Source organism: Leptospira sp. WS58.C1 (assembly GCF_040833995.1).
Classification (GTDB): Bacteria; Spirochaetota; Leptospiria; order Leptospirales; family Leptospiraceae; genus Leptospira_B; species Leptospira_B cinconiae.
This window is the reverse complement of sequence record NZ_CP162137.1, coordinates 576715-634385: the sequence shown is the minus strand read 5'-3', so window position 1 is coordinate 634385 and position 57671 is coordinate 576715. Positions and strand designations below refer to the sequence as shown.

46 protein-coding genes, 2 tRNA genes and 1 pseudogene (1 of these 49 running past the window's edge) are annotated in these 57671 nt (G+C 42.2%); 23 read left to right on the top strand and 26 right to left on the bottom strand.

What is annotated here, in order from left to right; translation table 11 throughout:
* The 4 genes from AB3N61_RS02915 to AB3N61_RS02900 all read right to left on the bottom strand — a co-directional run.
* Positions 1–604: the 5' portion of a polyprenyl synthetase family protein gene (locus tag AB3N61_RS02915; protein WP_367898439.1), read on the bottom strand. 356 nt of this gene lie to the left of the window's left edge; the window shows 604 of its 960 coding nt (coding positions 1–604); the start codon lies at positions 602–604; the stop codon falls past the left edge of the window.
* A 90-nt stretch (positions 605–694) separates the two neighbouring features.
* A complete protein-coding gene (locus AB3N61_RS02910) occupies positions 695–1594 on the bottom strand; it encodes a transglutaminase-like domain-containing protein (protein ID WP_367898438.1) in 900 nt (299 codons plus the stop codon).
* 202 nt (positions 1595–1796) lie between these two features.
* Positions 1797–2621: a transketolase gene (locus tag AB3N61_RS02905; RefSeq protein ID WP_020768609.1), complete on the bottom strand. Its 825-nt coding sequence runs from the start codon at positions 2619–2621 to the stop codon at positions 1797–1799.
* An 18-nt stretch (positions 2622–2639) separates the two neighbouring features.
* The gene (locus tag AB3N61_RS02900) at positions 2640–3023 is read right to left on the bottom strand and encodes a hypothetical protein (protein ID WP_020768634.1); all 384 of its coding nucleotides are present in this window, start codon (positions 3021–3023) and stop codon (positions 2640–2642) included.
* Between the two features lie 87 nt (positions 3024–3110).
* On the opposite strand from AB3N61_RS02900, the gene AB3N61_RS02895 reads away from it, so the two are divergent.
* Positions 3111–3183, top strand: a tRNA-Thr gene (locus AB3N61_RS02895).
* A 61-nt stretch (positions 3184–3244) separates the two neighbouring features.
* Positions 3245–3326, top strand: a tRNA-Tyr gene (locus tag AB3N61_RS02890).
* Between the two features lie 335 nt (positions 3327–3661).
* On the opposite strand, the pseudogene AB3N61_RS02885 reads toward AB3N61_RS02890, so the two are convergent.
* The 5 genes and pseudogenes from AB3N61_RS02885 to AB3N61_RS02865 form a co-directional block, all read right to left on the bottom strand.
* Positions 3662–3844, bottom strand: a pseudogene (locus AB3N61_RS02885) (toxin-antitoxin system, antitoxin component); the annotation flags it as partial.
* A gap of 1 nt (position 3845) precedes the next feature.
* A complete protein-coding gene (locus tag AB3N61_RS02880) occupies positions 3846–4031 on the bottom strand; it encodes a BrnT family toxin (protein WP_367899050.1) in 186 nt (61 codons plus the stop codon).
* 277 nt (positions 4032–4308) lie between these two features.
* The gene (locus AB3N61_RS02875) at positions 4309–5901 is read right to left on the bottom strand and encodes a hypothetical protein (RefSeq protein WP_367898437.1); all 1593 of its coding nucleotides are present in this window, start codon (positions 5899–5901) and stop codon (positions 4309–4311) included.
* On the bottom strand, positions 5891–8572 hold the full coding sequence (locus AB3N61_RS02870; protein WP_367898436.1) for a transglycosylase domain-containing protein: 2682 nt from the start codon (positions 8570–8572) through the stop codon (positions 5891–5893). Before AB3N61_RS02870 ends, AB3N61_RS02875 begins: the two co-directional genes overlap by 11 nt.
* 48 nt (positions 8573–8620) lie before the next feature.
* Complete coding sequence (locus AB3N61_RS02865; RefSeq protein ID WP_020768652.1) at positions 8621–9478, bottom strand: ChaN family lipoprotein; 858 nt, start codon at positions 9476–9478, stop codon at positions 8621–8623.
* 121 nt (positions 9479–9599) lie between these two features.
* Here AB3N61_RS02865 and AB3N61_RS02860 point away from each other — a divergent pair, with 121 nt between their 5' ends.
* Positions 9600–10298 (top strand): dienelactone hydrolase family protein, encoded by a 699-nt coding sequence (locus AB3N61_RS02860; RefSeq protein ID WP_367898435.1) that lies wholly within the window; start codon positions 9600–9602, stop codon positions 10296–10298.
* Positions 10299–10317: 19 nt separating this feature from the next.
* Here AB3N61_RS02860 and AB3N61_RS02855 read toward each other — a convergent pair whose 3' ends face one another.
* The 5 genes from AB3N61_RS02855 to AB3N61_RS02835 all read right to left on the bottom strand — a co-directional run bounded on the left by AB3N61_RS02855 (position 10318) and on the right by AB3N61_RS02835 (position 17544).
* Positions 10318–10827, bottom strand: a complete 510-nt coding sequence (locus AB3N61_RS02855) for a glutathione peroxidase (protein WP_367899049.1) — start codon at positions 10825–10827, stop codon at positions 10318–10320.
* 125 nt (positions 10828–10952) lie between these two features.
* Positions 10953–13253 (bottom strand): neutral/alkaline non-lysosomal ceramidase N-terminal domain-containing protein, encoded by a 2301-nt coding sequence (locus AB3N61_RS02850; RefSeq protein WP_367898434.1) that lies wholly within the window; start codon positions 13251–13253, stop codon positions 10953–10955.
* 292 nt (positions 13254–13545) lie between these two features.
* Positions 13546–13977: a YiiD C-terminal domain-containing protein gene (locus AB3N61_RS02845; protein WP_367898433.1), complete on the bottom strand. Its 432-nt coding sequence runs from the start codon at positions 13975–13977 to the stop codon at positions 13546–13548.
* Positions 13978–14074: 97 nt separating this feature from the next.
* Complete coding sequence (locus AB3N61_RS02840; protein ID WP_020768678.1) at positions 14075–16447, bottom strand: sigma 54-interacting transcriptional regulator; 2373 nt, start codon at positions 16445–16447, stop codon at positions 14075–14077.
* A gap of 47 nt (positions 16448–16494) precedes the next feature.
* A complete protein-coding gene (locus tag AB3N61_RS02835) occupies positions 16495–17544 on the bottom strand; it encodes a DUF3089 domain-containing protein (RefSeq protein WP_020768615.1) in 1050 nt (349 codons plus the stop codon).
* Positions 17545–17892: 348 nt separating this feature from the next.
* Here AB3N61_RS02835 and AB3N61_RS02830 point away from each other — a divergent pair, with 348 nt between their 5' ends.
* The gene (locus AB3N61_RS02830) at positions 17893–18714 is read left to right on the top strand and encodes a plasmid partitioning protein (protein WP_367898432.1); all 822 of its coding nucleotides are present in this window, start codon (positions 17893–17895) and stop codon (positions 18712–18714) included.
* A gap of 57 nt (positions 18715–18771) precedes the next feature.
* The gene (locus AB3N61_RS02825) at positions 18772–19356 is read left to right on the top strand and encodes a hypothetical protein (protein WP_020768627.1); all 585 of its coding nucleotides are present in this window, start codon (positions 18772–18774) and stop codon (positions 19354–19356) included.
* Between the two features lie 73 nt (positions 19357–19429).
* Here AB3N61_RS02825 and AB3N61_RS02820 read toward each other — a convergent pair whose 3' ends face one another.
* A complete protein-coding gene (locus AB3N61_RS02820) occupies positions 19430–20506 on the bottom strand; it encodes a hypothetical protein (protein ID WP_367898431.1) in 1077 nt (358 codons plus the stop codon).
* Between the two features lie 332 nt (positions 20507–20838).
* Here AB3N61_RS02820 and AB3N61_RS02815 point away from each other — a divergent pair, with 332 nt between their 5' ends.
* Together AB3N61_RS02815 and AB3N61_RS02810 are read left to right on the top strand one after the other, a co-directional pair.
* Positions 20839–23169: a SpoIIE family protein phosphatase gene (locus AB3N61_RS02815; protein WP_367898430.1), complete on the top strand. Its 2331-nt coding sequence runs from the start codon at positions 20839–20841 to the stop codon at positions 23167–23169.
* 19 nt (positions 23170–23188) lie between these two features.
* Complete coding sequence (locus AB3N61_RS02810; RefSeq protein ID WP_020768543.1) at positions 23189–24085, top strand: bile acid:sodium symporter family protein; 897 nt, start codon at positions 23189–23191, stop codon at positions 24083–24085.
* Between the two features lie 70 nt (positions 24086–24155).
* Here the strand turns inward: AB3N61_RS02810 and AB3N61_RS02805 are convergent, their stop codons facing one another.
* On the bottom strand, positions 24156–25481 hold the full coding sequence (locus tag AB3N61_RS02805) for a thiolase family protein (protein WP_020768696.1): 1326 nt from the start codon (positions 25479–25481) through the stop codon (positions 24156–24158).
* 52 nt (positions 25482–25533) lie between these two features.
* Complete coding sequence (locus tag AB3N61_RS02800) at positions 25534–26397, bottom strand: thioesterase family protein (protein WP_367898429.1); 864 nt, start codon at positions 26395–26397, stop codon at positions 25534–25536.
* A 155-nt stretch (positions 26398–26552) separates the two neighbouring features.
* On the opposite strand from AB3N61_RS02800, the gene AB3N61_RS02795 reads away from it, so the two are divergent.
* The 4 genes from AB3N61_RS02795 to AB3N61_RS02780 all read left to right on the top strand — a co-directional run bounded on the left by AB3N61_RS02795 (position 26553) and on the right by AB3N61_RS02780 (position 31608).
* A complete protein-coding gene (locus AB3N61_RS02795) occupies positions 26553–27164 on the top strand; it encodes a TetR/AcrR family transcriptional regulator (RefSeq protein WP_367898428.1) in 612 nt (203 codons plus the stop codon).
* A 290-nt stretch (positions 27165–27454) separates the two neighbouring features.
* Positions 27455–27871 carry a hypothetical protein gene (locus tag AB3N61_RS02790; protein WP_157186885.1) on the top strand — a complete coding sequence of 139 codons (417 nt, stop codon included), beginning with the start codon at positions 27455–27457 and terminating at the stop codon, positions 27869–27871.
* 125 nt (positions 27872–27996) lie between these two features.
* Complete coding sequence (locus tag AB3N61_RS02785; protein WP_020768572.1) at positions 27997–29898, top strand: CASTOR/POLLUX-related putative ion channel; 1902 nt, start codon at positions 27997–27999, stop codon at positions 29896–29898.
* 39 nt (positions 29899–29937) lie between these two features.
* Entirely contained in the window at positions 29938–31608 is a 1671-nt protein-coding gene (locus tag AB3N61_RS02780) for a DUF6055 domain-containing protein (protein ID WP_367898427.1), read from the top strand.
* Positions 31609–31614: 6 nt separating this feature from the next.
* Here AB3N61_RS02780 and AB3N61_RS02775 read toward each other — a convergent pair whose 3' ends face one another.
* From AB3N61_RS02775 to msrB, 3 genes are all read right to left on the bottom strand, one after another.
* Positions 31615–32511 carry an esterase/lipase family protein gene (locus tag AB3N61_RS02775; protein WP_367898426.1) on the bottom strand — a complete coding sequence of 299 codons (897 nt, stop codon included), beginning with the start codon at positions 32509–32511 and terminating at the stop codon, positions 31615–31617.
* A gap of 108 nt (positions 32512–32619) precedes the next feature.
* Positions 32620–33465, bottom strand: a complete 846-nt coding sequence (locus AB3N61_RS02770; RefSeq protein ID WP_367898425.1) for an isocitrate lyase/PEP mutase family protein — start codon at positions 33463–33465, stop codon at positions 32620–32622.
* Between the two features lie 15 nt (positions 33466–33480).
* Positions 33481–33876, bottom strand: coding sequence for a peptide-methionine (R)-S-oxide reductase MsrB (gene msrB / locus AB3N61_RS02765; RefSeq protein WP_036088999.1), 396 nt, complete (start codon positions 33874–33876; stop codon positions 33481–33483).
* 347 nt (positions 33877–34223) lie between these two features.
* Between msrB and AB3N61_RS02760 the strand changes: the two genes are divergently transcribed.
* Positions 34224–35987 (top strand): acyl-CoA dehydrogenase family protein, encoded by a 1764-nt coding sequence (locus AB3N61_RS02760; RefSeq protein ID WP_020768551.1) that lies wholly within the window; start codon positions 34224–34226, stop codon positions 35985–35987.
* A 34-nt stretch (positions 35988–36021) separates the two neighbouring features.
* Here AB3N61_RS02760 and AB3N61_RS02755 read toward each other — a convergent pair whose 3' ends face one another.
* Entirely contained in the window at positions 36022–37497 is a 1476-nt protein-coding gene (locus tag AB3N61_RS02755) for a TolC family protein (RefSeq protein ID WP_367898424.1), read from the bottom strand.
* On the bottom strand, positions 37475–40612 hold the full coding sequence (locus AB3N61_RS02750) for an efflux RND transporter permease subunit (protein WP_367899048.1): 3138 nt from the start codon (positions 40610–40612) through the stop codon (positions 37475–37477). The genes AB3N61_RS02755 and AB3N61_RS02750 overlap by 23 nt, the downstream gene beginning before the upstream one ends.
* Before the next feature lie 170 nt (positions 40613–40782).
* On the opposite strand from AB3N61_RS02750, the gene AB3N61_RS02745 reads away from it, so the two are divergent.
* From AB3N61_RS02745 to crcB, 3 genes are read left to right on the top strand one after another with little or no spacing between them, the layout of a single operon-like run.
* Entirely contained in the window at positions 40783–41532 is a 750-nt protein-coding gene (locus tag AB3N61_RS02745) for a biotin--[acetyl-CoA-carboxylase] ligase (RefSeq protein WP_367898423.1), read from the top strand.
* A 1-nt stretch (position 41533) separates the two neighbouring features.
* A complete protein-coding gene (locus AB3N61_RS02740; RefSeq protein WP_020768650.1) occupies positions 41534–42310 on the top strand; it encodes a type III pantothenate kinase in 777 nt (258 codons plus the stop codon).
* The gene (gene crcB / locus AB3N61_RS02735; protein ID WP_367898422.1) at positions 42307–42663 is read left to right on the top strand and encodes a fluoride efflux transporter CrcB; all 357 of its coding nucleotides are present in this window, start codon (positions 42307–42309) and stop codon (positions 42661–42663) included. The genes AB3N61_RS02740 and crcB overlap by 4 nt, the downstream gene beginning before the upstream one ends.
* A 14-nt stretch (positions 42664–42677) precedes the next feature.
* Here crcB and AB3N61_RS02730 read toward each other — a convergent pair whose 3' ends face one another.
* From AB3N61_RS02730 to AB3N61_RS02720, 3 genes are all read right to left on the bottom strand, one after another.
* Positions 42678–43268, bottom strand: a complete 591-nt coding sequence (locus tag AB3N61_RS02730; RefSeq protein WP_367898421.1) for a WG repeat-containing protein — start codon at positions 43266–43268, stop codon at positions 42678–42680.
* Positions 43269–43285: 17 nt separating this feature from the next.
* Complete coding sequence (locus AB3N61_RS02725) at positions 43286–43771, bottom strand: crossover junction endodeoxyribonuclease RuvC (protein ID WP_020768667.1); 486 nt, start codon at positions 43769–43771, stop codon at positions 43286–43288.
* A 232-nt stretch (positions 43772–44003) separates the two neighbouring features.
* Positions 44004–44753 (bottom strand): YebC/PmpR family DNA-binding transcriptional regulator, encoded by a 750-nt coding sequence (locus tag AB3N61_RS02720; RefSeq protein WP_020768618.1) that lies wholly within the window; start codon positions 44751–44753, stop codon positions 44004–44006.
* 591 nt (positions 44754–45344) lie between these two features.
* On the opposite strand from AB3N61_RS02720, the gene AB3N61_RS02715 reads away from it, so the two are divergent.
* The 3 genes from AB3N61_RS02715 to AB3N61_RS02705 are packed head-to-tail and all read left to right on the top strand — an operon-like array spanning position 45345 to position 48916.
* The gene (locus AB3N61_RS02715; protein WP_020768574.1) at positions 45345–46073 is read left to right on the top strand and encodes a LytR/AlgR family response regulator transcription factor; all 729 of its coding nucleotides are present in this window, start codon (positions 45345–45347) and stop codon (positions 46071–46073) included.
* Positions 46070–47479 carry a sensor histidine kinase gene (locus AB3N61_RS02710; RefSeq protein ID WP_367898420.1) on the top strand — a complete coding sequence of 470 codons (1410 nt, stop codon included), beginning with the start codon at positions 46070–46072 and terminating at the stop codon, positions 47477–47479. Before AB3N61_RS02715 ends, AB3N61_RS02710 begins: the two co-directional genes overlap by 4 nt.
* A 27-nt stretch (positions 47480–47506) precedes the next feature.
* Complete coding sequence (locus tag AB3N61_RS02705; protein WP_367898419.1) at positions 47507–48916, top strand: pectin acetylesterase-family hydrolase; 1410 nt, start codon at positions 47507–47509, stop codon at positions 48914–48916.
* A 50-nt stretch (positions 48917–48966) separates the two neighbouring features.
* On the opposite strand, the gene AB3N61_RS02700 is transcribed toward AB3N61_RS02705, so the two are convergent.
* The gene (locus AB3N61_RS02700) at positions 48967–50787 is read right to left on the bottom strand and encodes a sodium:solute symporter family protein (RefSeq protein ID WP_367899047.1); all 1821 of its coding nucleotides are present in this window, start codon (positions 50785–50787) and stop codon (positions 48967–48969) included.
* A 139-nt stretch (positions 50788–50926) separates the two neighbouring features.
* Between AB3N61_RS02700 and AB3N61_RS02695 the strand changes: the two genes are divergently transcribed.
* From AB3N61_RS02695 to AB3N61_RS02675, 5 genes are all read left to right on the top strand, one after another.
* The gene (locus AB3N61_RS02695) at positions 50927–52150 is read left to right on the top strand and encodes an aspartate kinase (protein ID WP_020768546.1); all 1224 of its coding nucleotides are present in this window, start codon (positions 50927–50929) and stop codon (positions 52148–52150) included.
* A 94-nt stretch (positions 52151–52244) separates the two neighbouring features.
* Positions 52245–53237 (top strand): putative peptidyl-prolyl cis-trans isomerase, encoded by a 993-nt coding sequence (locus tag AB3N61_RS02690; protein ID WP_367899046.1) that lies wholly within the window; start codon positions 52245–52247, stop codon positions 53235–53237.
* Positions 53238–53275: 38 nt separating this feature from the next.
* On the top strand, positions 53276–54835 hold the full coding sequence (locus tag AB3N61_RS02685; protein ID WP_367898418.1) for a spiro-SPASM protein: 1560 nt from the start codon (positions 53276–53278) through the stop codon (positions 54833–54835).
* Positions 54810–56393 carry a cytidylyltransferase domain-containing protein gene (locus AB3N61_RS02680; protein ID WP_367898417.1) on the top strand — a complete coding sequence of 528 codons (1584 nt, stop codon included), beginning with the start codon at positions 54810–54812 and terminating at the stop codon, positions 56391–56393. Before AB3N61_RS02685 ends, AB3N61_RS02680 begins: the two co-directional genes overlap by 26 nt.
* Positions 56394–56483: 90 nt before the next feature.
* A complete protein-coding gene (locus tag AB3N61_RS02675) occupies positions 56484–57557 on the top strand; it encodes a hypothetical protein (protein WP_367898416.1) in 1074 nt (357 codons plus the stop codon).
* The last annotated feature ends 114 nt before the right edge of the window (positions 57558–57671 follow it).

The following is a 57671-nucleotide window of genomic DNA, read 5'->3' as shown; positions in this document are numbered from 1 at the left end:
AACCTAAGCGGATCCCGAACTCGTGTAGTTTTTTTCTGGTCTTCTTGGGAACTTCCGCCAATATCCCCGCCGCTTCCGATACCGCTCCGAATAAGGATGCGGTCTTTCCATAAACTACTTTATTATAGATATCTAATGTAATTTTGGGATTTTTTTCCCATTCCATTTGAATGAGTTCGCTTACGGAAAGATCTTTAATAACGGTTGTAAACAGATCCATAAGATCCGGAGACCCCAAACTATTGAGATGATCTATCCCGCATGCAAGAAGATAATCTCCGGCCAAGATAGAAGTTTTGTTCCCGAATTTGGAAGGAACACTAGGCATTCCCCTTCTGGTCTGGGCCTCGTCCACCACGTCGTCATGAAGAAGGCTCGCAGCATGGATAAGCTCCGCAATCGCACCCACATCGGAATATTTTTCTCCCTTATAGCCCAGGATCTTACAAAGGCAATAATGTAGAATAGGTCGGATCCTCTTTCCTCCGGAACGGATCGTATATTCTTTAATCTCGGCCAGAATTCGTAGATCTTCGTCTATGATATCTTTTAGTTTTTTATCGAACTTACGGACTAAGAGATCCTTCAATCCTTTTGCTTTCACGCGGGTTTCCTGTTACGACAGTATTTAGAAACGAATTTTCGGCTCAAGCAGTAAAGGACGCGAGGGGAGAAGTTCGGGACCAAATTATGGTCAAGGTTTCCATTTATTGTCCAGGGCGAGAAGATGACGGGAAAGGATCTTTTCCATATCCCTGTCTTCCTTTTTGCGGTAGATGTGGATGAGGTTACGGAACATTCTTTTAAGAATTGTCAAACTGCTCGCATGAGTGAAATATCTTTCGTGTGCCTGAAAACCGTTCGCTTTTAGGAAACGAATACAGGTAGAACGATCCAACATTACCCCGCCATGATAAGAATCTATATAGGTTTGGAATTCGGAAGATTCGAAATGTAAGAGAAAATGCAGAGGCATATTGACCCCGTATAAGGGGAGCTGCAATCTATGAGCCACTAATAGATAAATAACGGAAAGAGAGATCGGGATCCCTTTTTTGGAAGAGAATACTTTGTGAAGATACGAATTGTTCGGGTCCTCGTATTGGTCGTGATTTCCGCCGAAACCTTCTTCCTGGGAGAGTACTCTGGTTAAAAAATGCACCTTAACCTCGTCGGAAGCAAGGTCCTCGTTCAAATCCACCAGCTCTTCGACCCGGATAGCAATCTTGTCCAGATACGTCCTGAACTCTAGATAAGATAGATCCGAATCGATCACGGAAGAAAGAAGGAATACACCCTCTTCCAGATCGTCGTAATGATTCGGATGTCCCTTCTCCGCTAAGATAGAATAACGGTAACTGATCCTTTCCGAATGAACGGCAGCACTAACCGAACGAGCAAATACTCTAAGAGTCGGATCTTTGAGTTCGTCCGCAATATCTTGTATTCGAACCTGCCAAGGGATCATACTTGCGATCTCTTTTATGATCCTGGATTTATCCTGAAGAGAAGAAAACTCCAACTGATAAAACTTGTCCTCGATCTTATCCGGGGGAAAGGGAACTATACCGAAAGAAGAATCGGAGGATTGCATATCTATAAAATCCAATTTCAAAAACGAAAGTCAATTCGGATCTGAAAGATCCAAACAAAAAAAGGATGAGTACAATAAGTAAACTATGTCTTCCATCTTTTTCGAACGCACTTGTTTAAGTGATCGGAAAAATCGAATGAGACTTTTGTTATGCTAAGAGAAATATTCAGGTTAGAAAATTTCTTTCTCTAACCCGAGAGGATTAAGCGGTTACTTGCTCTAATTCTTCCAATGCTTTCTTTTCTTGCTCCGCATTTGGAGGAGTTCCATGCCATCCAGGATTATTTTCCATAAAGGAGACACCTTTGCCGAGTACGGTTTCGAAAAGAATAATCGTGGGAGAACCTTTATGGGACTTTGCTTTTTCAAAGGCGGTGATAATGGAGTCGATATTATGACCGTCCGCTTCTAAAACGTTCCAACCGAAAGCGGCAAACTTTTTGTTGAGAGGCTCCAGATTCATTACGTCTTTTGTGAATCCGTCGATCTGTATTCCGTTTTTATCCATAAAAGCGATCAGGTTATCGGTCTTATAATGGGCAGCCGATTGTGCCGCTTCCCAAGTCATTCCTTCTCCACATTCTCCGTCGGAAATACATGCATATACTTTGTAATCTTTTTTAGAAAGTCTCGCTCCTAAAGCGATCCCGACGGCAACGGAAAGTCCTTGGCCCAAGGACCCGGAGGAACTTTCGATCCCTTTTAAGTAGCGGGTGGAAGGATGTCCTTGTAGTTTGGAGTTTATGTTCCGAAAGGTAAGAAGTTCGGATTCGGGAAAAAATCCCGCTTGGGCCATAGCAGCATAACGTACTGCACATACGTGACCATTGGAAAGGATAAGCCTGTCTCTATCTTCCCAATCCGGATCGGAAGGTTTGTGATTTAGGACCTTTTTGTATAATACTGCGTAGATATCCGCAAGTCCCAGAGGACCTCCCGGGTGACCGGATTTAGCCGCAGTGACCATTTTGATCACGTTTTTGCGGATATTATTTGCGAATATTTTGATTTCTTTGGTGTCTTCCATGGTTGCAAAGGCTCCGTATTAATTCGAACGGAACAAAAACAGTCCCGATAGATAAACGAGTGTGTATAATGGTAGAAAAATAAAATGAAGCTTCCTATGGAATTCTTTTTTTCTAGTAAGTCCGGACCAACCCATGAGTAACATTAAGATCAAGGTAAAAGCCGCGACCGCCCTATGAATGTCTATGTATAGTCTATCTACAATTGCGATCAAACCTGCCTGCTCAATTCCTTCCGCCAAATACTTTAACCCGAGCAGGTAAACGGCGGTCCCCAAATTGAAAAGAATTCCACCTGAATTAAAAATACGATGAAGTCGATTGTTCCGAAAGCGAAACCAGTATCCCGTATAAAAAAAAAGGATAGAAAGAGTCATTCCGGTATTGATCAGAAAAAGAGGCATCTGTCCAAAAGACAATACTCGAAAGTAGGAGAAAATCCTTTTTAATCGATTGACCCGACAAAATGGTTTCGAAAACTGTCTCTGAACGCTGCCTTAGCTCAATTGGTAGAGCAGCTGATTTGTAATCAGCCGGTTGTGGGTTCGATTCCTATAGGCAGCTCGTTCATTTTCCGAATAAGATTGACCAGCCACCCTGAGCAAAAATAATGGCTCTCAACAACGGGTAGGTACTCAAGCGGTCAACGAGGGCAGACTGTAAATCTGCTGGCCCAGCCTTCGAAGGTTCGAATCCTTCCCTGCCCAGAAATTTCTCCCTTTCCATCAATACAAAATCCTAATATACAAAAAAGTCCGGAAGGATTCGAAGCTTGCGAGCGAAAGCGTTTGCAGCGATCCGTAGAGAGCGTAAGCAAACGCGTGCCGAGTCCATGGATGGACGAAGGCGCGAGCAAGACGCCGTGGAGCCCAGTCGAGCAGGACGCGAGACTGCGTAACGGCGAATCCTCAAAACTCTCACGATATTATACGATTTCGATGCTTGGAATGATCTGCTTTATCTCTTAGAATGTATCTCAAATGGAGGTTTTTATGATTCCCAATCTTGAGATTAAAGTAGGTGATAAAGTATATATTCCTGAGAGACGGATTCTTTTTGAAGTAATGGCATTAATAATTGTGCTCAGCTCTTCATTCTTTTTTTGAGCCATTTTTTTATAATACTCTTCCAACTTTGGATCCAAATAGATTGGAAAGTGAAGGTCTTTTAAATCACGAGAATAAGTCCCGGGTTTACCTTTTGAAAAATCGTATTCATCTCTCATATCATTTAATATCATTCGAGTCGTATTGGTTTTCCTCGAATTTTGTCGCCTTTCTGGCGGATACTATTCGAATCGATTCCTCTTCATTTTTAGATCTATCAACAAAAATAACGACCGTAATGTAATATTCATTATTTTTCCGAAAGCATTCTCTTATTTCTCCAACTGAATGATCTGGGTCTGGCAAATATATGGCCCGCGGATCGGTAAAAACGAGAGAGGCTTCTGTAAATGTATATCTTGAACAAAATATATTAGACAAATATAAAATACATCCCTTTCGTAATTCACCTTCCCTTGTTTTCTATACAATGGCCAGGCTCCGAGATTCAATATATTCTAGCACGCGACAGCGATCGCAGCGGAAATCCGGCAATGCGCCGTTTATGGCGCTTTGCTGATTGAAGCGTAGAGCGCGGCCCGAGCAAAGCGAGGGAGTCGCCCGAAGGATTCTTTACAAAACCTTAATTCTTGTTCCAAACAACGTACGAAGGTTTTACGGAAACCACAAAATATTTGTCTTTCAAGCGGATCTCAACGTAAGCACGATTTAGGATTTTACGATATACTATATATTCCAAATTCCAAGGACCGGGCTCGGAAGAAGGGCCCAAAAATTTCGGGGGCGCCGTTTCCCCATTCGATTCCGATTCAAATCCGTTTTTCCAGATCCATTTTATGGATAGAGGAAGATAAGCAGGATCCGCAAATGTGAAACTTGCTTCTTCCTCTTCTTCCGCCACGATGGAAAGTAATGTTTCCAAACTTCCCGGGGAAACTTCTTTGCAGAACTGGGGTTGGATCGATGGTGTTCCGAAAAATGGTCTGCGTATTACTTTACACAAATATTTTGCTCTGTCCGGAACAACTAAGTCCGCTTCTTTGTCGCGAGCATCCCAAAAAGGAAATTTATTTCTATTCTCGGGAGGGATGAGTTTATTTAGAATATCAGCCGATTCGGAATCTTCTTCCGAGTCGTCGTCTTTATCGGAAACTTTGGAACCGACTTGTTTTAAGAATAATTCGATCGCTTCTCTACCTCCCCCCTCGAGCGCATAAGCAAATACCGGATCGGGATTTTCTCTCATTAAAATTTTGAGAGCAGGCAAATAGGCCTGTATCCAATCCCAGTTACCTGACTGGCAGATCTTCTTCATTAAAATTTCGGATTCGTCTCCTGCGTTGAATGAATCTCCGATCATTGTGCAGGCCTCTTTTTTTCGGTCCATGATCAGCAGATTTTTTGCAGTCTCCCATTTTCCCCGTTTGGAAGAAGCGTATGTCCCGCTTGTCAGAAAATATCTTGTACTGGATTCGAATTTCCCGTTATGTCTGAGAAACTTCGCGTATAAGAATAGCAGATCCGATTTGGATTCGTTGCTTAATTCCTTGAATCGTCCGGAAAAAAACACTCTTCTATACGGTGTTCCTTTCCCGGATTGAATAGAAGATCCGACCCAAAGTGGAAGTGCCTCGTCTCTTGTCAGAACATCTTTCGAGAATAGATAAAAGAATACGTTATCCCATCCTTCAAAATCCCTTTGTTTCATTTTAAGAGAGTAACAAAGACGGATCAAAGAATGATTTTCTTTTTTGGACAATACTCTGTAAGGATCGGGAGGAGTCGGCTGGATCAACTCACCTGTTTCAGGATGGACCGTGGGTTCAGGAGGTTCCCAAACGAGAGTTTCCTTAGAACAGGAATTTATAACGGCCAATAAGGAGAACGGTGTAACTCCCAATCCATCCGAAAGTGTTTTTACAAGAGAAGACCATTCTCCCTTTTTGTTTTTCAGATTCCCTGCCCTAGTTTGATATTGGATGGCGGGTATATATTTGTTAAATTTTTCGTATAAAAAGTAGAGCCTGGAAGATGCAGTTTTTTTAAAGTCACCTGTGCCGGAAGAGCGGACGACTTCTTCGTATAACGGAATCGCGAATATGGGAGAAAGTTTTTCCAATTCATAAGCTTCTTCGTAGGAAACCGCGAAGCTTAAACTCGGGAGTAAAAAAAATATCAGAAAGAAAGAGGCCGTATTCTTTTTTTTAGAAAACATTCTTCAAAAGCTCCTGTTTTGCATCCGACTTATGGGTCAGAGGACAGGTTTCCGCAGGAAGATGAGATGGATGAAATAGTTCGCCGGTTTTTTTAGGACATTCCGGCCCAGGGAGTTTTCCCGATTCAGGACAGATTTCCATATTCACCGCTCGTTGCGAGTATTGGTATTTTTTTCTTTCTTCCTTATCACCCGATTCCGCAGAGTCGAATAGTTTTGCGATCGTTCCCCATAAAGGAGCTGCAATTGTTCCGCCTAACGCAGAACTTCCCATTCCGAAACCGGGAGAATCGTAACCTAACCAAACCGCCATAGAAATTCCAGGCCTTACCCCTACGAACCAAGCGTCTCTGTGATCGTTTGTGGTCCCCGTTTTTCCGGCAACTTCTCCCCTATAACCGGTATTGCGGACACCTGCGTGGTTTGCACTTCCATGCAATAGATCCACCATGATCTCTGCGGTAGGAGGCGAAATCGCTTTTCTTGTTTGCGGCCATTTCAAATTAAATTCGTCCTGGTCTTTTCTTTGGTAAACAACGTTACCCGCTCTATCGACTACTTTTTCGATCAAATGAGGCCGAACTATATTTCCATCGTTAGCGAAGGCTGAATAGGCGGAAGCCATTTCCAAAGGAGAAAGTTCCAAGGACCCCAATGCTAAAGAAAGATCCCGCCTGAATCTATTCTTTAATACTTTTTCTTCCGGAAAGAAAAACCTTTCAAATGCATTCGAGATCTCGCCTAATCCTAGTTTTTCGGCAATCTGGACCGCCGCGGTGTTTTTGGATTTAGCAAGCGCGACTCTGAGAGAAATATCACCGTCATATTGGTTCCCGATATTTTCAGGCATCCAATTCGAGACGGAGTTTTTATAGATCAAAGGTGCATCTAAGATACGTGTCGCGGGATTAGCGATCCCGGAATCGATCGCTTCCGAATAAAGGATCGGCTTGATCGTTGATCCTGTCTGTCTATACATTCCGGTAGCTCTTGGGAATTGGTTATCCGATTTGAATTCCGTTCCCCCGTGTAATAGAAGAACGTCTCCGGATTGAGGATCCACTGCAACGATTGCAGCCTGTAGTCCGCTGTCTCCGCCCGTAACGAATCGATCCGTATCTATGAATAATTCCAACGCGGGAGAAAGTTCGGCGACTAAATTTCGGAATGGGTTTACATCCGCATTTTTACCGTTCTCCGTGAGTCGATTTCGTCTAACTTGTCCGCTCTTTAAAAGATTCTCCACATGAGTTTTGACAACTTTCTGCAATTCAGCTTGGACCGGCTGAGAGATCGTGGTATAAACTGAAAATCCTCCGCTTTCATATATATTCGTATCCGGATACATTGTCTGGAGGAATTTTCTGACATGTTCGGTCACATAAGGAGAATCATCCTTACGATTTCCATACACTGTCTCCCCGGGAGAACGTGTGTTAAATGCCTGATAGATGTCTTGGATCGTAGGCCTTAGATCTTCCTTTAATGCGCCGTCATTCTCTAGAGATCGTAAGATCGCCTCTACTCTGCCGGAAGAAAGATCAGGATTTTTTAATGGAGAAAAACGATTAGGAGCGGATGCCAAAGACGCCAGGACGATCATCTCCGCCACATTCAAGTCTTTCGGCTTTTTTCCGAAATAAAATTCCGAAGCACTCGCAAACCCGAAAGCCCCATGTCCCAGATACACATTATTCATATAATGTAATAGGATCTTTTCCTTATCTAAGGAAGATTCGAGCGCATAAGCAAGCTGGGCCTCTTTCAACTTTCTTCCCAAACTTTTTTCGCGGTCGTTCAGAAGGATTCGAGCCAACTGCTGTGTAATTGTGGAAGCACCTTGTTTAAATCGAAGACTGATTATATTTACGAAGAACGCACGGAGCACGGAAGAATAATGTATCCCTCCATGGGAGAAAAAGCTACGATCCTCCACAAGGAGTACCATTTTTTTCAGATTTTCGGGATAAGCTTCCCATTCCAAATTGCTGGTCTTTTTGCCGAAAATTTCGGAGACCTTCCTACCGTCCCGATCGTATATGATAGTGGGTTGATGAATATAAAAAATACTTAATAGACCCGGGACTTCCGCTTCCCTTTGAATAACCCCCATCCAGAAAAAGATCAGGAACACCAATGCCAAGGGTAAAGGAATTAGAATGAGCCAAATATTCGGACGGAACTTTGGAAATTGGAACCTTCTCCCCTTTTCCAATAGTCTTTCGGACAAAGTTTTGATCGGACGATGGAAGGGTGTTGGTGATTCCGCTTCGGTTCTGACTTTCTGGAACCAAGGGCGATCTTCCGAGGGATCTTTGGACCAAAACTTTTTCCAAGTTTCCCATTTGGATTGTAGACCTTCTATGATCCTCAAAAACGGAGATTCTTGCGGAACTTCTTTTTGAATAGGACGAACGATAGGTCGTTCCCTTTCCTGATATGTTGGAGCTCCAACAGAGGGGACCGGCATATCGTCTTTGGGAGTTTGTTTTTCTTCTAAGGTTTCAGGTGGAGAAGATACGTATTTAACCAAAGCCTTTTGGCCGCATCGATAACAAGTGAGTTTAAAAACAGTCCCTGTAGGAACTCCTTCGGGAAGCCTGGAAACGGTTCCACAAGAAAGGCATTCGAACTTAGTTTCTGTAAGAGTGCGGACCTTGGTTTCCAACATCTCTATTAATGTCGGAGAGATCCGTGTACCCTACAAGCAAGAAAGTGTTTATGGCACGGGTTTTCTTTCGGTGATTACCAGAAAATCCGCCAATTTCCAATCCTCTTCCTGAAAACTTTTGCCTTCCTCCGAAGGAAAAATACTGACGGTTAAAACATTCAGGCCCATTTGTTTCAGCCTATATGTCAGCCCTAAACTTCGATCAGAATGAAATCTTCCGTTCACATGTACAATCTTTCTTTTTAATAAAAAATATGCCTCTGCTATAGAATCCGACATAGAAGCATCCCAAACATATTGTGCATCTATAAATTTTTGTTTATCGGGAGAAAAACCGGTAGATGTATGCTCTGCGATCATTGCCGAGAGAAGTTCTTCGTATTCTTTTTGTCTGAATAAATTATAAGTATATCTCGGCGGAAGAAAAGGAGTTCTGATCTTATATAAAGATTCCAAACCTTGGTGAGATACAAGGTTTACGTATTTTCTCGGAGCGTTAGCCGCAAGGACAGGAAGTTTATTTTCTTTCGCAAAAGATACCATCGGATGATAATCCGTTTGGTAATTCGGCCAAAATTTTCCGGAACTCAAAAATCCCTTTTCAGTAATCTCCCCTTTACAATATTCATCTACGGATCTCTGTTGATCCTTCTCCAACATTTCCAAAGAAAGAAGTGTAGAATATGTAGAGGCCAATTTTTGGAAAGCCTCCAATTTCCATACATGTCCGACCTTATCGTTATGCTCTTCTCCGAAAATGATGACATCCGCGTCTTTCGCCTTTTCGATGATAGACGAAAGATCCACCTTGGTCTTACTTTTTGTTTCATAGATCTCGGGAGCAAAAGATTGGGAAAATATAAAAGAAGGGAATAAAAGAAGGGACCAGAAAATACGAACTGACATGAAACTAATTTGTAAATCCGGAAAAAAAAGAAAAGAACTTAAATACGCATTAGAAGCTTGTAAATCGATCGACAAAGACACATACGATTAGATCTTTCTACCTGCTTATGCCGAGGTGAAGATGAATACGGAAACTGTTACAATCAAAACGGCTCATGGAGAAATGCAAACATTCGTGGCTTATCCGGATTCTTCTCCTTCTCCCTGTGTTTTGGTATTACAAGAGGCATTCGGTGTAAACGATCATATCAAAGATGTCGCAGTCCGATTTTCAAAGGAAGGTTATCTTGCTGTCGCTCCCGAACTTTATTATAGGACCGCTCCTCCAGGATTTGCGGGAAGTTACGAAGATTTTATGGCATTAAAACCTCATTTCAGCCAACTAACGCCTGAAAATCTAGAATCAGATCTGAGCGCTGTCCTGGATTGGATCAAATCAAATCCAAAAAGTATTCCGGATAGGATCGCGAGCATCGGTTATTGTCTGGGTGGATGGGTTTCCTTTTTTGCAAATTCGATATATAAATTCAGAGCGGCTGTTTCGTATTACGGATCCAGGATCGTCCAAACTTCCGAAGAATATTCCCCCAAACAGAACGCCCCATTACTTTTAGTATGGGCGGGAAAGGATAGAAGTGTAAAACAAAATCAAATAGCCGCGATCTCCGAATTACTAAAAAGCTCCGGAAAAAATTATGTGGAGTTGGTCTTTTCTGAAGCAGAGCATGGGTTCTTTTGTGACGCAAGAGCGGCTTATCATAAAACTTCAGCCGCTCAAGCCTGGGCGATCACATTAGCTTTTTTGAAAGAACATTTGTAGGAACTTCAACAACAGGACTCTATTTTAGATTTTTCTCGATTTCCTCGGTGACCTCTTTGCTATCCGGTTCGGTTCCGGAACGGAATCTTGCCACAATTCTGCCCGCAGGAGAGATCAGGAATTTTTCAAAATTCCATTTTACATCACCCGGATCCGGAGCATTAGAAGTGAGGTATGCATACAAAGGATGTTGGTCTTCTCCCTTCACTGAAATTTTGGACATCATATCGAAGGTTGCACCTTTTTTCAGTCTGCAGAATTGTTCTATCTCTTCGTTACTGCCCGGTTCTTGAGATAGAAAATTATTCGCAGGAAACCCTACGATCTCGAAGCCCTTCTCTTTATATTTTTTGTATACCTTTTCCAAATTTTCGTATTGGTAGGTATACCCGCATTTAGAAGCCACGTTTACGATGAGTAAGGTTTTACCTTTATATTTGGAAAGTGCCACATCCTTTCCTTTGATATCTTTTACCGTAAAATCATAGACGGCCTTAGGAGCGGAAAATAGAGAAGAGGTAAAGATCATTATGGAAAGTAAAATCAAAACGGATTTGAAAGCCATAGTGGAATCATATCCAAGTCCCGGAAACAGGTCCATCCGTTTCCGGGATATTCGTTTGGTCTGAAACCGGTTTTTTTACGGGAGTTGTTTTATTGCAAAACGAACTCTCTGGAAGTCCCGGTAAATTTTTTGTAGGTCCAGAAAATTCCCCAGAACTGTTTCGCTAAACCGTTGTATACAATCCTGTAAGTGCCAGCCGGTTGGTTGCGGATCAACCAAGTGATCGTAACTTCGGAAGTAGCGGAAAGATCTCCGCCGGTCCTTGCCCAATCATAAGCGGTGTATGGATTGTTATCATTTGCGACGGTCAACCATGAACTTCCGTTCTTCCTTTGGATTTCCAAATAAGAGTAAGTATTCGGATCATAAAAAGAAGAAAGAGTTCCATCCAGCTTTTTGTCTTGGACAACTCTTGGATGTGAACCTTGGAATTTAACCGTTACGGCATCCTTGCTTTTGTTGTAAGAAGAATTTGTATCCGCCAGGACTTTTCCAAAATCTCCTCCATCATTCACAACACCGTTTTTGGATAACCAAGTTTGTATAAACTGTTGATTGGAAAGATCAGGAGGATTCGGCCCTGCAGCCGTAGGGCGATTCGCCACTATATCCTTCGCGATCCTATCGAATTCCTGGATCAGTGCCGCGTTCGCCCATGGTCCATAAGCGCTAAATCCTCCTTCGAAATTCTGAGCGGAATATTCTTCCCGAGTAGTTAAATACTGAGCATAAGCATTTGCCATCGCTCCTACAACTACGTTGGAGATTCCCCCCGGAGCAAGAGTAGCGGTTAACTTAGCTTTCAACCTTCTTCCTGCATTCGTAGTTACCTCGAAAGGAGAAGCCACAATCGCAGTGTTGCCTATCGTAATCACTTGTAACGGAAGGACTACCGGAACAAAAGGCACCTGAGGATTCGGGAACCAGAAATTATCCACTTCTCCCACAGGAAGAAGTGTGAACTTTTCCTTATCACACTCCTCATACTCTGCAGAGCCCAAAGCCAATTGAGCGATGGGCCAAAGATATCCCAAGATCTGGGCGGCACCGCTTAAATTAGTTAAAGAATAATTCTTTTTAACCCAAGCTCCATTTTCAAAAACGAAATCGTTCCGAATTTCACCTTCTCTTGCGAAATCTACAGGTGCACCTTCTTCATCTCCGGCCAAAAATCCACCGCCGACAGTAGCCACGCAGGTCGTATTTCCTGAGTTCGTATCCCAAGGCATGGAGAAGGTCCCGATATAGGAAGGATCTACGGCAACTTTATTATTCCAAACGACGTGAGAATGTCTGTATCCGATATTTCCCGTTATCGTTGATGTAGCTGCATTATACAATTCTAAAGCTCTATTTCCCTGTTTAGTACCATGAACGATAGGATTTTCCAAAGGATCCAGGCTTGGATCCATCTCATTCGGCCTTAAGAAAGGTTTCGTAATATCGCTCGGATCAGGAGAATTCGGGCTCACATCTCCCATGGGACCTTGAGGAAATGCGGCCACAAAATTCCCACCAAACGTATTTTCTACCAGATAAGAAGCATAACCCTTATTATCTCCATGAGCTCTACGATTCGTAATTCCAAGAGAAGTTCCGTGAACGGCAAACCAGTTCAATAAACCGATGGGAGAACCGTCTGTTCCTTCGAAACGAAGTAAACTCATTGTCTCGTTTATATTCGTAGGGTAATTGGTCTTATCTAGATTCCAGTTATACGCGGCAATAGATCTGTTATTCGCAAAATTGGAAAGATTTCCCGCTATAAATTTGATCCTTGCCTCTCTTCTCTGATTATAAGCCGCCTTAATAGAATCCACGATACCGTTTACTACGATATTATAGTGAACCTTATCAAAACCGATCACTCCGTTGAATAGATTGAATAAGGTGTACCAAGAAATATTAGAAGGGGCGGCATGTGTGTGGGTCGCAAACAAAAGAACATTATCATTATTGAATTCAGATCCGTAACCGTCGGCCTGTAACTTTTTAACGACCCCCATCTTTACACTTTGGTACATATGGATCATATCGTTGGTAACTATGGCAACTCGCCCTCCACCGGGACGTTCTATCACGAAGGCTCTAGCATAAAGCCTCATTGCTAAACCCGACATCTCGTCTCCCGGACTATTATATCCAGTGCTCGATTGTACGAAAGGTCCCGTTATATCGGACTTTGCAGCACCTACTAAGAATACATCCGCAGGCGTGGAAGTGGGTAAAGCAAGACTGTTTAAAATCGGATTTGAACCCTCTGGCTTAGCTCGATCCGAAAAAACTGCCTGTTCCAATAATGTGTCTTCTTCCGATCTAGGATCACAACCGATCGTGATGAGGATAAGCGCCAATGCTAAGGTCAAAAAATCCGAATGTTTGTTTTTCATTTCCTTCGCCTCCATAGTCCAACAAAATGGCGTAACCGAAATTTAAGGAAGGTCAAATTATTTTTGAAAAATATGTAAGTAAATACATACGTTCGAAAAAACATTATAAATTTTTAATTTATTTCGAACGGGATATATACTTGTTTGAAAATTTTATAATTGAAATATAAGTGATCGGTGCGTCATTGTAAGTGAGGCCGGAAAATTGTCCGGCCTACAGCGGTAATTAACCCGGAATAAACCCTCATACATTCCTTACCTGGGCAGTTTCGGATCTTCCGAAAAGGAAATTCTATTTTTTTGCTATAAACCAATCAAAACTGAAACTCGCCACATTCGATTGAGTTTCATCAAAGAGTTCCACACCAACTGTAAGTCCCGCTCTTCCCTTCTTTTCGAGTTGGGCCATAAACGCGGACCATTCCTCTTCGTGAATCACTCCTCTGGATATAACTCTACCTTGCGCAGGCTTTTTATACTTTACTTCCGATTTACGCACCACCGGAATAATTTCGAAAGGAAGGGAAGCCACTTTGGAAAGTAAATATTCCCCTCCACTCCCTTCCGCAAGTGCGAATAATGCTGCAGCGTGTCCGGAACCTACATGGTTTTTATAGATCGGTTTGTCTTCCATTACCAAGAGAGCATCTTCTCCCTGTTTAGGTCTGGAAAGCTGGATATGTACATTGAAGGGTATGGACAAAACGTCGAATTTCTCTGTCATACAGCTAGTTAGAAATTTCGTTCGTTTTATATCAAACCGAAAAGAAAGTGTATGATCGATTTATTCGTAGATTCGTTTGTAAAACGAACTTTCAGGTCTATTCCATATCCAACATTTTCATCTGGTATTGTAGTTTTCCTCTGGAAATTTTCAAAAGCCTAGCGGCCTCCGATTTATTCCCTTTACATTTCTGTAATGCCGTTTCTATCAGTCTTCTGGAATACATGGAAACCAAAGGTTCGAACCCTGCTGCATACGATCCGTTTGCAATGGGAATTTCCCCAATTTCTTCTTTTTGGGAATTTTTCAGTTCCAATAACTCGGGAGGAAGATCCGAAATTTTGATATGATCTCCTTTTAGATCGGCAAGAGTCCGGATAATACAATTTTCCAATTCTCGTATATTCCCCGACCAAGGAAATTCCAAAAAAAGATCCATAACTTCTTCGCTAATATTGGGTTTGTCCATCTCCATTTGTTTGGAATAATGTTCCACGAATCGATTCGCAAGAAACGGGATATCGGATCTTCTTTCTCTTAAAGGTGGGATCCCGATCTCGAATACGTTGATCCTATAATACAAATCCTCTCTAAAAGTTCCTTTTGCGACCATAGATCTAAGATTTCTGTGAGTAGCAAAGATCGCTCTACATTCCGCCTTAAGTTCGGAACGCCCACCCACTTGTTTGTATTTACGTTCTTGCAATAATCTTAATATTTTAGGCTGGATCTCTATAGGCATCTCGCCCACTTCGTCGAAAAATAAAGTACCGCCGTTAGCTTCGGCTACCAAGCCAGCGTAATCGGATTTTGCGTCGGTAAATGCTCCTTTTACATAACCGAAAATCTGGCTTTCCCAAAGGTTTGCCGGAACGGCGGCGCAGTTGATCGGAACGAATGGACTGTCTTTTCCTCTTCCTAATTCATGGAGAAGACCCGCAATTATCTCCTTTCCGGTGCCGGTCTCCCCGGTAATCAATACAGGTTGTTCTCTTCCGGAAATTCTTTCAACTCGGTCCACAACCGCCTGCATACTCCTAGAAGCATATATTAAGGTTTTATTAGATAACACCCTCTCCTGAGGGACGGCGTCATAGATAGAATCCCTCTCTAAAATGGTCCTTTCTAAGTTGGACGTATATTGTTGAAGCTCCTGCCTGGCTTCGCGAATAGAGCGGACCATTGCATTAAATGCCTGGGTCAAGAGACCGATCTCGTCCTTATTACGCACTTCTACTTCGACGGAAAGTTCTCCTCCTTCTACTCGATCCAAACCTTTTAATAAGGCAAACAACGGATTTAAGATGGAGATCTTCATAAAGATCAAAAATCCGAAGATCAATACACAAAGACCTATAAATAAACGGATCGCCCAATCTAGAACGTATCCGTGAACAAAACTTCTATAGGAAGAATACTCCAATCCCATTTCGACATTATTTATGAAATTCTGATATACAATCAGGGGTTTTCCGGACGAAGCCAAAACGAAAGAGCGAAGTCCCGGAACTGCGAGGCTTAGATCGGATTTGGAAACATTTTCCCCTAATTTAGAAAGAAAAACGGAATCCTTAGGCGGAGAGGATAATTTTGCATTTTGTAGCACGTTCGTTTGGATGCTGTCGTATTCGTTCTCAATCGCCTTGCTTAACCCGCCAGACATTACCTGAGTCACGGACAATGCCATCGCGAGTACTATCGTCAGGATCCGAACCGTAAGCGAAGTTCTATGTCCGCCATAACTAACGAAAAAGATATGGAATATGAAAAATCCGGAGATCACGGATATGGCCAATGCGTTTACGAATACTTCTGCACTTACTTGACCGAGCCTGAATAAGGTAAGATAGATCGTCGGTATCAAAAAATTCAGGAAAAAGGAACCGAGTATTCCCGCAAGAGCGATCCTTTTCTGGTCCTTATTCTTTAAGATCTGTACGATCGCTATGGCGATCACACTCAGGGTTAAGAATAAAGAGAATATAGCCACAACTCTTCCCGGAAAGGTAGCGCTAAGATCCCAATATTGTCCGTTAAATCTGAACGTTTTAACGGAATCCTTTGTCTGCCATACGAACCAAAGGGAGATTAAAGCCGCAATCCCCAATTGTATCTTAAACAGATAAGAGGATACCTTAGGAAAAATCGCTGATGGAAATTTAAGAAAAAATCTTTGGAAAAATACTGCGGCAAATAATGCGGCGGAAACCGTGATCCATCTATGTAATGCACCTCTTGGATCCGTTTCTACGGAAGCATATACACAAGCAGAATATAAAAAGACCAAACATAAGAACGAGAGCATCAACTCCCTTATGCCGGAGATCTTATTTTTTACGCTTAGACAGTATACCACTCCTAAGATACATAGAAGTACTGCGATCAAAAAAGAAAGGGTCAGGAATTGGAGATACATGAAATAAAAGCGGAGTTTAAAAAGACCATTCCAAAACGGAAGGTCAAGCGACATTTCGATTTTCTTGAATCACGTTTCGAAACGCCGCTTAAGTGATAATTCTAACGTTTTCCTTTCCGATTAAAATATTCTTCCAGTCTTTCTTTTATATTCTCTCTGATATCCAAATAGAAGAGCCCGTAATCGGAGATATGATAATTTTTTTTGTTTCCTCTTCTGGATTCGTAGTTCGGATTAGAAGGTAGATCCACCCAAAGCATTTCTCCTTCACATTTCGTTCTAACATAAGCCTTATCCAAACCCGAAAATTGGATACCAACCCCGCCCTTATGTTCTTCTTTAGGAGTTTCGGAACTGTTCGGAGTCCAGTTCACTGGATTGACACAAACCCCTCCCACATACCTTTCCGGTGGAAGTGCAAAATCGGAAAGTTGGGACCCCCATTTTTTGGAATTCCAGCTGATATAACATCCTAGATCTTTTGAGTTCTTGCATACTTTTAAATTCTTAAACTCGGAAGAATGTACTGCCCAACCAGGAAGATATGCCGCCACAAAGTTCGGGACTTTTTTCTGATCCAAATATTCCTTTAATACATGAATAAGCATCATGGAACCTTGGCTATGGCCTGCGATAAAAAACGGTCTTCCTTGGTTATAATGTTTTAGATAATGATCAAAAGCGGAAAGTACATCCTTTTTTGCTATCTCAAATGCCTTCTCTCCGCTTCCGGAATCATCGATAAAGGAGTATAACGCTGCTTGTCTATATCTTGGTGCATAGACTTTTGCCGATTCATTAAAAACGGAGGCCTGCATTTTTAAGGGAGAAAGTCCATAAACGATCAGGCTAGTTCCGATCTCCGCATTCCAGCCATCCGCCTTAATAAAAGTTGTAGGATGGACAAAGAATACGTCCGCCTTTGCCACATTTTGTCCATCTTTCCAACCTGTAATTGCCGGAACCTCGTCGGGATCATCTTTCAGCTCAGGAAGGGCAGCCCAAGATTCATTTTTAGAATAATCGGGAGAAGTCGGAACATTCTCCGAAGCAAAAGGACCGGAAGGTTTGATCAGATATAGAAAGATCGAAGTACAGTTTGAAAATAAAAATCCCCAAACTAGTAAAAAAGAATATAAGAAAAGTCTCATGCGCTAGAAGTCCTCCTCTTTCCCTTTGATTTTTTTGGGAAAGATTACAGGGGATAGAAAGCAATATCCGTACCGAGCGGAGAAGGTTCGAAACTTGTAGATCCTCCGATATAACGGCGATTCCATTGGTTTGGCGGAATAGAAATCGATTGAAATCAATCAATTGTCTATTTTCGGCGATTGAAAATGATCAATGGAATTTTGTTAGAATAACTATTCCGTGAATACATTCAAAATATTGAATCCATTTTGTAGAACAAACGGTATGCAAAACATTTTTTCCGTTAGGCACAGGTCTTGCTTTAGGAAGCATACCGGTCCGAATGAATTCGGCCCGGGGAGGAAAAAATGCTGAAGAGAATCACAATGTTAATGCCTCTACTCATCGGTGCTCTGCTATTTGCCGGAGCCGGAGAAGTGGATGCTGCTCGTTGTAAAACAACAGGTTTCTTGATTAAGACGACTAGTTGTTCTTACTCTACAAAAAAAATCCAAGCTAGACCGGGGATATTTAGGGACGTCAGATACCAAGTACCCGAAGGAACTGCACCTGCGGGAGGATGGCCTGTCGTAGTTATGTACCAAGGATCTTTCTTTACCGTACAGTTTTCCCGTACACAAGGAGCGCCGTTCGGAGGGTATTACGAAGTAAAAGTCATCGAGAAAATGTTAGATAACGGATTCGCAGTAATCGCTCCGGATGCGGGATTGGATCTTTTCTGGGAAACCAACCTGCCTACAATCTACGAACTTACGGCAGATTATATTTTCTTAAATAATCTATTTGCTGCGATCCGTAACGGCAGTTTTGGACCTATCAATCCGAATAAAAAATTCGCAACCGGTATTTCTAGCGGCGGGTACAACACTAGCCGTATGGCTGTATCTTTTCCGGGAGAATTTAAAGCATTAGCGATCCAATCCGGTTCTTATGCAACTTGCAGCGGACCGCTTTGTATCGTTCCAACTCTTCCTTCCAATCATCCGCCTACATACTTTGTACACGGATTCTTGGATGCTGTTGTTCCTTGGTGGACCATGGATTTGTATTATGACAAGTTGAGGTCCCAAGGAATTCCTACGGATAGATATACCGATTATCTGGCAGGACACGAATGGGTGTCCGCATCCGCAGGAAAAATATATTCATGGTTTAACCAATACCGTTAAGTAAATTCCAATTCGAATCCGGTGTTCCCCGCCGGATTCTTTTTTTAGGAAGGATACATGAAACCTAGATCCAAATTTCGATTTCTGATCTTCTTATTTCTTTTTACGGCGATAATATTCTGCTTTTATTTTCTATCCTCCGGATCTGATCCGGAAGGACCCGCTGCCTCTAAGACCCACCTGTCAGAACAAGAACCTTTTAGCTTTGCCGAAATGTCCACCGGATCTATTCATTTAGAAGAAACTTCCGATCTGGATCCTGATAAAAATTCGAATGACTCTTTCATATTAGTCGAATTAGTAGGTTTTCCCTTTTTGTCCAAGACAAAAGAGATTTTTGAAAATTTGGGAGAGAACATATTCCGTCCCGATCCGGATCTGACGGAAAAAGCAAAAGTATTCCAGGAGAAATTGGAATATCTGGATAATAAACGATCTTTTACGGGCCTAAATACTTTCGAAGAAGAAGAATATATCCTTTTGCAGTTGAGAAAAAAAAAGGACCTGCGAGAGATCCTGAACATAACATTCGAAAAGCTTAAAGAAGAGCTTTCTGAGACCCGGAGAAAGGAATTCCAAACGGAACTGGAATCTTTGGATCTATCGATCTCCGAACTTTCTAAAAAGATCGGAAACCATTAGTCTTATTTACGCATTAGGTCGATCCTTCGGATCTGCCTTTATATTTTCTATTTTCCTATCCGACGTTATCCTTTTAGAATGTAGTAGTGAATACCGGTCCAATGGCCCAGGATCGGTTAAAACTGAGCAGGATCTCAGGTTCAGCATAAGAATAATTCGCCATGATCCCCATATTCGGATGTACGAATAACATCAAGGTAGCGGAAACATTCCAAGCTGCTTGGGAAAAATTCCTTCTCGCATTGATCGTAAGGCTTATGAACTTTTTATAATCCATAAAGAAAACGATCCCGGCACTTCTTGCTTGTCTGGAAATCTGGGTCATCGAGTCCACTGTACTTACCGAACCTACTCCTTGGTAATACCAAGCATCCAGCATTCCATTAGGGTCCGTAGGATAACCGTTCACGTTGTTTTGTACGGTTCCGGCAGTGGTCCTTACGTTAATATGATATTCATTTCCCGCATATTGAAAGTATGGCGTGATATACCAACTTTGGATCGGTAACTTGATACGAAGTCCTGCTTTGCCCACATTGGAACTATATCCGTCGTCCGCATCTATCGTAGGAAAGGATTCATAGAGTCCATTGCCCACAGTAGTGCCTATAACATTACGCGCCTTATAATAAGCTCCGAAAGCGGCGTATCCGACACCTACCATCGGTTGGACGAAACGACTTATATTCATATAATAGTCCAAGCTGCTAGAATAAACGTTACCTCCTGCGTTTCCTTCCGCAGTATTCACCCCGATCGGAGGATTTCTAAGAGGAGCAAAATTCACATCTACTCTTGCATAGGAAGCCTGAAAGACCAAGGAGTCGCTTAAGAGCATGAACTGTAACCCTTTCTGAGGACCTATTCCTTCTACTCCCAGATCCATTGCTCCGTTTTGTGTAAGACCGCTCGCTCTGCCTAAGGAAGGAATTTCTCTTTGACCGGAACTTGGGTTTACGTAGTTGAACGGAAGTTTCGTTTGTAATTGTAAGTCAAATTGCCCTGCAAAAGCCCCTAATAATATTCTCCATTTGTCCTTCGGCGGTTCCGCAGTTTCCTTTTCTTCTGCAGAGATCGGCAAAACCATAAGTGGAAGAAATAGTAAAAGAATCAGTCCTTTCACTAAATTCCCTTTCCATCCGTATCGCATTAATATTCTCCTCGGTTTTTATACGAGTCTCCTAAATTCGTTTCGAAGTAATCAGGAGACTAACCTCCTTAAGCAGTTTTCGTGCCAGAAAGAAATTTATCAAACTTCCGGATGAAACGTGCGGAAAACAAAAGGATACAACATTCTGATGGGCAACTGATTAAAATCGATCGACCGTTCTTTGCCATACTGATTGAAAACAATCGATGTTTTGGGTTCCAAAACGATTGGAACAAATTAAATGCGAAATCGAAGCAAGATACGATGGATCTCCAAAGTACAAATTCAAACTAAGATTGGCACGCTTCCTGCTATATGTCTTCGGGGGCTTTATGAGCTTACAGCTGACATTTTTTTCTTTCGGGTCTTTGATCGTTTGTATTTTCACCGCGGTACTCGCAAGTTTTTTAGCCGCAATCAAAAACAGATCCAAGTCCAGTTCTTATTTGGCTGGGGCATTTTTTTTATTATCAGTCCACGCGTTCGCATTTGTGATCGCTTATAGTATCGATTCCCCCATAGCTGCCTATCATCGATGGCTGATCTTGGCCGTCATTCCCGCATTTTCCTGTATGGGGCAGTTCTTTTTCTTCTACCCGATTACTGTAAAAGAAAAATTCGCGTTTCGGTTCTTAATCACGCAATTATTCGTTTGGATAACCTTTTCCATATATTATGTTTTCTGCACATTTAAAAAAGAACCCGTATTTGATTTTTCGGAACAGATCTGGACTTTCCCCCTTCCGTTAGAGAACAAGATCTTAGGAGTTTTGGTTTTAGTTTATGCTTTCCTAATGATATTAACGGGAATATGGAGAAGTTGGACTGCCTCTAAGGAATCCAATCGTTTTACCGGGTTATTCGTTCTATTCTTCTCTCTTTTAATATTCCCTCCCGTGATCGCAAACGGAATGAGCCGGGCAGGATTAATCTCCAGAACGGACTTCCTGACCGTTTATACATTCTTTATGATCCCGGGAAGTTTTGTGATCCTAGTCCTTTACATCAATACTACTTCGGATCAGACTCGTTTTCTAAACAGGATCACCGGGATTTGTTTGGGAACATTCTTACTCATTCTATATTGGATAGGACTCGCATCCGTTTCCAGACAAGAAGATACATTCGATCTAAGTAAATTACGAGAAGCGGAGAATTCGATTCTTATTCGGAAGAATGTTCCGGACTCTAAGCCGCATACAAGAACTCCGACGAATCAGAATTCAATCTCCGCTGCGGATGTAGGGATTCCAACAAATAGAAATCCAAACTCCAGTCTGAGTGTAGGAATTCCAACAGATCAGGATTTCCGCAAAAGTTTCTTAAGACAATCCTCAGGATATTACGACTCCATCTTTCCGTCGGAAGCAGAACGTTATTTCATCGAAGATAGTAAAGTGGGATCAAGATCCGTATTATACAAATTTTCTCTCGAAGATCAAAATCATAAATACGAAGTAACATTTCCGTACGAAGAATATAGAAACTTTCTTCACGTAACTATCAGACCTTACTTTGCAATTTTATTCATCACTGTACTCGTCGTACTTTTCGGGTTTAGGCTCTTCTTTAGAGGTGCGATCTGGAATCCTCTCAAAAATTTATTAATAGGGATCGGAAAAGTAAACCAAGGAGATCTAAATACTAAGCTACAAGTTCGTATCCAAGATGAGATCGGTTTTCTTACGGACTCTTTTAATGGAATGGTAAGCTCCATTCGAGAAGCAAGAACTGCCCTCTCCGTATATGCGGACACATTGGAAGACCAGGTAAAAGACAGAACTTCCAGGCTTACTCAATTATTGGAACAACAACAAGGGGATTATTTTTTAACATCCCTTCTTTTAAAACCGTTCGGAATAGAGACCATCCGGAACGGGAGCGTTTTCGTTGAATCGTTTACTCGCCAGAAAAAACAATTCGTATTCAAGGAACATAACCACGAGATCGGCGGAGATCTTTGTATGTCGGCGAGCCTCAAGATCGGAGGAGCAAATTGTACCGTGTTCATGAACGCGGACGCAATGGGAAAATCGATCCAAGGTGCAGGAGGTGCAATCGTTTTAGGTTCCGTATTCGGTTCCATCTTAAATAGGACAAGGTTATTCGAAGATAAAACGATAGAGTTTACTCCACAACGCTGGTTGAGATCCACTTTTTTAGAACTTTCTAAAGTGTTTGAAATTTTCGAAGGAAGTATGCTCGTCACCGCCATCCTCGGCGTCATAGAAGAGGCTACAGGCAAAACATATTTAGTAAACGCGGAGCATCCTTCTCCCATTTTATACAGAAACGGAAAAGCAAGTCTGATCCCGACCAAACATTTTTTCAATCGGATCGGATTACCTTTCGATCCATCTTCCATATTTACGGTCCAGTCATTTCAGTTGAAACCGGGTGATTCTTTGTTCATAGGTTCTGACGGTAAAGACGATCTGATTGTAGGTATCCGAGAAGATGGAAGCAAAGAGATCAATGAAAACCAAGAAGCTTTCCTTTCCAGGATAGAAGAAGCGAAAGGAGATCTACACAAGATCTACCAAGATATGGAGGAATATCTTACGGACGATATTTCCTTTTTAAAGATAGAATATTCGTTTTCCAAAGAGCCGATTAAAACGAACGGCCAACCCGCAAGACTCGTAACAAAAGAAACGAATTAAAACAATAAGGAGAAAAAAAATGCAAAGTGGATTTTTATTGGAGATAGTGCTTCCGATCTCACTTTTTATAATTATGTTCGGGATGGGGCTATCTTTGACGCTCAAAGATTTCGAAAGAGTGGCTCTATTCCCTAAGGCAGTATTGGTGGGACTTTTAGCCCAACTTTTGCTACTACCGCTTTTAGGATTTATGGTTGCAACCATGTTCCATCTGGAACCGTTGTTGGCTGTGGGATTAATGGTCTTATCCTGTTGCCCATCCGGCCCGACTTCAAATATGTATTCGTATTTGTTTAAAGGAGATGTAGCTTTATCGGTAACATTAACCGCTCTGATTAGCGTGATCAAACCATTCACTCTTCCTTTTTTGACGTACTACTCGATGGTATATTTTATGGGGGAAGGAAAAACGATAGAACTTCCAATACTCAAAACAATCCTCCAACTTTTTATCATCACTGTGCTTCCAGTCGGGATCGGAATGGTTGTAAAAAATTATTCCCCAAAATTTGCGACTGCTTGCGAAAAACCGGTAAAAGTTTTTTCGATGATCATTTTATTTGCAATCATTGCAGGCTTAGTGAAACAGAACTGGGAAAAAATGTGGGGATTTTTTGCTCAAAGTGGCGTCGCTGCTTTGACTATGAATTGTATTTGTATCAGTCTCGGATTTTTACTGGGCTTACTTTTACGTTTAAGTAGGACCCAAGCGGTAACGATCGCTTTTGAATTAGGCATCCAAAATGGGACTACAGCACTTTTAGTGACAGGGACCATTTTACAAGTCCCTACAATGACGGTGGTCCCGATTACTTATAGTTTGCTCATGTTTGTAACTGCATTAGTATTCGGACTATTCATCTTAAAGAATAGAAGATCCATTTTGGACCAACCATCTTTAGAAAGAGCAAGTTAAACCTTAAACATAAAAAACCCCGAAGAAGTCTCCTTCCTCGGGGTCTTAATACGATTTAAGAGGTTAAAAATTAACCTTCGAATCTTTCGATGAGCATTGCTCCTGCAATTCCACCGTGAGCACAAGCAGTGATAACCACTTTTTTTGCCTTAGGATCTTCTTGCAGGTCCATGATCGCGTTATTCACCAAACGGATACCGGTAGCTCCGAAAGGGTGACCGATCGCGATAGATCCACCGTTAGGGTTGATCTTCTTCTCGTCGAATTTTTGCTCCCATTTCCAACCGGTATCTTTTTCGATCTGAACAAGAGCCGCTACTGCAGTTGCCGCAAACGCTTCATGAATCTCAACGTAGTCTACGTCTTCGATCTTAACTCCGGTGTCCGTAAGAAGTGATTCGGTTGCATAAGCTTGTCCGATCCCCATCAAGTTGGGATCCACACCTTTCATTTTCCATCCGGAAAGTACCGCTTCGATCTTTAATCCGAGAGCTTTCGCTTTTTCTACCGTAGTTAAGATAACACCAGCTGCTCCATCGGAACGAGGGCTCGCATTGAAGATGGAAACGGTTGGCCCGTGAGATTTTTCAAGATATTTGGAATACTTGGTTTTGAACTCGTCGAATTTCATCTGAGGGTTGTCGAAAAGAAGCATTGCTCTTCCCATACGGCTTGGGTTTTCAACAAGTCCTTCACGAAGTCCGACTGCCTCATCGATAGTAAGCTCGGTTCCGTCTTCGTCTTTCATCGGGATGATGAATGGAGCGTATTTTCCTGCTTTAGAAGCTTCTAATGCTCTTTTGAAAGATTCGAAAGCGAGTTTGTCGGTGATCTCACGAGAAAGTTCGTAGTTCTGAGCAAGGATCTCAGCAGTTACTTGCATTCCGTAGGAAGTTTCACCGTCGCCAAGTCCGTCTTCCAGAGTGTCTCTAAGTTCCACACCTTCAGGAAGGTTATCAGGAAGAAGTTTTTTCAGTTTGTCCAAAGATCCCGCTTTCTTGTTCAATCTTGCGTTTTTCACAACGAAAGGCATAGAAGTTTGAGACTCTTCTCCGATTACTAGGAAAAGTTCTCCTTCTCCAAGAATGATACGGCGAGCCGCTTCGGAAAGAGCTTCGATACCGGATACGCAGTTATTGGAAACTGTGATCGAAGGAACTTCGTCCCTAAGTCCGATCAAGTTTGCGATCACTCGCGCGGAGTTCGGAGCATTAGAGAATCCTTCTCCAACTACGATCCCGTCGATTTGATCTTTTTTAACGCCACTCTTTGCAATGATGTCTTCAGCCACTATACGACCTAAGTGATGGCCAGGATAGGGTCCTAAAGCTTTCGCAATTTGAGCGAAGGGAGTTCTTCTTGGCGTACAAATCGCCAATTTTTTATCGAGTTTCATTGTCTTTCTCCAGACCTTTTATTTGGTACGTTCATTAAAATAAGATAATATTTCATTTGGGGCCTCCTTCAGGGAACTCGGTGACTCTCGCGAATATTTTCAGCAGATCATCTCCGGGTTTTTTAGGCCTGGACTTGCTTACGGAAACTACGAGCAGATCGTCCATGGATTCCGCTAATATCTCTCCTGTTTCGGAGTCGCTGACCTCTTGTCTCATTCGGCTCCAGATCTTATCAAAACTATGGATCCAAGTTTGCACTTTTGCCCTTCTGCCAGCGGCAAGAGGTTTACGATAACGGATCTTCCCACCCATATAGAAAAGTGTGGTGTCCATTGCGACCAGATCTTCCAGGCTCAGTCCACATTCTGCGGTAAAATTCCAACGACCTTCTTCCAATAGTCTCCAATAGTGAGAAGGGTTATAGTCACCGAATGGATTTCTTTCACAGTAAAATAGATCTCTTTCCGCAAGTGTCCGTTCGCAAGATCCGGAAAAAGAAGGTACGGATTCGAAAGAAGAGATTAGCTCCTCGGAAGGATCTTGGGCAGCGATGAGTTGGAAAGGTTTTCCATCCTTCTCCGTTCTTGCTAATGTTCTGATCTCTGCCGCCACTTTTCCGTTTGGATCCAAAACTTCTTGGGAGAAGGCCAATAGGCCATCCTGTCCGGAGCGATAACTAGTGCGTATGGATAATTCCGTGTTTTCCATTTGTTGGGCAAGAAAACGAATATCCGCCCCAACGGTTTGTAATCGAACCGATTCTTCGAGCATTCTTTTCCAAGAATAACCCGCTTCTTCTAAGATACGATACCTATCCCCTAAACAAGAATCCTCATAAGTCCTACTAGTTGTATGTCTTTGTGTATCTAGATCCGAAAATCTGGTTCTGACTTGTTCTTTTTCCGTAACAGACATTTTGAACCGTCCTGACACTAGCTTAGACCCCGGGGAAATCGGGGCAATAAAAAAAATACAGAACGTTCGTTCTGTATTTTTATACGTTAAACCCAAATTCTATTGACGAAACGAGGTTTTTAGGGCAATACTGAAAAAATAACGTATTTAAGCACATGACCGCTCAGAGAAAAAAAAGAGATTCCGGGGCCAGTGTCCGCGAAAGAATTCTGGATACTGCGACAGATCTTTTCTATAAACAGGGATTTTCCAATACCGGAATGAGACAGATTATCCAAGAATCCGGCTCAGTGGCTGCGAGTCTTTACGATCATTTTCCTTCTAAAAAGGAACTAGGGATCGCCTACCTCGCTCGCCAGGAAGAAAAGACTCTTTCAGATCTAGCCTCTCTCATGGAAAGATATCCAGAGGTCCAAGAATTTTTAAGAGCCTGGGTGATCTTGAAAGAAAGACAGATCCGTCATCATGAATTTTTCGGAGATCCATTTGCAGGTTTTGCAAATCAAGTGATGGATGCCGATCCGGAATATACGGAATTTCTAAAAGGTATCGCTGAAAAATGGACTAAGATGATCCGAGATTATCTCAGCCGCGCGGTTGCCTCCGGTCAATTTTCCAGAAGCATGGATATTCAATATGTCTCCAGAAGAGTGTTGATGGCGTATCATGGTTCCATCACTCTTTGGAGAATGACTAAAGATCTACGTTATATCCGAGAAATGGAAGACAGTCTTCGTGAGATTTTCGAAGATTATATAGCTAAATAAGCCTCTATCCTATAACAAATCATCCAATTTGGATATTTTTTCAAAAGAAAATGTCCGAAAGACAAAAAAATCATGGTATAGTTACCTAAATGATAGGGAACAAAACCTTTTCCAAATTGTTTCGCCATTTAAGGGTGCTTTTCCCGTTTTGGGCATTCCTCCTTCTATTTACTCTGCAATGTTCTCTTTTAAATTTAGATTTTTTAGAAGATGACTCAAATAAAGGAGGATGGAATCCTCTCTGCCTTGCAAATGCACAACTTATTTTAGCAGCCTGCCCCGACTGCGAATTGAATCTTGAAGTCGATGCGGTCAGTTTCCTTCTGCATACCAACGTTTCCATGCAGCATCCGAATTATAATAACTCCGGAGAGATTTTACCGTTTCCCCAGCCTTGGAGTTCGAATTCTTCCGAAAAAGTGTATATGGAAATTCCGAAAGAGATCGGCACTATGGTACTTAGCGAAGGATTTGTTTTTGAATATACGGATTCCAGTTCTAATGTGTACGAAAATTTCGACGACAATTTTCAATTACAACAAGCTTATACGGATGGGGATATAGATGGAGTAGATGGTCCGATGACAGGAACTATTTCCGGTCAATTAAGGAACAAATCCAATTTTTCGGATACTGTGAACGTGACCGGATCGATCCGAAATTACAATTTCCAATTTAATTGGGCTAGCTGTACAAACGGAATCTGATCCTATAAATTTCAAATTTCCTGCATTTTTCCGCTGGAAATAAATAATTATTACTTAACTCTTCACCTCGCATGAAAGAGAAACCAGGTCTTTTCAAAAGGCTCCGCTACCATTTCGATAATTTTATGTCTAGAGGCGGAGGCTCCGTCTTCGCGGCGCTAATGACCCTATTCTTAGGAGCATTCGTATTCTTATCTTTAATACGAATACTGGGTGCACTCTTGTTTCCGGATGAATCCATTAAAGAATCTGGTGATTTTTTATGGAGAGTGTTCTTACAAATCTCCGATGCAGGAGCGGTTGCAGAAGACGGAGAATCCAACTGGTTCAATAAATTCGTAGGAATACTAAGCGTATTTTCCGGTTTAGTCTTATTCTCCAGCTTAGTCGCATTTATCACGAACCAATTCGACCAAAAAATCCAAGAACTCAGAAAAGGTAAAAGTGATGTCCTAGAATCGGATCATACATTGATTTTAGGATTCGGGATACGAACGATTGAAATATTAAAAGAATTGATAGAGGCTAACTCTTCCGAATCGGGAAAAGCGGCTGTAGTACTCGCCGACCGAGACAAGGAGGAAATGGATGATTTTCTTTCCGAAAATCTCGAAGATACTAAGACCACAAAAATTATCACCAGGTCAGGACTTCCTTCTCATCTTCATTCATTAAAAAAAGTAAATGCGTCAAAAGCGAAAAGTATCATCATACTAAATCCTGCAGGTTCAGAAGAATCGGAAGAAGGTAAATCCGTAGGAGATGCGAAAGTTTTAAAATCCATCATGGCTCTTGTAGCTTTAAGTGGAGAGTTCGGTCTTCCTCCCGTCGTAGCAGAACTCCATGGATTAGAAAATCGGAATATTGCGTCGGATCTTTCCGAATCCATACAGGTCATGGACGAAAGAAGTATTCTTTCCAAATTACTTGTCCAAACATCCAGGACTTCCGGTCTTGCGATCGTGTATTCCAATTTAGTCGGTTTTGAAGGAAATGAGATCTATTTTTATAAACCTAAGAACGGTTGGAGAGGTTTAAACTATTCCGAAATTTCATTTAGATTTAAGGAATCGGTTCCGTTAGGTTTTAGAAAGATCAGCGGGGAAATCGTTTTAAATCCCGATCCGCAATATCTTCCGGAGAATGAAGAGGATGCGATCATTCTTGCCGAAGACGACTCTAAGATCAAATTCGATGATAAACCTGTGATCGTTACTGCAGCTCTATCTTATCCGAATACCAGTTTATCAAGGCCGATCGACAAACAACTGATCATCGGATGGAATTCCAAAAGTAAAATTATCGTGGACGAATATGCAAAATTCTCTTCTCCGGATTCCCAAATAGATCTTCTGATAAACGAATCCAACGAAGAGATTAAGACAACGCTTGCAAAACTGAAAACTAAATATCCCCAGATCAAACTCAGATCGTTGGTAGCAAACCTTTCCCAAGAAGGTATTTTGGAAAAACTTTCTCCGGAACAGTATGATTCCGTAATATTCTTAGCGGAAGAGAAGGAGAATATCGAGGAAGTGGACGCCAGGACAATTTCTCTATTGTTAAGGTTTCGCCAATACTTTAAGAAAAAACAACTATCTGGAGGCAAAAAAGCCGAGACACAACTTATCACCGAGATCATGAATTCGGAAAATACGGAATTAGTTTTGGAAACCGGAGTGAAAGACTTTCTGATCTCCAATCAATTCGTTTCCAAGATGATGGCTCAGGTTTCCCAAGAACCCGATGTTATGAGGGTTTATGAAAGTTTATTCGATCCGGAAGGAAGCGAGATCTATCTTAAACCTGCCTACTTATATTTCGAGGATTTTCCTAAACGTGTAAATTTTGCGGATTGTATGTACGCAGCACAACAAAGAAAAGAGACATGTTTTGGGATTAGGATCGTTTCGGAGGAAACGGACGAATCCAAGGGTTACGGAGTATATTTGATCCCGGATAAGTCAGAATATTTTTCGCTACATGAATCCGACTCTTTGATCGTTTTATCGGAAGACCAGTCTTAGTTCATTTCGCCTCTTCTTTAATAATACGGGAGAAACACGGTGAGGTTAAAAAATTTTCAGATCATAGTTTATACTCTTATTTTCGTCTCCCCAATTCTTACGCAAGGCCAAGCGCCTAAAGTGGATTTAGCATATAACTCGGATATTCCCAAGTTCATTTTATCGAGCCGGAAAACCGCTCCGTCCAATTGGGAAGAATTTGATAAATTCCACTTTCCGAACGGGCGAGAATTTGTATTAAAAATCCCGAATAAAGCAGGATATTATACCGGCCCTGACGGCGGAACGGTGTATCAATGGAGTCCTGGATTTTACAAATGGGATCTGAAAGATGGCACAAGCTTTCTCCAAAGATCCGCTGATGAATGGGCATTGGAAAAAGAAGGAGTTAAGATCTATTCTTATCCTAAAAAATGCCCGAGCTGCCAATCCGAAAAAATCCTGATCTATCCGGACAATTCACAGATCAGAGCTTCTTTCTATGAAGTATCCGGCAAATTGGAGTATTTATATGAGAATCCAGCTGAGAACAAATTCTTTCGATTTACCAAACCTGGACGATACGGAAATATTTCCGAAGAGAAAGATCGTTTTCTTTTCGAGTTCGAACCTAAAAATTCTCTTTTTGTTCATGCGTTTACCGAATCCAAAACCACTCCGGATTTTTTCAAAAAAGCGGAAAGTGATTTCGATCTGAAACCGTCATCCAGGATCCTGGTAGCTTTTTTTCAGGATACGAAGTCCTTCAGAGAATTCAATAATTTAGCCGGGATCGCTTGCAGCGGTGGTAGAGGCGGAATTTACGGGATCAGTTTTTGTGATCCGAGTCCCGAAAAGGATATGATCGTGGAAGATCCGGATCCTGAGGTCAAAAGGTATCAACATTCGACCCAACCCTCCTATATGGTGTATCATGAAATCACTCATCATATGCAGCAGATCAGATGTGGCGCAATCCGAACCGGAAAAATCCAACCGCCTATCGCTCAGCCTGCTTGGCTTGTAGAAGGTCATGCAGAATTTATTGCCCATTTCGGTTGGCCTAAACACAAAGGTACAAAGTATAGAGAATATTACGAAAATTTTATTCTAAAGAAGAGCAAGTTACAACTGGAAAGATCAGATCCTTATCTAGCAGGATTTCTGGCAATGGATTTTATTTCTCATAAGTATGGGAATTCAAAAATCAGGGATCTTTGGGATAAAACTTGCGAGGGAGAAAGTATCGATTCCGCATTAAGATCCGTGCTCAATTCGAATGTTTCCAAATTACAGTCGGATCTGCTGAGCTATTTGGGATCCGAAACGAAAGATCTTCCTGCGAAATTTTTAGAATGGGAAATTATCGGAACAATTACTTTACCTTTTGCTTTTTCGGAAGCTTCTTCTTTTAAAACGGAAGAACTTGCGGAGTTGATAAACATTACTGATCCTTCCTCCATTCCTGATATTAGAATTCCTTTTTCTTTGAAGGTAGAATCGCTGAAAGGTAAGGTAGAAGGTGTATTCCAATCTCCGAGAAAGGAAAGAGTATATCTTTTTAAGAATGGTACGTATCGTTTGGAAACTCCTAAATACCAGGTGAATGTATTCCCGGATGGGACCACAAGTTTTACTTCCGAAAAAAATTCGATTACTGTTTGGGGGACTGGAACAAGGAAATGGGACTCCGGCGGTAAATCTCTTACGTATTTTCCGCCGAAACTATAAAGAAGTTTAACGTTTCTTCTTAGGTTTTACTTTTTTAGGGGAAGACTTGGCCGTTTTCTTTTTAGCAGGACTTGTTTTTTTAGCCGCTTGCTTTTTAGGAGAAGTTTTTTTGGAAGGAGCGGATGCAACAGACTCCTTCTTAATATCTTCCTTGGCGACCGGTTTTTGTTTGATGGGAAGCGGATCCTTCTTCTCTTCCGAAGTCACTAAGGAACCTAGACACTCTATTCCAAGAGGTCCTAAATATAAGTTCAGATGTCCGTATTCCGGGATCTCAACATCGTCAAAATGGCCAAGGGTTGCGCTTTCCCAAGGACGGACGATACCTTCTCCCTTCGTAAATACGGCTTGTACATTATGAAATTTTGAATAAGTTTCCACTACTTCCTTCACTAATTTAGAACCGGGCATCATTTGCCAGGTACAAGGAAAGATAGGAGCAAGGTAAGCCATATAAGTTCCGTGCATAGGCGACCCTACCACGAAAATTTTTCGAACCCTGTCTCTTCCTTTATAACTTAAACCGGCGGCGATCAGTCCTCCCATGGAATGACAGATCAAATAACAATCTTTGATATTTTTCTCTATTAGGAAATTTTCGAGTATCTTACTTTTTTTGCGGATGTTTCCCGTCTGGAATCCCAGTGGAACCACATACACCGGATGTCCAAGAGAGATTAGATGTTTACGCATCGCAGCCCAAGTCAGACCTCTTCCTAAAAATCCGGAAACACATACGATAGGTCTTTTGTAACCTTCGGTATGATCCGGAAGTTCTATAAAGATCCCCAGGATATGACAGAAAAAATAATATATATGGTGATAGATCTCGGCTAAATGTTGTACGATTACGGGACGGATATTCCCTTTTTCGGGAAGGTAAGTAAGATGGTCTCTCTTCATTCGGTTTCTACCGCGGGCGAAAATCCCGCCCTAGGGTAGAATCCATTCTCAGCCCCGAGGCGCAAACAGAATTTTATGTCCTTCCACTCTATAGAAAGTGAAAGAATGTCATTTGGTATTAGCCTCGTATTCCGCAAAAAAATCGCATAATTCTTTATGAGAATACTGATGATTCGCATAAGTAAAACTGCCTGAATTCTTTATTTCAAGTGCAGCTTGACGAATGAGATGAAAACAGGCTCGTGCAAGACTTCCGCCTATACTAATTCTCCGAACCCCAAGAGATCTTAATTCCTCGACAGTAAGTTGGTTATGACTTAAACCCATGACTACATTTAGAGGACCGTTGATAGAACGTACTAATGTGCCTATCGTTTGAGGATCTCCTATCCCGGGTATAAAAAGACAGTCTGCTCCCGCTTCTTTATATGAATTACAACGAGCGATCGCTTCTTCCATGGCGTTGGGATGATTCGTTAAGAAGGCATCCGTTCTTGCAGTGAGAGTAAATGGAACACCGCTTTGATCCGCAGTCTTTCGGATCGCATGAATTCTTTCCGTGGCAAGTTTGACATCCAACAAAGGAGAAGAAGGATCGCCGCTCAGGTCTTCTATATTACACCCAACCACTCCGATACCGATCGCTTGTTTTACCGTTTCAGCGACTTGCGAAGGCTGGATCCCGTAACCTCCTTCCAGATCCGCGCTTACCGGAATTCCGACGGAGTCCACGATAGATTTTACTTCTGAAAGCATGTCTTCTTTACTCATAATCTGGTGATCGGGTAGCCCGGCCGCAAAAGCGATACCTGCACTCGTAGTCCCGATCGCGGAATATCCCGCCCCCGCCAACATACGAGCGCTACCCGCATCCCAAGCGTTAGGCATCACAAAGATATCCTTTGAATGTAGGTTTCGGAATATTTCGCCTAATCTGTTTTGTACGGGAGTCATACTTTCCTTTGAATATTAATCTTTTTTAAATTTTAAAGATGCTGAATTGATACAGTATCTAAGCCCGGTAGGCTCCGGGCCATCGGGGAAAACATGCCCTAAATGCCCTCCACATCTGGAGCAGAGCACTTCCGTCCGTGTCATTCCATGACTTGTATCCGTTTCGGATAGGACGGACTTGTCCGCAGCAGGTTTATAAAAAGAAGGCCAGCCGCTTCCCGATTCGTATTTAGTATCTGAGCTGAATAACTCGGCGCCACACGCAGCGCAAAGGTATTTTCCTTTTTCCTTATTATAATAATATTCTCCGGTAAACGCTCTCTCTGTCCCTTTCTCTCTAATGATCCGGTATTGTTCCGGACTTAGGACTTTTTTCCATTCTTCTTCCGACTTCTGGACTTCGTACTTCATCTTACCCCCTTTCTTTTCTTTTGGAGCTCCTACGGATTCGGAACATCCCAATAGAAAGTTTCCCAATAAAAATATAAAACCGATCCATAATCCGAGTCGACCCATAGTTTCTATCCCTCACCGGAAACTTCGAATTTCCAATGAAAAAGGTTACTTTATAAGTTAAATTATTGTATTGCTCGAGTTGTAAAGTGTAAACAATATTCCAAACACCTGTTCGGTTCTCCTCCTTTGTTCGCATTACAAACCAAAGTCTATATTCTAAAAAAGAAGTAATCAGGTAATACTTGACACGAGCTTAAGAAAGCAGTACACCTAAAGACCTCTAAGCGACAGGGAGAATACAAATGATTCAGGGAAACTATTTCCAGGATAACACCGACTTACAAACTCATTTTGATAATCTTATAGATTGGAAAGAGATTGTAGCGGCATACGAAGGCGACTTCCATGACGCCGCCAAATATAAAGAGACTAACGACGAAAGATATGCATATGCACCTTCTAATTTGCAGGAAGCAGTAGATTATTATAGATCTACTCTGGATGCTTTAGGAGAAATTATGGGGGACTTTGTTGCTCCTCGTAGTAAAGAAATGGACCAAACAGGGTTAAAATACGAGAACGGCAAGGTCACATTCCCGAAAGCACAAGAAGAATGTTATAAAACCTTAAAGGATGCGGGGCTTATGCCTATTTCCATCTCCAGAAAGTACGGAGGTTTGGGCCTGCCAGCGATCGTTCAATCCATGATGTGCGAGATTGCTGCCAGAGCGGATGCGGCATTTTGTCTAGCATACGGAAATATTAATATAGTCGAGATCATGGAAAGATATGCTTCCGACGAAATGTGCAACGAATGGCTGCCTCAGATCGCCGCAGGAAAATTCAGCGCGGCCATGGCTTTAACTGAACCTAATTACGGTTCCGATCTACCTAATGTGCAAACTAGGGCGACCCAAGATCCTGACGGAACTTGGAGAATTAACGGAGCAAAACGTTTTATCACTCATGCCTGCGGTTATGTGGATTCTCCATCCGTAATTCTTACTTTAGCTAGGACCGGAAGCCCCGAAAGCGGAGCTAGAGGATTGTCTTTCTTCTTAGTACAAGGGAAGGACGTTCATGTCGCGGGGATAGAACATAAAATGGGATTACATTGTTCTCCTACCTGCGAAGTGGTTTTTGAAAATTCTCCGGGACTACTTATCGGAAAAACCGGCTATGGTCTCGTAAAATATTCCATGGGGATGATGAATGCTGCTAGGCTTACAATCGCAACCCAATCTTTAGGGATCGGGACTGCCGCATATTTCGAAGCAAAAAAATACGCCTCGGAAAGGATACAATTCGGCAAACCGATAGAGAAGATCCCTGCGGTCCGAAAAATTTTGGACAAGATGGAAAGAGAAATTTTAGCCACAAGATGTCTTGTTTCCGAAACGGGAAGAGCTATCGATCTGTATCATTGGAAAAAAGAAAGAATGCTCAAAGAAGAAGGTAAGAACGAAAGAGATGTGAACCAAGACGAGACAATCCGTCGTTGGGAAAAACTTGCAGACTTATTCACTCCTATGAGTAAATATTACGCCTCCGAAGGTTGTGTGGCGCTTGCTTCCGACGCAATCCAAATCCACGGAGGAAGCGGTTACACCGAAGATTACGATGTGGCAAGGATCTACAGGGACAGTAGAATTACCACAATCTACGAAGGAACCACTCAATTGCAGATCGTAGCAGCAATCGGAGGAGTGGTTTCCGGAATGGCAGCGAGCGGACATCTAAGAGCTTATGCAGAAGAAGAAATGTCCAAATTTTCTCCCTCTACCGATCTAAGATCTCTTTGGGAAAAATTGGAACAGGCGGTTCATTCTTACAAATCGATAGGAGACGGTTTTACAAAAGACGAATTAGCTTTCGAAACTGTGGAGATCGCAGCAAGATTTGTAGCCGGAATGTTACTAGAGAAATCGCTAAATCATGTGGATGGGGATCTGAAAAAACAAAGAACTAAACATTCACAAGATTATAATATAGATTCCTTAGCGATCGCGGAAGGAAATTTATTACGTCTAGAAAGAGCGAATCGCCAAGCCGCGGCGGCCGTATAAAAATTTCAACGGCCGGCAATCGTCGGTCGTTTGTTTATTCTTCCTTCTTTTCTCCAGGAAGATGCGGAATTTCTCCGATCGCAACTCCAAGAGCGATACGATTCAAAGAATGTTGGTGTAACATCTTACGGTATGTAATCTCCGAGTTTAACATCGCGATCCTGGAAGCGATCGCTTCTATCCTACTGTTTCTACCGGAACGATAACCGCTGGCCTGGCTCTGGGAAGTTTCTTGAGCGGATACAAATGCTTTTTGGTAGATCGCCAATATCTTTTGGGAATTCTTAAAACTTTCAAAAGCGTTCCTAATTTCCTGTGTGGCGGTCCTTCTGGTTTGCGAAGCGGTTAATTTTGCCAGTTTTTTAGCGGAGTCGGCCGCTTTTAGATCCGCCATTTGGGAGAACGGGGTTAAAGGCATCGTGATCTGCAACTGGGCTGTGATATCTTTAGAATGTGTTTGCCCAGGATAAGGAAAAGAATAAAAATTATTTAATGCGATTGTAGGAGCAAAACCTACCCAGGCCTTATCCTTTTGTGCTTCGGCCACCTTAACACTTTGATGGGCGGAAAGAACATCGTATCTTTTTGCTAAATATTCTTCAGGTTGCATACCTATGGGGATCGGTTCTAGTTCCGCTTTGAATCCTGCCACCGAGATCGGTTTATCATAACCGACCATTGTGGCCAATGTGATTCGCACTTGTTCCAATTGGAATTTCGCATCCGCAAGAACGGCCTCCGCATTGGAAAGACTCGTTTCCGAATTCAAAAGATCGGATCTCATGATCCTTCCGACTGCATACATTCTTTTTCTTTCCTGCAAAGAGTCTTGGTTCAACTCGTAGGCCTCTTGGGAAATTTTTACACTTTCTTCCAATTGCAAAAAGTTGAAGTAAGCCTGAGCGATTTCCAAATACATTCTGCCCGCTTCATGTTTCGCTTCTAATCTTCTCTGCTCTGCCAAACTTTTGGAGGCTTTGTAATCTTGGTACGAAGAAAGTCCAGCGGAGATCGGAATGCTCAATAGTAAGCGAGAACCCGCCCCAACCGTAGGAGGAAGATTACTACCCGAGGTAGAAGAAGGTAATAAACTCAGCGGATCCCCGCTTTGGATTGCACGATATGTTCTATAGTTGTCTACTACAGAAGGTTGTTGTGTATGACCCGGGATCGAATAGAACTTGTTGAAAACGTAAGAAAGAGTCGGCATAAAACCCGCGAAAGCCTTGTCCTTCTGTGCTAAAGCCTGCTCGGTTGCCTCGTTTTTTAAGGCAATCCTTTCCGTTCTTTCAACCGCGAGAATATAAAGATCGTCCAAACCGAAAGTTTCTTTCGCGACCGTTTTTTCCACATCCTGGGTAGTGATCCCCGTAATATTTTTCAGACTTTCTTCCACTACTCCGTCTGCGACTTTTACTTCAGGACTGGAAGCGCATTCCCAAAAGAGAAAACAGGCAAGAATAGAGAATATTATTTTTTTATAATTCTTAAGAGTATCTACGTACTTCATCTTTCTCATTTTCCATAAGATAATAAGCGGCCGGAACGACCACCAAGGTGATCAAGGTGGAAACGATCAAACCGCCTAAAATGGTGATCGCCATCGGTACCCTTGTTTCCGCTCCAGGCCCCAAGGCCAAGGCGGGAGGAATAGCAGCCGCAATAGAAGAGAATGTTGTCATAAGTACCGGCCTCAAACGGACAGGGCAACCGACCCGGATCGCATCCGCAATATTCTTCCCTTCGCCTCTGACATGATTCACAAATTCCACCAGAAGAATGGAGTTCTTCTTCACAAGTCCCAAGAGCAGGATCAATCCTATAAAACTATACATATTGAAAGACTGCCCCGCTATCCAAAGAGCGATTAACGCACCCGAAAAACTAAAAGGCATGGAAAGAAGAATATAGAAAGGCTGTTTTAAACTATTGAACTGACTCGCCAAGATCATAAACGACATTACGATCCCTAAGATCAAAGCGCCTGACAAACTGGATTGCGATTCGGATGCGGTTTTTGCGGAACCTGTCACTTCCACATGATAACCTTCCGGAAGCATTTCTCTTGCGATCCGGATGGCTTCAGTCGTCGCCCAATTCTGTCCCTTTTCTTTAGGAGGATTTCCGAAAATTTTAATGGACCTATCTCGGTTCACTCTGGTGATATTTTTGAGAGTGTTGGTTGCCTGAAGCACTAAAACGTCTTTGAGACGAACGATCTCTCCGTAGGTATTCCGAACTCCGATATTCGGAATGATGTCCGTATTTTCTCCCATGTCCTTATCGATCTTAACTCGGACGTCGAAACTCCTCCCATTCTCCGTGAAACGACTTACGTTACGTCCTCCCATCAGAGGCCCGATCGTATTACCGATATTTGCCATACTCACACCACGAAGCGCAGCGGCCTCTCTGTTCGGGAGAATTTTCACTTCCGGTTGTCCGGAAACATAATCGGTATCTATATCCAAAATTATTTTAGAAGAATCTAATTTTTCTCGGATAGAGTCGGAAAGTTTTGCTAGTGTAGCCCAATCGGGACCTGTCAAGACCAACTCGACAGGATATCCTCTTCCCGCGCTAAAGCCTCTTTGAGAAAGATCTTGGACGGAGAATTTTGCCTCAGGCACAAGCTCTTTCAAATCCTTTCGGAACTCGCTAAACACTTCCGATTGAGTGATCTCTCTTCCGGTCTTTTTGCTCTTAGGACGTTTGCCCATCCCCTTCATGGTAACAAAGAACATACCCGTATTGGATTCTGTTCCTCCCATTCCGCCCACATTGCTCATGTATTTTTCCACAATCGGACGAGAGCTGAGATAATTCTCCACCTTCTTCATTGCTTCGTCCGTGCGTATGATAGAAGAACCGATCGGCATTTTAGCTCGGACAATAAATCTTCCCATGTCTTGAGGAGGAATGAACTCCTTCTTCAGTAAGAACAAAAAGACGAGGGACAATGCAAAAAACAGAATAGAAGAAACAATCACTGTTCCCGGTTTACGAATTACAAATTCTAAAACTCTTCCGTAAACTCTCTCGGAGAATTGAAGAAAATTCTCTATCACAGGATCCATTCGTTTGAAAAAGGAAAAACGATCCGCGATATTTTTTAGTTTAGAAAAAAGAGTATCCGAAGGCAGAGTAAATGGTGATTTGGATCTTTGTTTTTTCTGGGCTTCTTTACTTTCTCTATAACGAGAAGCTCTCATCGGGGTAAAACTCAAAGCTTCAAAAAGAGAAAGAGCCACCGCTACGGAAACAGTAACACCGAATTCCAAGAAGTAACGACCGATAATCCCGGACATAAACGCAACCGGTAGGAAAATCGCAATGATCGCCAGTGTAGCAGCTAACGCAGCGAATCTGATCTCGGACGCGCCATCTAATGCAGCCTGGAACCAAGTTTTACCCGATTCCCTATGCCTACTGATATTTTCGAGCACCATGATTGCATCATCCACTACAATACCCGTCGCTAAAGAAAGACCGAGCAATGTGAATGTATTTAATGTAAAACCTGCAAAATACAGGATTAAAAAAGTTCCCATCACGGAGGTAGGTATCGCAAGAAGAACGTTCCAAGTACTACTCCAATTTCCCAAGAACAATCTACAAACAATTCCCGTAAGCAGGGAGGAAAGTATCAAAGTAAAAATTAATTCATGAACTGAGTCCCTGATAAAAGTGGTATTATCATTGGAAATATTCAGTTCGAATCCGGAAGGAAGAGTCGGTTTAAGCTCCTCTAACTTGGCCTTCACCAAGTCTCCGACTTCTACGGCGTTTGCTCCTTTGACCTTTTTTATCCCTAGGCCAACTGAGGATACTCCGTTAAATCTGGAAATCCTCCTAATCTCATCGAGACCGTCTTCGACCTTGGCGACTTCCCTCAAACGGATAGGACGGAACATCGCGGCTCCGCTTCTGGAGTTGATATATATATTAGAAAATTGTTCTACAGTCGGAACATCGCCCACCGCTCTTAAAGAAACTTCCGAAATTTTATTTTGCACCCTTCCGGACGGGACTTCAATATTCTGTTCCGTTAAAGTATTGATTATATCGGTTACCGTAAGTTCCGCCCTGTAAAGACGGATCGGATCCAAGAATACGTTGATAGTGCGGTCTACGTACCCGCCCAGAATGATTTCGCCTACTCCTGGAATTTCTTGGAATTTATCCTTAAGCCTAGTCTTAACGAAGACCATCTTCTCTTGTTCGCTTCTGTTAGTAGCGGTCAACGTAATCCAAATAATCGGCTGATCGTCCGGATTGGACTTCATAATGATTGCTGGATCCAGATTGTCCGGAAGTTTGTTGCTCACCTGCGCGATCTTCGTTTGGATCTCTTGAACGGCAACATCGACATCACGTTTGAGCTCCAACTCAACCGTGATTGTGGCAGAACCGTCCGTAGAGACCGAACGGACTTCTACCACACCTTGGACTGTCATCAAAACTTCTTCGATTGGATCTACAACATCGGTCTCCATGACCTGAGCATTCGCTCCGGTCAAATTCAGAGTAACGTTTACGATGGGAAAATCCACGTCCGGCATCTGAGAAAGACCCATACGGGAAAAGCCGATACTTCCCAGCAGAATGATCGCTGCCATCATCATCCATGCAAAAATCGGATTGCGAATAGAAACCTCGGAAAGCTTCAAAGGAACCTCTTTCTTTCTGTATTTATTGGGAGGGATTTTTGTATAGCTATAGGACCTGTCTTTTTCGCACAAGTGCCAGATTTTTTCTTGTCCAAAGGATCGTAAAAAGGTACTAAACAGAACTCATGTCGTTTCAATTATTGGATCCCGAAAAAGGAATCTTTCTCTCGGAAGCAGGTTCCACAAATACCACCCTAAAAGGAAAGGAATTCCCGGCTGGGTCCTGGATCCTAGCGGATTTTCAATCTTCCGGAAGGGGAAGAAAGGGAAAAACCTGGAGTATTTTAGGAGAAGAACCTTTTATTTTTTCCGGCAAATTCTCTTCCGATTCCAACCTATCGTCTCCCGGTCTATTCTCCTTATATGTTGGGATCGCAGTCGCAAAGACGATTTTGGCCGTATACCCTTCTGCTAGTAAAAAAGATCTTCGGATCAAATGGCCGAACGATATTTATTTAAATGGAAAAAAAGTCTGCGGTATATTGATCGAGACGGAAAAAGAAGGAGAAGTTTGGGATTGGATCTTAGGCATAGGGGCCAATCTGTACGGTACTAAAATTCCGGATTATCTAGGTGATGCGGGATTTATCACAATCGATCAAAACGAAAAAGGACGAAAGAGTCGATTTTTAGAAACATTACTTCCTCTGTTGAACGATGCAGTACTCGCAATTTCAAGCGGAGAAAAAAGAACAGAATTTATAAATGAAAAACTTCTCTGGAAAGGAGAAACCATTGCCTGGACCGAAGGCGGAGAACAAAAAACCGCAACACTACTGGGAGTGAATGATGAGGGAAAATTATTAGCCCGGACCTCGGTCGGAAACATGGTCGAATTCATTGACAGCCCTGAGGATTTTAGGTCCTTGGAATAGAATGATCCTAGTAATCGACGTTGGAAATACCAACACGGTCTTTGGTATTTATAAGAACGGTTCCAAGGAGCCGATTTTTCATAAGAGAACAGTCACTCGAAGAGATAGGACCTCCGACGAGATGGGACTTTACCTTAAGGGTTTTCTCCGAGAATTCGAAATTGATAGCAGCCTGATCGCGGGAGGTATCTACTCCTCGGTTGTCCCTCAGCTGAATCCGATCATTGAAAGAATGATCCACGATTGGTTTCAGATAGAACCGATCAGAGTTCAATACCAAATGAAGTTACCTTTTGGGATCAAATATGCCAGACCATTCGAGATAGGCGCAGATAGATTGGTAAATGCTGCAGCCGCAGTAAAGGACCATCCGGGAAAATCGATCATCATTGATCTAGGAACCGCCACCACATTCTGTGTTGTGGATGATACTCCCGATTATTTGGGTGGCGTGATCGCACCGGGGCTCAAAGGTTCTATGGACGCCTTGACCAGAAATACCGCACAATTGCCTCCGATCGTATTCCAAGCGCCTTCTAAAATATTAGGAGATTCTACTATAGAATCCATACAAGCGGGATTTTTTTTCGGATGGATAGGACTGTTAGAAGGTATAATCAAAGAAGTCAGAGCAGCTTACGGAAACGATTACAAGGTAATCGGAACCGGAGGGCTTGTGACGACCATCCATGCCGCAAATCCAAAAATTTTCGATAAGATAGAACCCCTACTTACCTTACGGGGACTGCAAATATTATACGAAGATAATACAAAATGAATTTTTTGCTCGTAGGGTTAGGAGGGTTTTTCGGATCCGTTTGCAGATACATGATCTCCCAAACGTTCCCTAAAGATTCCGGTCTTTTTCCGATCTCCACATTTGTAGTAAACATCTTAGGCTCTCTGTTGATCGGGGTGTTTTACGGATTAGCTCAGGGAAAAATTTCGGAAGAAGTCAGACTATTTGCGACAGTAGGATTTTGCGGAGGATTTACGACCTTCTCCGCTTTCGCCTTAGAAAATCTTAAACTTTTGCAATCAGGAAGCTATTTTAGTTTTTTTGCATACATAGTACTTAGCACGACGATCTGTATCACCGCCGTGTTTTTAGGCGTATATTTAAGTAAATAAGAAACCGATCGCTCTCAGGGAAGATTGATCTGTTTCTTAGTATTTCCCTTAGATACTTCTACCGTTTTAGTCTCCGGATTAATTTCCGAGATAAAATCGTATTCAATCGGGACGATAACTTTTCCCGTCTTATCTATCAGGCCGTATTTCCCTCCATGAATGGTGGAATGTTCGCCGTCGCTTTCGGATCCACAACCGTTGCAAGCAAGCGAGAAACCGTGAAGGATTGGAAATGCAAAATCGTAATTCGCCAAGATCACCTTTTTACAGGAAGCATCGAAAAATCCGAATTTAGAACCTTCTACAAATCGAGCCAAACCTTCCGAAAAATAATCCGGACCGTTATCAAAAGGGAACACCTTTAATAAGACCTTGTTTTGAGGATCGATACAGACCCATCCGTCTTTGCTGAAAGAAAAACCTACTCCATTCTCATTAAAATCGTAAGCGATGGAATATTGAGGGGAGATCTGGACTTTTCCGTTCTGGTCCTTATAACCGTAAAGACCGTTTTCTTCGAAAGCGGTTAATTGGTTTTTTTTAGAGCAGAAAACGAGCAAAGGCAAAAAAGCCAAAATCACAAAAGGTAAAAATTTCCGATCCATATCTATCCTCCAATGTATCATTTTTTTTTAAATGATCCGCTCATCGCAAAACCTACGTAAGCGGACGCAATAGCATCCCAAGAATCGTCATGCCCAGTCAAATTTTCCAGACCTAAAAGAAGTTTAAGAGCCGCTTTAATGTCTTTTTTATCAGCTATACCGCTACCGGTAGTCCCCTTTTTGATTTGGGAAGCCGTCGGCTCGACCAAGGGAATATTATGTTCTCCTAATGTTAATAAAACAACTCCTCTCGCCTCGTATACTCTGGCGGCAGTCGTTCTGTTCTTAGCAAAAAATAATTCTTCCACGGAAGCCAGATCCGGATGATATTCATCCAGGATTGCGTCCAATTGTCTGCGAATCGCGATTAGATTGACGGGACTTTTTGTTCCACTCGGAACTTCAATTGTGCCGTAAGTGAGAACACGAATCACCGACTTATCTTTTTGAAGAACGGAATAACCCAGACGATGGGACCCAGGGTCTATTCCTAAAATTTTCACCAAAAAGACTCCTGAGTTAAAAAATTAAACTAATTTGTAGGAACTCCTACATGGGCAAGACGGGCGCCCCCGCCCGGCTTCGGGTGGGGGGAGTGGCTCGTGGGAGAGCACAATCCCCATTATCATAAATCCCTCAAACCGACAATCGAATTTCGTATTACAAAATTTTGTTGGAATTCCAACAAAATCCTCTAATCACCAATCTAACCGCAAAAGAAATCGGAGAAAAATCTCAGCCGAATTCTTTTTCTAACTCCGGAGAAAGTTCGAAATTGGAGTTCACACTTTGGACATCGTCGTGACCTTCCAAATTGTCGATCAGTTTCATTACTTTTTCCGCAATCTCTTTGTCGGAAACTTCCGCGCCGACTAAAGCCACGAATTTGATTTCCGACTCTTCCGACTTGATCCCTTTGTCGGTCAAAGCGGTCTGGACCGCTTCATAATCTTCCGGCGAAGTTATTACTCTGAAAACTTCCCCCTCGTTCTGAACGTCTTCCGCACCTGCGCCCACCGCTAATTCGAATAATTCCTCTTCGGAAATTTGTTCAGAAGGAATTACGATAATCCCCTTTCTTTCGAAAAGACGACTAACGCTACCTGTCGTTGCTAAAGAACCGCCCAACTTAGTAAGAATACTTTTGATCTCCGGAGTGGTCCTGGATTTTTTATCCGTTACCGCTTCCACCATAATCGCAGTTCCGCCAGGCCCGAAACATTCGTAAAGGCATTCTTCGTACACAACACCTTCCAATTCTCCGGTCCCTTTTTTGATCGCCCTGTCAATATTATCCTTGGGCATGTTGCTGGCCTTTGCCTTCAACACTGCAAGTCGAAGCCTTGGATTGGTGTTAATGTCTCCTCCGCCCATACGAGCCGCGACAGTGATCTCCTTGACCACCTTGGTGAAAATCGCCCCTCTTTTAGAATCAATCGCGTCTTTTTTACGCTTAATCGTTGCCCATTTACTATGCCCGGACATCGGATTTCCCCTTACATTTAAGAATAGATCGTTGAATAAAATATAAGATCAAAAATAGGAAAGCCGGCTAAAAACCGGTCCCACTTTTTCAACAAAACCCGGTTTTTCCAGTCTGTCCATCCTTTTTGGCCTGTCCAACCCTCTAAGAAATCCAAACCGAAAGTCCTAAAAAACTCGGAGTCCAACCCCTCCGAACCGGCATAGAATAGAATAGAAAAAATATATTAAATATTTATAAAGTTTCTGCTTTTTAGTGTGCCAACTCTGCGATCTCCGTGCGATCTTTGTGGACCAAATCTCTGCGGTTTTGCGCCTCTGCGTGAGATACCAGCGGTAGGGATGCGAAGGGCTTTAGTCCGGGCTTGCCCGGATGAGCGCGAATGCGCGAACCCGTAGCAGCGCGACCCGAGCGAAGCGAGGGGACCGCCAATATTTCGCATAACGTATATCAATCGATCAGAGGACTTATACAAAAAGTCCAAGCGTTATTAATAACAATCGTTTTGCATAAAACGATCCATTCGTCCCGATATGTGATCTCTTTATCCCTAATAAATTGACTATTTTAGAACCTGGAGTAAACTCCCGCGTATGCGAATCCTAATCGTAGAAGATGATGTTTTATCCTCTCGCTGTTTGGAAATTTTAGCGAAAGAATTTTTGAACGAAAGGATACAAAGTATCCATACGGTTTCCGATCCGGGTTCTGCGGCGGAATTTATAAGAAAAAATCCTTTGGACCTATTATTTTTGGATATAAACCTCAAAGGAGAAACCGGTTTTAAACTCCTGGAAATCGAAAGTAGAAGTTTTTTCCAAACAATCATTGTATCTTCCGAAAGAGACAACGCCGTAAAAGCTTTCGAATTTTCCGTTTTAGATTTCCTACCAAAACCGATCACAAGAGAAAGATTCGGGATCTCCATCCAAAGATATCTTTCATCACATCCGAACGTATTCTCACTCAAAGGAATTCCTCTCAAAAAAGAAGAAGGGATCAATCTTATCGAACCGGAGAATATTGTATTCGCCAGATCGGAAAGAAATTATGCGAGACTATTTACCAAAGATGGAAACGAGGAAAAAGTCAGAAAGACCTTAGACCAACTCCAAAAAGATTTGGAAGTCCACGGATTTTTCAGAGCTCACCGAAGTTACCTAGTCAGATTGGAAGAAGTTAAAAAGATCTTATTTAAAAACCCTACTACCTACCGGCTCCTATTGTATACGAACCATAATATCCCCGTTAGTCGATCTCAAGGTAGTCGACTTCTATCCATATTCAAAAATTCGAATCATAAGGTCTTAGGTCTGCCGTGAAACATTTCTACGTAGCCATTCGGTTTAGGGCTAAAAACTTCATACTATTCATAAAAAAACATTTCCAGATACTAAGAGAAGTCAGAAGTAACGAGGAATTTATCCGATCCGCTTACTTCGAAGTTTATTTAATACTTAGATATCTGTTCCCGTTCTTATTCGTAGTGTACATTCCTTTTGCCATTTTGGATTGGGCCGACTTTCTAAAAAATTCCGGTTACTTTCCTCTCTTAATTTATAACTCGATTTTTATTCCCGGTTGTTTCCTTTTCACTGTCCTTTTAAATTTCCCCGTTCTAAAAAGTGAAAATAACAGAAGATGGATCGCTGTTGCAGGAACCTTGTTCTTAACTTCCTCAGGCACGGCAATGAACTTGCTTATATTCCAATTCGGTACGGATATTTCTTTATTCGCGTTCACCCAATTAGGAATCGCAGTGCTCCTTCGTTATCCTGATAAAACGAAGAAGGTTATTTATTTCACTAACTACGCCGTATTTTTTGCGGCAATGTTCTGGTTGGGAAAAAACTCATCTTTTCTGATCCAGAATTTTTTCTTTACCATGGTCATGACAACTTTATTGGATCTGATCAGTTTTCTTACCAAGGTGAATTCTTTTCATAAGGAACAATCCATCCGAGATCTGAACCGAAAACTAGTAATGGAGTCCATTAAAAAATCTGAAATCCTAAGGATCGCGATTCACGATCTCAAAAGTCCCGTCACCGGGATAATAAGTTTGGTGGGACTTTATACGCGAGAACCTAGTCATATTTCTCCTTCGATTCGGCTCACTTCTTCTTATGCGGATCCTCCGGAAATCCTGGATCATATAGATAGGACATCCCGCAAAATTTTAGAATCCATTGAAGATGTTTTATATCTCGCAAGTTCCGGAGATACGGAAACGATCGAAAATCAAAGCCAAAATTTGAATCCGGAACTATTATTAAAATCGGTCGCTTGCAATCTAAACTTCCTGTTCTCCTCAAAGAACATTAGGATAGAAGATAATCTCTCGGAGTATAACTTTTACTTTCAGGCAAATCCTCAGATATTGTATAGAATATTCGACAACTTATTAAGTAACGCCGCCAAATTCTCCCCTGAAAATTCGGAGATATCGCTCAAAAGCGAACTTATCTCGGAACTACATGAGAAAATTCTAATTATCAAAATTGAAGATTCAGGACCGGGATTCCAACCCGAAGACGAAAAAAACATGTTCAGGGAATTTTCCATTCTCTCCGCAAAGCCGACCGGATCCGAATCCTCTAGCGGGATCGGACTAGCATTGGCTAAAAAATTATTGGATAGAATGGGGATCCGTATCCGCCTAGGTAACTCCGAAACACTCGGAGGAGCCAAGGTGATATTAGAATTTCCGCAATCAAAAGCGAAATAGGGAGTTAAGAACTGGAGGCAAATCAAAATGAAAGATGTGAAGAGAATTTGGTGGTCAGGATTGTTACTAACGTTATCCGTAACGTTGTTTTACTGTAGTCCTGAGCAAAATACGAACAATACGCAAGACCTGGCTTTATTAGGAGGACTTTTAGAGTCTCCCGAAAAACAAGCGGGTGATCTGGCCGGATTAGATAACACGGATCCAAAGGCCCAAAATATTTTGGACGACCTAACGAGTGTGGTTTATGGCTCTTACGATGTAGTGTATATTCCGGGCGCTGTGTGCAGCAACGGAACCCCTTACAAAATATTCGTAGATCGGGCCGATGGGATCTTGGATTGGCTCTTAGGATATTCCAGCAGATTATTGGTATATTTGGAACCCGGAGGAGCTTGTTGGGATTACGAAAGTTGTACAGGACAGACCGGTATCAGAGGAGCCGCCAATCCGAACGGTATTCCCGATAATCACATGAACTTTGGAGCATTATTAGATCCGAATGTTCCGGGAGGAAGTCCCAATGCGGTAATCTCACCGATCATATTAAGAAACCATCCTACAGGACAGAACGTTAAGACTTCCAATTGGAATAAGGTCTTTCTTCCGTACTGCACAGGCGACGTGTACGCGGGGAATAAGGTCGCGACTTATTCGGATCCAACCGGACAAAATCCTCCGATCACCTATCGACACGTAGGCGCCAAAAATATGGAGCTAGTCATCAATTGGCTGAAAAACAATTTTAATAAGCCGAAAGAAATGCTCGTTTCCGGATGTAGTGCAGGGGGTGCAGGTTCTTTGATCAATTATCACTTCATTAGAAAAGCTTTAAGTCCTTCCAAAAGTTATCTATTGAACGATTCCGGCCCGATATTTCCAGCTCCTGGATTCGGGAATCAATGGCCCTTACACCAAAAGATCAAAGACGCCTGGAATACGGAGTATTTTATCAGCAAAGCTCAACCTGATTTTCCTTCCATAGATATTCGTGCGGATTATGGAAAAATCAGCGAGGCCTTGGCCCAAAAATATCCGAACGATAAATTGGCGATTACTCTGTTCAGAAGGGATGCCAATTATTCCATGTATTCGTACGCAAGATTTTACGGATTAGATGAGAATAATCCGGCGGACAAGGAATACATCCTTTCCACTCTTTGGGCTCAGGATATCGAGAATTTGAAGGCGCAATACGATAGATTTCCGAATCTAGAATATTTTATACCGTATTACAGAAGTATCAATGAAAGTCATTGTACTTCCATTGTGGAGTTTACCGGAACGGAGATAGAAAATACCGGTATTACACTCGGGACCTTCATCAATAATTATCTATTAGGAAGTTCTACTTTTAGGAGTTTCTTTGAAAGTGTGAATCCGAACGATGCAAACGTAACGAATTTCTGGTTCGCGTTAGTTAACCTTTTACTATGATCTCTCTGGAGAAGGCGGTTGATGCCGCCTTCTCTTTTCTTTAATCCCGCTTATCGAAGCAAATCCTTCTTTTCCCATAATTTCAAAACTATAAGTCCAGAAATCACACCCGATAAAAGGAAGATACCGCCTAACGCATATTTTAATTGCAGAAGGTATCCTATCCCGAAAAGCCAAGCGTATAAGGAGAAGATCGCCAATAGCCAGATCCGAATTCTATAATAGAATTTTTTACGAACGGAAACCCCGCCCCATTTTCCCCAGAAACCGAAAGGTTGTAACTTGGCTACAAATATGTCCAACACTTGGTCCGGAACAGGAGCAGTTAAAAAGGTCACAAGAATGGAAACGATCACGCTTCCCAAAGCGGTAAAGAATAGAAGGTAATCCGCGTTTACATTAGGATATACTTTATATAAAATTAATGAAAGAACAAGGGCTGTTCCCATTCCGGACAATTCCGTCCAAGCGTTCACTCTCCACCAGATCCACCTTAAGATCTGAGGTAGCCCCAAACCGGAAGCCATGGCAAGGAAAAACTTCCATGCGGATGCAATTGAGTTCATCTGAGTTGCGACTAAGATCGCAATCCCCGCCATCAAAACTACTGCTACCCTTCCCGCGATAACTGTTTCATTATTCTTGGCATTCGGTTTTAAAAATCTTAAATAAAGATCGTTTACTAGATAACTGGCACCCCAGTTGATATGAGTATCCGCAGTGGACATGAACGCAGCCATCAAACTTACGAATACCAATCCCAAACACCCGGCGGGTAAAACGATCTTCATCAGTACCGGATATGCGATCTCTCTATCCGATTGAACGACTGCACCGGCAGGTTGGAATAAATCCGCATCATGTAAAGGGAACACGACCAGACATACGAGTCCTGTTAGTACCCAAGGCCAGGTGCGTAAAATAAAGTTTGCGATATTGAACCAAAGAGAACCTAATTCCGCATCCTTAGGAGTTTTTGCAGTATGTAATCTTTGGGCTAAATATCCCGATCCGTCCGAATGATATTGGATCCACCATTGTACACCTACGAATATTAGAAAAACCTGAAGAGGTAGTCCGTGTTCTTCTTCTCCTATCCTTGGCCAAAAAGAAATGATGGATTCCGATTTTCCAGGATATAAGGTCTCTAATTTGGAATACAGACCTTCTAATCCGCCTACGTATTGGACTGCGAAGATCGCAAATACGATCGCACCGCCTATTCCTAAAGCGAACTGGAATAAGTCCGTAAGGATCACACCTTGGATCCCACCCATACTGCTATAAAAGACTACTACCGAGAAAAGAATAAGAACCGTCAGTGTAGTATTCAAATCTCCTAATATTAAAAAGTCCGGCCAAACATCGGAGATGGAACTGAATACTTCTGAGCCAAGCAATACATTCCAATCCAAAAAAGGAGCGGTAATCTTGGACATTGCCTTAAAAACCCAGCCCAGTATGATGGAATTGAAAAGAATACTTAAAAAGAATGCCTTGGCCGCTCTTAATATTGCTGCGCCTGTTCCGGAGTATCGTAGTTCTACGAATTCAACGTCTGTGAGAACTTCTGCCTTTCTCCAAGATGCTGCAAAGAATACGGTAATGATCAGATAACCGATCGCCCAACTCCACCAGAGCCAGTTTCCGCCTACCCCATCCAAAGCAACCATTCCGGTAATAACCAAGGGAGTGTCCGCTGCAAATGTGGTCGCAACCATGGAAGTCCCGAGCCACCACCAAGGAAGTTTTCTATCCGCGACAAAGTAGGAACTCAGACTTTCTCCCGCCTTAGAGGAAAGAAGAAGTCCGACCGAAAAAGCGAAAATGATATACGCTAAGATCAGGTACCAATCGATAGGAAAAAAAATGGGGTCCCCCTTCTCCCAAAGGAGGGAGAACTCTCCATAAAGATCGGCCGACTTTCCTTGAAAACAAGGATTCTTTCCAGCCGTCTAGATTTGATTTATCTTGATCCCCGCCCCGAGCCCAAAAAGATGGTAGGCAGCGATGGCAAACATAATCGTCCAAAAGTACGGGGGAACATCCGTTGGATCTCCCGATCGCATCCGGAACGTAGCCGGAAGAATCAAACGTTATCATGAAGAAGGCAACCATGTTGTCGTAGTCGTTTCCGCAATGGGGCACACGACGGACGAATTGGTGGATCTGGCCGATAAGATCACCAAAAATCCTCCTAAGAGAGAAATGGACATGTTATTGTCCACAGGAGAGCAGGTCTCCATCGCTCTTCTTGCAATGGCTCTTTGGGATCTAGGAGTTCCAGCAAAGTCATTCACGGGTTCCCAGATCAAGATGATCACAGACGGGAACTTCTCCAATGCAAAGATCCAAGGAGTGGATCGTTCCAGAATAGATGCAGCGTTAAACGAAGGAAACGTTGTGATCGTAGCCGGATTCCAAGGAATAGATCAGAACGAGAACATCACTACCTTGGGAAGAGGCGGTTCGGATACTTCCGCGGTAGCGTTAGCTGCTGTACTTGGTGCAAAAGAATGTGAAATTTATACCGATGTGGACGGAGTCTATACCGCCGATCCGAGAGTTGTTCCCCAGGCCAGCAAACATTCTCAGATCACTTATGAGGAAATGTTGGAACTCGCAAGTTTAGGCGCCGGAGTTCTTCATTCCAGAAGTGTGGAATTGGGAATGAACTATGACGTAGTCATTCATGTACGTTCCAGCTTTAATAATAATCCGGGGACTTTGGTTGTAAACGAGGACAAAATTATGGAAAAATTGAAAGTAAGCGGCGTTACCGCAAAGAACGACCAAGCCAGAATTACGATCGCGGATGTTCCGGACAAACCGGGTCTTGCAGCAGTTCTATTCGGAGACCTAAGCTCCAAAGATATTCTCGTGGATGTGATCGTTCAATCTTCTCCTTATAATGGAAGAAATACGATTTCCTTCACGGTTCCTAAAAAGGACCTGGTCCAAGCTCTTCCTATCCTGGAATCCTTCTCTAATTCCCAAGGCGCCAAAAAGCCTGAGATCAACGAGGAGATCTCTATCGTGTCTGCGGTTGGGATCGGAATGAAATCCCATGTGGGAGTGGCGGCTCAAATGTTCAAAGCTTTGGCGGAAAAAGAGATCAATATTGAAATGATCTCCACTTCAGAGATCAAAATCTCCTGCGTAATTCCAAGAATTCATGCGGAAACTGCCGTAAACAAGATCCACGAGACCTTCGGGCTTTCGAAAAACGGTTGAACAAGAGAGGATCGGGAGCATCCTTTTCCCTGTGTTAGGAATTTTTCCGGGATCCTCCCCTTCAATTTCACGTAAGCTCGCCTTATTCTCCGGTATACTTTCTCTAAGTGTATTCACTGCCGAGATCCGACCGGCTGAATCCTTGAATAAGATTATCGCAACCGTTGGAAATCAATCCATCAGCGAATTAGATTTCGACGACGCTCAGGAAAAATACCAAAAACTCTCTAAGCACCTCAAAAGTGAGGACATGAGAAAATCTCTCCGCTCGAGGATCATAGACTTTCTGATAGACAGAGCCGTAGTGGATTCCATTGCGGAAGACGAATCCATTCAGGTGAACGAAAAAAGATTAGAGAGTGAGATCGAAAAAAGAATGGAGTATATGGGGATCACCTCTCGTAAACAATTCGAAAAGGCAGTCGAGTCCAGTTCCGGAATGTCTTACGAGTTATGGTATACAGAACTTCCGTATCAGATCAAAAAAACGCAGCTCATGCAATACAAGGTCCCCAACCATCCTCCTTCAGATAAGGATATCCGCGCATGGTATGCTCAGAACAGAGAAAAAGTAGGGTTTGAAGTGCAGTATAGACAGATCGCAATCTCCCCCAATAATGATACGATCGCGGAAGAATCCAGAATACATAAAGAAGCAAGTGAGATCAAAAAAAGTATCCAATCCGATCCGGCTTCCTTCAGCCTGATTGCCGGTTCCCCCAGAAATACGGATGCTGTTTTACGAGCCAGAAAGGGACTTATCGATTGGATCTCTTCCTTTGAATTATATAAAACGAATCGTTCCGTTGCTGTGGCATTATCCACGATACCGGTGGGTTCGGTCTCTGAAGTTTTCAGGGACGAAAGAAAACGTTATTGTATCGTCAAGGTAGAAGGCAAAAGACCTACTCCTTTGGACAACGTACGCCAGGGAATTATCAATCTTCTCAGTCGCGAAAAAGAAGACGAAAATTTTATAAAATGGGTAAGAGAATCCAGGTCAACCGTGCCGATACAGATCTTTGACGAAGCGTATAAGAAAGAGAATAAGATCCCGGACCAGCAAGAGACCTTTACCCTGGATTAAGTTCGGAAATTCGAAGCGAAACGGATCTCGAACAGAATATGAAATTTCCTCCCCAAGCAGTCGTATTTTATCGTCCGACCGATCTTAATTCCACAAAAGGAAACTTAGATGCGCAGACTTCTCTTTCCTATTTAGAACTTACTCTCAAAAAATTGTCTTCCGTTTTAAAAGGTATTCCCGTTTATTCCAATGGAACATTCGGAACAGCCGAAGAAACAAAAAGGATCAGCAAAAAATTAGAATATTCTGATTTTATAATTATAGAATCCGGATCGGAAGCGGAATTTTTCTCTAAGATCTGCGATATGCTCCCAGCCTCCAGGACGGGGGACCCGGAATGGGACGAGACATGTTTTCTTGTTTTCGACGGATTTGCGCCTCTGTTGGATCCCGCTCTTACCGAAGAATTGATCCTTCGCCACGAAAAATACTTAGCTCAATATTCTTATTCCGAAAATCTTCCCCCTGGCATTGTGCCGAGGATCCTTTCCAGAGAATTTGTAAGAAGTCTTCCCGCTGAATATTCGGGCGGGACGCAAGACTTTTTGGCCAAAAATATCAACCAATTCGATACCGAGATCTTTTATACCTCTCCCGATCTTCGACAATGGAGATTGGACTTCTCCGCAAATAACCCTAGATCTTTCAGGCTCTTATCGTCCCTTTTAAAGGAGAAGGAAAACTGGAAGTATGATGAACTCCAACCCTTCCTGATCTCCCATCCTGAAATATTCCGGTCCGCCCCAAGTTATTACGAAGTGGAATTGTATAGAGGCTGTGAGTACGAATGTAATTTTTGTCCTAGACAAAATCTAAAACCGGAAGATGATCATATAGTTTTAAATCCTCAGGTCTTGGATAAACTTTTATCCCAGGCAGAAAATCTAGGACTCCCGTATAGTGTATGTTTTGGCGGATTGGGAGAACCCACACTTCATCCAAATTTTGCGGAATTGGTCCAAAAAACTTTAGCTTCTCCGAATCTAAAAGAACTGTTCATCGAGTCCGCATTATATTCGGACCTTTCCGGTTTTATTAATTTACTTTCCTCTCTAAATGAAAAAGAAAAGAAGAAGATCAACTTGATCGTAAATCTCACCACCAGGGATAAAAAGGTATATTCAGGGCTTTATGGGAAAGAGAACCTGGATATGGTTTTACAAAATTTAGACGCGGTTTCTCAGGTCCTACCCAAGTCCTCCATTTATCTCCAATTCCTAAAAATCCAAGAAGTAGACTCCGAATTGGATTCCTGGTATGAGCAAGCTCAAAAGGAAGGTTTCGAAATCATTTTACAAAAATATAATTCTTATTCGGACATTCTCCCTCAACGTAGAGCCTCCGACCTGACACCTTTGGGCAGGGATTTCTGCTGGCATATCTCCAGAGACCTGTATTTAAATGCGGACGGAGACGTTTCCATCTGCAAACAAACTCCCGGTTCTAAAAAACATTCCATCGGAAATCTAAACAAGGATTCCCTGGAACAAATCTGGGCGAAGGGAAATCCGTTCTTCACTTCTTCCGCAAAAGGAGAACACGAATCAATTCCTGCCCCTTGTATTTCCTGCGATGAGTGGTATACATTCAACGCTTAAACCGAAGATCCGTTCTTTATTCGCTTTTATACAGGCGAGGACCGGATCCACCAGATTCCCCAAAAAAGTAATCCGTCCGATCCCTCCAGGTTCGGATAAAACGATTTTGGACCATATCCATTCTAGGGTCTTAAAAATTTTACCGAATTCAAGGATCGTTTACCTCATTCCGGAAGGAGATTCGGAACTCGAAAGCTTTTTGGTAAAGAATGGAATGTTACACTTCTCCGGACCATTGGAAGATGTTCGACAAAGGTATATTCTTGCTTCCGCAAAATTCGAAGCGGATGCGATCCTAAGGCTAACAGGCGACAATCCATTTTACGATACGACTCATCTGGATCTACTTATCCAAACGTTTATCGAATCGGATTCGGATCTGGCTTATTTCAAGGGACTTCCTCTTGGAACAGGAGGAGAAGTATTCAGAACTTCCGCCCTTTTAAATCTTTCGGCCTCAGAACAAGAAGAAAGACATAAAGAACATGTAAGTATTCATATAAAAGAAAATCCGAATCTATATAAGATCACCGCTATTCCTAGTCTATTGACAAAAGAAGAAGGCTCCAGGTTGTCAAATTTCAGACTGACCGTGGACACCCCTGAAGATTTTGAAACGATATCCGATCTACTTACTCAAAGATCGTTCGAATCAATATGCAATTTTAATACAAAAGAATTTTTAGAATGGGAGAATGAATCACCTTCTCTCTTCCGAAAAAATTTGGATGTTCCTCAGGTAAGATTTAACCTGCCTTCTCCGAACGAAAAGATCAAAGGAAAGATAGGGGTCTTAGTTGCACCTGCAAAAGAATTCGGGTCCGGGCATTTTTCCCGGACTTCTCTTTTGTATTCTTTTTTACCTTATAGAGGCTGGGAACCGGAATGGCTCTCCACATTTCCCAAAGACGGAGAATATGATATTCTTCTAATAGACTATAGGGATGTAAAAATCCAAGTCCCTTACCAAAGAACAAAAGTTCTACTTTTAGATCATTTCGGAGAAGAGAAGAAAAAATACGATTTTTGGGACCTTCTTCCGCATCCCCAAAACGATCGGATTTTTAACTGGGAACAAATCTTAATTCCACCCAACTTGATCTCCTCTGCAACGATCGAAGAAAAAAATCCCCTTAAAGAATACGAAATCTTTTGTTACGCAGGAAACCTAGGAAAAGAAGAATCCGAAAATCTGGATCGATTCCTGATCCAAAATTCTTCCCAAAAAAGAATTCGGATCGGAGGAACTCCTCCCAAAACAAATGAGATAGAATATTTCCCAAGACTTTCAAGAGTCCTGTATTTACAAACATTGAGATCTTCTGAAAAGTTTTTAGGATATTTCGGCCAAAGTCTTTTCGAGGCCCTGTTCTTAAAAATACCTTCCGCGACCTTCTCCATATCTCCAATTCATACAGAACTTTCTTACGTTTTAGAGAAATGTAATATACCATTCACTGATTTGAGCCGTAAAACGGATTTTTCCCTTGGAACAAAAACAGTCGGAGAGAATGGATATACGCTTCTGTTAGACAAGATAGATTCTTATTTCCACTAAAAACCCGGAAAATCATAAATTATTTCTTGATCTGTCCGGAAAACGGTCCAATTTCTTTGCACTTTCGAAAGACCTGGAATGATTGTAAGTATGTTCCCTTTTTTCTCCGCACCTAAATTCAAAGTAGATTCTAAGCTGGAAATGTTGGATATCAAGACCACCTTAGATTCGGAACTAGCTCAATATTATCTGGAGAATTATTTAAACGGAAAAAAGTCGAATTCTTCATTTGATAACAAGATCGATCAGATACATTCCGAATATTCCAAACAGGTCCCGGATAGAAATATCTTACTAGAGATTTCCAAACAGACTTCTTTGGATTTTGCTGCCATCTATTTTACTTATAAAATATTAAAACAAAAAGGTAATACAAAACTCCAAAAAGATTTTCTAAAATACCTGAACGATGCCAGAAATAACAAACTCTCTTTCATAAAGAATGAATACGATATACTTTTAGTTCCTGGATTCGATTATGCGGACAACGGTCATCTTACCGGAGCAGATTTTGCCAAACCAAGAGTCCTTCTAAAAAACGCAGGATTTAATGTAAGATTGGTTGAAATAGATCCGATCGGAAGTGTAGAAGAAAATGCAATATTCTTGTCGGAGACGATCCGACAATCCAAAAACAAAAAATTACTGATCGGAGGGGCAAGTTCAGCCGGACCTGCGATCCATTTAGCCTTAGGGAATTACCTCAAACCGAATGAGACAAAACATGTAAAAGCGTGGTTAAACCTAGGAGGTATCTTACAAGGTTCTCCTTTATTAGATATATTCTCAAAAGGATTCAAAGGTAGTTTATTCGATTTTGTGGTCTGGATCAAAAAATGGAGAATGGGGAGCTTCGACAGTATGAGGTCCGAGATCAGCCATGCTAGATTCAGAAAAAATAATATTCCAAAACATATTCTTATAATGAATTATATAGGAATGTCTTTATCCGGAAATATTTCCAGGTTCGCTTCGGATAAGTATCGTATGATGAAAGATCTAGGACCGAATGACGGACTGGCTCTTCTCCCCGATCTATTGGCTCCGAATAGTTTAACCATCCTTGCAGAAAAGAGTGATCATTTCTTTGCCGAAGACCCTGAGATAGATATAAAGACAGTAGCTTTATTAAAGACGATCGTTTCCGAATTAAACAAGAAATAGAAAACGCCTCCAATCATCCCAAAGCCCTCCGCGTCTTTGTGTCTATGTGTGAAATTAAAGAATTATAATATTATCATGCAGAGACACAAAGAAAAGAAAATATTGAATTTAGTA

What these genes read in the sequence shown, in the direction of transcription:
- AB3N61_RS02860 (WP_367898435.1), top strand. Translation starts at nt 9,600, where the DNA reads ATGAATACGGAAACTGTTACAATCAAAACGGCTCATGGAGAAATGCAA.
- AB3N61_RS02835 (WP_020768615.1), bottom strand. Translation starts at nt 17,544, where the DNA reads ATGAGACTTTTCTTATATTCTTTTTTACTAGTTTGGGGATTTTTATTT.
- AB3N61_RS02905 (WP_020768609.1), bottom strand. Translation starts at nt 2,621, where the DNA reads ATGGAAGACACCAAAGAAATCAAAATATTCGCAAATAATATCCGCAAA.
- AB3N61_RS02685 (WP_367898418.1), top strand. Translation starts at nt 53,276, where the DNA reads ATGAAATTTCCTCCCCAAGCAGTCGTATTTTATCGTCCGACCGATCTT.
- AB3N61_RS02910 (WP_367898438.1), bottom strand. Translation starts at nt 1,594, where the DNA reads ATGCAATCCTCCGATTCTTCTTTCGGTATAGTTCCCTTTCCCCCGGAT.
- AB3N61_RS02870 (WP_367898436.1), bottom strand. Translation starts at nt 8,572, where the DNA reads ATGTTGGAAACCAAGGTCCGCACTCTTACAGAAACTAAGTTCGAATGC.
- AB3N61_RS02745 (WP_367898423.1), top strand. Translation starts at nt 40,783, where the DNA reads ATGTCGTTTCAATTATTGGATCCCGAAAAAGGAATCTTTCTCTCGGAA.
- AB3N61_RS02675 (WP_367898416.1), top strand. Translation starts at nt 56,484, where the DNA reads ATGTTCCCTTTTTTCTCCGCACCTAAATTCAAAGTAGATTCTAAGCTG.
- AB3N61_RS02865 (WP_020768652.1), bottom strand. Translation starts at nt 9,478, where the DNA reads ATGTCAGTTCGTATTTTCTGGTCCCTTCTTTTATTCCCTTCTTTTATA.
- AB3N61_RS02815 (WP_367898430.1), top strand. Translation starts at nt 20,839, where the DNA reads ATGAGCTTACAGCTGACATTTTTTTCTTTCGGGTCTTTGATCGTTTGT.
- AB3N61_RS02775 (WP_367898426.1), bottom strand. Translation starts at nt 32,511, where the DNA reads ATGAAGAGAGACCATCTTACTTACCTTCCCGAAAAAGGGAATATCCGT.
- AB3N61_RS02810 (WP_020768543.1), top strand. Translation starts at nt 23,189, where the DNA reads ATGCAAAGTGGATTTTTATTGGAGATAGTGCTTCCGATCTCACTTTTT.
- AB3N61_RS02755 (WP_367898424.1), bottom strand. Translation starts at nt 37,497, where the DNA reads ATGAAGTACGTAGATACTCTTAAGAATTATAAAAAAATAATATTCTCT.
- AB3N61_RS02805 (WP_020768696.1), bottom strand. Translation starts at nt 25,481, where the DNA reads ATGAAACTCGATAAAAAATTGGCGATTTGTACGCCAAGAAGAACTCCC.
- AB3N61_RS02830 (WP_367898432.1), top strand. Translation starts at nt 17,893, where the DNA reads ATGCTGAAGAGAATCACAATGTTAATGCCTCTACTCATCGGTGCTCTG.
- AB3N61_RS02770 (WP_367898425.1), bottom strand. Translation starts at nt 33,465, where the DNA reads ATGACTCCCGTACAAAACAGATTAGGCGAAATATTCCGAAACCTACAT.
- AB3N61_RS02740 (WP_020768650.1), top strand. Translation starts at nt 41,534, where the DNA reads ATGATCCTAGTAATCGACGTTGGAAATACCAACACGGTCTTTGGTATT.
- AB3N61_RS02800 (WP_367898429.1), bottom strand. Translation starts at nt 26,397, where the DNA reads ATGTCTGTTACGGAAAAAGAACAAGTCAGAACCAGATTTTCGGATCTA.
- AB3N61_RS02900 (WP_020768634.1), bottom strand. Translation starts at nt 3,023, where the DNA reads ATGCCTCTTTTTCTGATCAATACCGGAATGACTCTTTCTATCCTTTTT.
- AB3N61_RS02715 (WP_020768574.1), top strand. Translation starts at nt 45,345, where the DNA reads ATGCGAATCCTAATCGTAGAAGATGATGTTTTATCCTCTCGCTGTTTG.
- AB3N61_RS02820 (WP_367898431.1), bottom strand. Translation starts at nt 20,506, where the DNA reads ATGCGATACGGATGGAAAGGGAATTTAGTGAAAGGACTGATTCTTTTA.
- AB3N61_RS02850 (WP_367898434.1), bottom strand. Translation starts at nt 13,253, where the DNA reads ATGAAAAACAAACATTCGGATTTTTTGACCTTAGCATTGGCGCTTATC.
- AB3N61_RS02825 (WP_020768627.1), top strand. Translation starts at nt 18,772, where the DNA reads ATGAAACCTAGATCCAAATTTCGATTTCTGATCTTCTTATTTCTTTTT.
- AB3N61_RS02720 (WP_020768618.1), bottom strand. Translation starts at nt 44,753, where the DNA reads ATGTCCGGGCATAGTAAATGGGCAACGATTAAGCGTAAAAAAGACGCG.
- AB3N61_RS02785 (WP_020768572.1), top strand. Translation starts at nt 27,997, where the DNA reads ATGTCTAGAGGCGGAGGCTCCGTCTTCGCGGCGCTAATGACCCTATTC.
- AB3N61_RS02855 (WP_367899049.1), bottom strand. Translation starts at nt 10,827, where the DNA reads ATGATCTTTACCTCTTCTCTATTTTCCGCTCCTAAGGCCGTCTATGAT.
- AB3N61_RS02795 (WP_367898428.1), top strand. Translation starts at nt 26,553, where the DNA reads ATGACCGCTCAGAGAAAAAAAAGAGATTCCGGGGCCAGTGTCCGCGAA.
- AB3N61_RS02730 (WP_367898421.1), bottom strand. Translation starts at nt 43,268, where the DNA reads ATGGATCGGAAATTTTTACCTTTTGTGATTTTGGCTTTTTTGCCTTTG.
- AB3N61_RS02840 (WP_020768678.1), bottom strand. Translation starts at nt 16,447, where the DNA reads ATGTCGCTTGACCTTCCGTTTTGGAATGGTCTTTTTAAACTCCGCTTT.
- msrB (WP_036088999.1), bottom strand. Translation starts at nt 33,876, where the DNA reads ATGAAGTACGAAGTCCAGAAGTCGGAAGAAGAATGGAAAAAAGTCCTA.
- AB3N61_RS02875 (WP_367898437.1), bottom strand. Translation starts at nt 5,901, where the DNA reads ATGTTTTCTAAAAAAAAGAATACGGCCTCTTTCTTTCTGATATTTTTT.
- AB3N61_RS02695 (WP_020768546.1), top strand. Translation starts at nt 50,927, where the DNA reads ATGGCAAACATAATCGTCCAAAAGTACGGGGGAACATCCGTTGGATCT.
- AB3N61_RS02845 (WP_367898433.1), bottom strand. Translation starts at nt 13,977, where the DNA reads ATGACAGAGAAATTCGACGTTTTGTCCATACCCTTCAATGTACATATC.
- AB3N61_RS02705 (WP_367898419.1), top strand. Translation starts at nt 47,507, where the DNA reads ATGAAAGATGTGAAGAGAATTTGGTGGTCAGGATTGTTACTAACGTTA.
- AB3N61_RS02760 (WP_020768551.1), top strand. Translation starts at nt 34,224, where the DNA reads ATGATTCAGGGAAACTATTTCCAGGATAACACCGACTTACAAACTCAT.
- AB3N61_RS02750 (WP_367899048.1), bottom strand. Translation starts at nt 40,612, where the DNA reads ATGATGATGGCAGCGATCATTCTGCTGGGAAGTATCGGCTTTTCCCGT.
- AB3N61_RS02680 (WP_367898417.1), top strand. Translation starts at nt 54,810, where the DNA reads ATGAGTGGTATACATTCAACGCTTAAACCGAAGATCCGTTCTTTATTC.
- crcB (WP_367898422.1), top strand. Translation starts at nt 42,307, where the DNA reads ATGAATTTTTTGCTCGTAGGGTTAGGAGGGTTTTTCGGATCCGTTTGC.